This is a genomic window from Paenibacillus mesotrionivorans (assembly GCF_046098205.1).
Lineage (GTDB): Bacteria > Bacillota > Bacilli > Paenibacillales > NBRC-103111 > Paenibacillus_AR > Paenibacillus_AR mesotrionivorans.
Window position 1 is genome coordinate 37,655 of sequence record NZ_JBJURJ010000021.1, and the last position, 57,671, is coordinate 95,325.

Annotated in this window: 31 protein-coding genes and 1 riboswitch; of the genes, 12 read left to right on the forward strand and 19 right to left on the reverse strand. The window is 55.0% G+C overall.

What is annotated here, in order from left to right; genetic code table 11:
• The 7 genes from ACI1P1_RS25685 to ACI1P1_RS25715 all read right to left on the reverse strand — a co-directional run.
• The coding region (locus ACI1P1_RS25685; protein WP_416219355.1) for a cadherin-like beta sandwich domain-containing protein at nucleotides 1-1,392 on the reverse strand (1,392 nt) is incomplete at its 3' end.
• A gap of 1,709 nt (nucleotides 1,393-3,101) precedes the next feature.
• On the reverse strand, nucleotides 3,102-12,548 hold the full coding sequence (locus ACI1P1_RS25690) for an S-layer homology domain-containing protein (protein WP_416219356.1): 9,447 nt from the start codon (nucleotides 12,546-12,548) through the stop codon (nucleotides 3,102-3,104).
• Nucleotides 12,549-12,590: 42 nt separating this feature from the next.
• Nucleotides 12,591-20,147: an S-layer homology domain-containing protein gene (locus tag ACI1P1_RS25695; RefSeq protein ID WP_416219357.1), complete on the reverse strand. Its 7,557-nt coding sequence runs from the start codon at nucleotides 20,145-20,147 to the stop codon at nucleotides 12,591-12,593.
• A gap of 172 nt (nucleotides 20,148-20,319) precedes the next feature.
• Nucleotides 20,320-25,659 (reverse strand): hypothetical protein, encoded by a 5,340-nt coding sequence (locus ACI1P1_RS25700; protein ID WP_416219358.1) that lies wholly within the window; start codon nucleotides 25,657-25,659, stop codon nucleotides 20,320-20,322.
• 38 nt (nucleotides 25,660-25,697) lie between these two features.
• The gene (locus ACI1P1_RS25705; protein ID WP_416219359.1) at nucleotides 25,698-26,336 is read right to left on the reverse strand and encodes a S1 family peptidase; all 639 of its coding nucleotides are present in this window, start codon (nucleotides 26,334-26,336) and stop codon (nucleotides 25,698-25,700) included.
• 248 nt (nucleotides 26,337-26,584) lie between these two features.
• Entirely contained in the window at nucleotides 26,585-27,769 is a 1,185-nt protein-coding gene (locus tag ACI1P1_RS25710; RefSeq protein WP_416219360.1) for a response regulator, read from the reverse strand.
• 3 nt (nucleotides 27,770-27,772) lie between these two features.
• Nucleotides 27,773-30,853, reverse strand: a complete 3,081-nt coding sequence (locus tag ACI1P1_RS25715) for a hybrid sensor histidine kinase/response regulator (RefSeq protein ID WP_416219361.1) — start codon at nucleotides 30,851-30,853, stop codon at nucleotides 27,773-27,775.
• 356 nt (nucleotides 30,854-31,209) lie between these two features.
• Nucleotides 31,210-31,345, forward strand: a riboswitch (cyclic di-AMP (ydaO/yuaA leader).
• A gap of 4 nt (nucleotides 31,346-31,349) precedes the next feature.
• On the opposite strand from ACI1P1_RS25715, the gene ACI1P1_RS25720 reads away from it, so the two are divergent.
• The 4 genes from ACI1P1_RS25720 (at nucleotide 31,350) to ACI1P1_RS25735 (ending at nucleotide 40,639) form a co-directional block, all read left to right on the forward strand.
• Nucleotides 31,350-31,835, forward strand: a complete 486-nt coding sequence (locus tag ACI1P1_RS25720; RefSeq protein ID WP_416219362.1) for a C40 family peptidase — start codon at nucleotides 31,350-31,352, stop codon at nucleotides 31,833-31,835.
• A gap of 189 nt (nucleotides 31,836-32,024) precedes the next feature.
• Complete coding sequence (gene fabV / locus ACI1P1_RS25725; RefSeq protein WP_416219363.1) at nucleotides 32,025-33,203, forward strand: enoyl-ACP reductase FabV; 1,179 nt, start codon at nucleotides 32,025-32,027, stop codon at nucleotides 33,201-33,203.
• 165 nt (nucleotides 33,204-33,368) lie between these two features.
• Nucleotides 33,369-39,134 carry a carboxypeptidase regulatory-like domain-containing protein gene (locus ACI1P1_RS25730; protein WP_416219364.1) on the forward strand — a complete coding sequence of 1,922 codons (5,766 nt, stop codon included), beginning with the start codon at nucleotides 33,369-33,371 and terminating at the stop codon, nucleotides 39,132-39,134.
• Nucleotides 39,135-39,391: 257 nt separating this feature from the next.
• Nucleotides 39,392-40,639 carry an MFS transporter gene (locus ACI1P1_RS25735; protein ID WP_416219365.1) on the forward strand — a complete coding sequence of 416 codons (1,248 nt, stop codon included), beginning with the start codon at nucleotides 39,392-39,394 and terminating at the stop codon, nucleotides 40,637-40,639.
• Between the two features lie 540 nt (nucleotides 40,640-41,179).
• Here the strand turns inward: ACI1P1_RS25735 and ACI1P1_RS25740 are convergent.
• The 3 genes from ACI1P1_RS25740 to add all read right to left on the reverse strand — a co-directional run bounded on the left by ACI1P1_RS25740 (nucleotide 41,180) and on the right by add (nucleotide 44,726).
• Entirely contained in the window at nucleotides 41,180-42,052 is an 873-nt protein-coding gene (locus tag ACI1P1_RS25740) for a patatin-like phospholipase family protein (RefSeq protein ID WP_416219366.1), read from the reverse strand.
• 253 nt (nucleotides 42,053-42,305) lie between these two features.
• Nucleotides 42,306-43,484, reverse strand: a complete 1,179-nt coding sequence (locus tag ACI1P1_RS25745; protein ID WP_416219367.1) for an ATP-binding protein — start codon at nucleotides 43,482-43,484, stop codon at nucleotides 42,306-42,308.
• Between the two features lie 189 nt (nucleotides 43,485-43,673).
• On the reverse strand, nucleotides 43,674-44,726 hold the full coding sequence (gene add, locus ACI1P1_RS25750; RefSeq protein WP_416219368.1) for an adenosine deaminase: 1,053 nt from the start codon (nucleotides 44,724-44,726) through the stop codon (nucleotides 43,674-43,676).
• A 201-nt stretch (nucleotides 44,727-44,927) separates the two neighbouring features.
• On the opposite strand from add, the gene ACI1P1_RS25755 reads away from it, so the two are divergent.
• Nucleotides 44,928-45,623, forward strand: coding sequence for a TVP38/TMEM64 family protein (locus ACI1P1_RS25755; RefSeq protein WP_416219369.1), 696 nt, complete (start codon nucleotides 44,928-44,930; stop codon nucleotides 45,621-45,623).
• Nucleotides 45,624-45,705: 82 nt separating this feature from the next.
• Here ACI1P1_RS25755 and ACI1P1_RS25760 read toward each other — a convergent pair whose 3' ends face one another.
• Nucleotides 45,706-46,134, reverse strand: a complete 429-nt coding sequence (locus ACI1P1_RS25760) for a DUF6157 family protein (protein WP_416219370.1) — start codon at nucleotides 46,132-46,134, stop codon at nucleotides 45,706-45,708.
• A gap of 117 nt (nucleotides 46,135-46,251) precedes the next feature.
• Between ACI1P1_RS25760 and ACI1P1_RS25765 the strand changes: the two genes are divergently transcribed.
• Complete coding sequence (locus tag ACI1P1_RS25765; protein ID WP_416219371.1) at nucleotides 46,252-46,509, forward strand: hypothetical protein; 258 nt, start codon at nucleotides 46,252-46,254, stop codon at nucleotides 46,507-46,509.
• A gap of 20 nt (nucleotides 46,510-46,529) precedes the next feature.
• Nucleotides 46,530-46,985, forward strand: coding sequence for a spore coat protein (locus tag ACI1P1_RS25770; RefSeq protein WP_416219372.1), 456 nt, complete (start codon nucleotides 46,530-46,532; stop codon nucleotides 46,983-46,985).
• An 82-nt stretch (nucleotides 46,986-47,067) separates the two neighbouring features.
• Here ACI1P1_RS25770 and ACI1P1_RS25775 read toward each other — a convergent pair whose 3' ends face one another.
• The 7 genes from ACI1P1_RS25775 to ACI1P1_RS25805 form a co-directional block, all read right to left on the reverse strand.
• Nucleotides 47,068-48,159 carry a response regulator gene (locus tag ACI1P1_RS25775; protein ID WP_416219373.1) on the reverse strand — a complete coding sequence of 364 codons (1,092 nt, stop codon included), beginning with the start codon at nucleotides 48,157-48,159 and terminating at the stop codon, nucleotides 47,068-47,070.
• Nucleotides 48,156-51,254 (reverse strand): ATP-binding protein, encoded by a 3,099-nt coding sequence (locus ACI1P1_RS25780; protein ID WP_416219375.1) that lies wholly within the window; start codon nucleotides 51,252-51,254, stop codon nucleotides 48,156-48,158. The genes ACI1P1_RS25775 and ACI1P1_RS25780 overlap by 4 nt, the downstream gene beginning before the upstream one ends.
• Nucleotides 51,251-52,012: an exodeoxyribonuclease III gene (locus ACI1P1_RS25785; RefSeq protein WP_416219376.1), complete on the reverse strand. Its 762-nt coding sequence runs from the start codon at nucleotides 52,010-52,012 to the stop codon at nucleotides 51,251-51,253. Before ACI1P1_RS25785 ends, ACI1P1_RS25780 begins: the two co-directional genes overlap by 4 nt.
• Nucleotides 52,013-52,034: 22 nt before the next feature.
• A complete protein-coding gene (locus tag ACI1P1_RS25790) occupies nucleotides 52,035-52,403 on the reverse strand; it encodes a NifB/NifX family molybdenum-iron cluster-binding protein (RefSeq protein WP_416219377.1) in 369 nt (122 codons plus the stop codon).
• Nucleotides 52,404-52,482: 79 nt separating this feature from the next.
• Complete coding sequence (gene gerPC, locus ACI1P1_RS25795; RefSeq protein WP_416219378.1) at nucleotides 52,483-52,869, reverse strand: spore germination protein GerPC; 387 nt, start codon at nucleotides 52,867-52,869, stop codon at nucleotides 52,483-52,485.
• A gap of 4 nt (nucleotides 52,870-52,873) precedes the next feature.
• Nucleotides 52,874-53,206 carry a hypothetical protein gene (locus ACI1P1_RS25800; protein WP_416219379.1) on the reverse strand — a complete coding sequence of 111 codons (333 nt, stop codon included), beginning with the start codon at nucleotides 53,204-53,206 and terminating at the stop codon, nucleotides 52,874-52,876.
• 48 nt (nucleotides 53,207-53,254) lie between these two features.
• Entirely contained in the window at nucleotides 53,255-53,590 is a 336-nt protein-coding gene (locus tag ACI1P1_RS25805) for a spore germination protein (protein ID WP_416219380.1), read from the reverse strand.
• Nucleotides 53,591-53,690: 100 nt separating this feature from the next.
• Here ACI1P1_RS25805 and ACI1P1_RS25810 point away from each other — a divergent pair, with 100 nt between their 5' ends.
• From ACI1P1_RS25810 to ACI1P1_RS25830, 5 genes are read left to right on the forward strand one after another with little or no spacing between them, the layout of a single operon-like run.
• Nucleotides 53,691-54,020 (forward strand): PadR family transcriptional regulator, encoded by a 330-nt coding sequence (locus ACI1P1_RS25810; protein ID WP_416219381.1) that lies wholly within the window; start codon nucleotides 53,691-53,693, stop codon nucleotides 54,018-54,020.
• A 2-nt stretch (nucleotides 54,021-54,022) separates the two neighbouring features.
• Nucleotides 54,023-54,400, forward strand: coding sequence for a DUF1048 domain-containing protein (locus ACI1P1_RS25815; protein WP_416219382.1), 378 nt, complete (start codon nucleotides 54,023-54,025; stop codon nucleotides 54,398-54,400).
• Nucleotides 54,400-54,753: a DUF1048 domain-containing protein gene (locus tag ACI1P1_RS25820; RefSeq protein ID WP_416219383.1), complete on the forward strand. Its 354-nt coding sequence runs from the start codon at nucleotides 54,400-54,402 to the stop codon at nucleotides 54,751-54,753. Before ACI1P1_RS25815 ends, ACI1P1_RS25820 begins: the two co-directional genes overlap by 1 nt.
• Nucleotides 54,750-55,517 (forward strand): ABC transporter ATP-binding protein, encoded by a 768-nt coding sequence (locus ACI1P1_RS25825; protein ID WP_416219384.1) that lies wholly within the window; start codon nucleotides 54,750-54,752, stop codon nucleotides 55,515-55,517. The genes ACI1P1_RS25820 and ACI1P1_RS25825 overlap by 4 nt, the downstream gene beginning before the upstream one ends.
• On the forward strand, nucleotides 55,514-56,281 hold the full coding sequence (locus ACI1P1_RS25830; RefSeq protein ID WP_416219385.1) for an ABC transporter permease: 768 nt from the start codon (nucleotides 55,514-55,516) through the stop codon (nucleotides 56,279-56,281). Before ACI1P1_RS25825 ends, ACI1P1_RS25830 begins: the two co-directional genes overlap by 4 nt.
• A gap of 84 nt (nucleotides 56,282-56,365) precedes the next feature.
• Here the strand turns inward: ACI1P1_RS25830 and ACI1P1_RS25835 are convergent, their stop codons facing one another.
• Nucleotides 56,366-57,559, reverse strand: a complete 1,194-nt coding sequence (locus tag ACI1P1_RS25835) for an S-layer homology domain-containing protein (RefSeq protein WP_416219386.1) — start codon at nucleotides 57,557-57,559, stop codon at nucleotides 56,366-56,368.
• Nucleotides 57,560-57,671 lie beyond the last annotated feature (112 nt).

The window sequence follows — 57,671 nt, forward strand, 5'->3', positions numbered from 1 at the left end:
CGCCAGCTTGCCGTCATTATCTGCCGTAACGGCTTCCCCGTTTACGGTATATCCGGCACCTGCTGTCAGTCCCGTCAGCTGCTCTGCGCTGTAGTCGATTCCCGCTGTCGGCGTGATCTCCTTCACCAGTGTGTAAGCGTTGACCGTGATACTTTGCTCGGCCGACGCGAAGGTGGTCGCGGTTGCTTTTATCCGGACATAATACGTGTCCGGGGCAAGTCCGGTCACGCTGCTGCCGGTTACCTCCGACCAGGCGCCTGCTGCGCCCTTCTTGTATTCCATCCCGGTGCTCAACCCGGTCAGTGTTCCATTGGCAGCATGCAACGCCGTTTCGTCGGTTTTGCCCACGCTGCTTGGCGCTGTCCCACGGGCAGGCACGTCCAGCGTTTGCGCTGCGCTGTCCTCCGTTGTGGTTCCATTACCTGGCTTCACGATGCTTAGCATGGTGCCCAGCCAGCTGCTGTCAATCGCCAGCTTGCCGGCATTATCTGCCGTAACGGCTTCCCCGTTTACGGTATATCCGGCACCTGCTGTCAGTCCCGTCAGCTGCTCTGCGCTATAGTCGATTCCCGCTGTCGGCGTGTTTTCCGGCTGTCCCACAATAACAGCTGCTGAATCAGCGCCTGCTTTATATAGCTCTGTTGCAGCAAGACGAACGACATAGCTTCCTGCCGCCAGTCCGGTAATTTCACCTGAAGGACTAGCCGTTACCGGAGTGTAGCTGCTGCCTCCCTCTTGTTTGTACTCATAGCTCGTGCTTGCAGTTAGTCCGGTTATGGCACCATCACTGCCGCCATGGGTGGTGACAGATGTCTTGCTTAGACCACTGGGTGCGCTTTGATCTCCCTTGTTCACAGTCAGCGTAGCAGTTTGCTTCACGCCCGCATAATGTGTCTCTGTTTCTGCTGTCGCTAGACCAATCTGAATCGGTCCGGCCTTCTCTACGGTCAAGATGCTTCCGTTAATCGTACCTTCACCGGTGCCGCCTGACTCTACGGTATAGGTTCTTGGACCTGCATTGGTATCCACCGTAAACAAGGTAGATAAGCTTGCAAGATCAATGGTTGTACCCATATAGGTAACCGTGGTTGTACCAGCAGTGTTGACCACATCTGCCTTGGACGGTAAGGAGCGCGTTACGGTCACGGTGTATGTCTTCGTCTGTTTATCCTTTGCTGTAACCACAATTGTGATCGTGTTCGATCCCACGTTCAGAGGCACATGGACTGCTTCTCCGCCTCCTGCAGCATCGTTATTCACTGTCAATGCTGCGGATTCATCTGCCAAGACTGCTGTTACATCCAGACTCGCTACTGCATTCTCTACACCCGCCGTGTAACTCGTTGTTCCCGGATCGAACACTGGCGACAGCGTTCCATCACTCAATGTCATCGAGCTTAAGTCCGCCGAATGTCCGATCTTAACCAATCTATCGGCAGCAAAAGGTATCATCCACATATTGCTTCCGTCATAGACTCCGCCCCAGAAAACGGTAGATGGTCTAGTAAAACCATTAGGCCAATTGTTATAGCCGGTCATTTGCCCAGTCGTAGCATTGACTTTAATCACACGATCCGCACCAACAGGAGCCATCCATATATTCGTTCCGTCATAGCCACCACCCCAGAATGCCCCACCGGCTTTTGTATAACCGCTGGGCCAACTGTTATAGCCCGTCATAACTCCTGTTGCTGCATTGACCTTAATCACACGATCTGCAAGATATGGAATCATCCATATATTAGTACCATCATAGACGCCTCCCGCAAAGGCTGAACCGCCTTTAGTAAACCCACTAGGCCAGCTGTTATACCCGGTCATGACTCCCGTTGCTGCATTGATTTTAATCAGACGGTCCGCAGTATGAGGAATCATCCATATATTGGTGCCGTCATAGACACCCCCTATAAATGCAGTACTATTCTTCGTAAAGCCGCTAGGCCAGCTGTTATACCCGGTCATGACTCCCGTAGTTGCATTGATTTTGATTACTCGATCTGCAGTATATGGAATCAGCCATATATTAGTGCCGTCATAGACACCTCCCGCAAAGGCTGAACTACCCTTAGTAAACCCGCTAGGCCAGTTGTTGTACCCGGTCATGACTCCGGTTGTGGTATTGATCTTAACTACTCGGTCAGCACTGCTCGGAATCATCCATACATTGGTGCCGTCATAGACGCCTCCTGCAAAGGCTGTAGTATTTTTAGTGAACCCGCTAGGCCAGTTGTTATACCCAGTCATGGCTCCTGTTTTTACATTGAACTTAACCACACGATCCGCACCAAATGGAATCATCCATATATTTGTGCCATCATAGACACCTCCATTAAAAGAAGCGGTATTCGTTTTATTAAATCCATCAGGCCAGTCACGATAGCCTGTCATGGCAGTACCCAATACTTCGTTCCCTTCAATGGTCCCACTGAATCCATTTCCATCCTGGTTATAGATCGTCTGTGGCGCCGCCGCTGCCAGATTACCACTGCCCAAAGGCATCCACAATTCTGAAGCCCCACCTGCAACCAGTGTCATCATTAGCATACAAATGCCAAGCCTCTTAAAGAATCTTTTCATGCAGCATATCTCCTTATTCTTTATTGAAATATGAGGTTTCTGTCAGAATAACGACAGTAGATTTACATTAGTCCAAGTATGATCGTACGATTCAGCGGTATATGCAGGAGGCTTCAACTCTTCTCTTTTGTATAAAGTTACCTTCACCCGGGAGACGGCTACAAGCAGTACTCCACCCTTTCGCCACTTCTCTACATTCTGTGACTTTTATTGCTAATACTAGCTATTATTATACAGACTGATTCTCCCAAAATTCTCTCAAAAGCTTTGTATCCAAACCTCCTAAGCACCAGATAACAATAAATTATTACTAAAATACCAATATTAACAATTGGTTTATACCAAAATAGTAATGTCCATCAATTATGAAAATGGATGCTGGAGATCCCGCTTTTATTGGTAAACGACAGGAATCCCACATACTGCCTTCCAGCATAAGCAAATAAAAAAGTTGGGCTGGAGACCTAATGGTTTCCAACCCAACTTTTTATTTTAGGTAATTTTTGGACAGCCCGTTTTGCTTTTTATTCAGTCAGGCCAGACAGCTTCAAGAGCTTCTGGACAATAGTAGCCACCTCCGCCCGGGTCATCAGGGCGTCAGGCGCAATCTCCGCGCTGCTTCTGCCGGAAACGAGCCCGGCTTTCACACTTGCGGCAATGGCGGTTTTGGCATAGTCCGCAATGCCGTCCGCATCCTCGAAGGAAGCGAGCAGGTTCTCCACTTCTTCGTCGGTAGCCTCTGCAGAAAGACCTGTCAGCGCCATTGCTCTGGCCAGTATAGCCATTGCCTGCTGGCGGCTGATTTCTTCCTGGGCCCGCACAGTACCATCTTCGAAGCCCGAGATCAGGCCGAACTCATACGCGCTGGCCAGATAGGTGGCATACCAGTCGGCTGCACTCACATCATGGAAAGGTAATGGTGTGGTGCTGGTACCCTCCAGTCCCAGTGCCTTCACCGCAATGGCGGCAAACTCGGCGCGGGTGATGGAGCGGTCCGGTTCAAACATACCCGGTGCAGACCCGCCGACCATTCTTCTGGCCGCCAAATCGCCAATGGAGGCTTGGGCCCAATGGCCTTGGGCATCATCGAAATTCCAGGCAGCGATGGAAACCACTGCAAAGGTTCCGGAACCGGCTACGCTGTTTAGCGCAACGGCCTGTTTCCCTTCGTAGCTGATCACGCGGGAAGGAACAGGGCTGATGCTGCCGTTTGCTTGGAGCATAACGCCTGCGGGTGTTTTAGAAGCAGCCACTCCATTAGGGAGAAGCAGAATCCGCTCCGCATACCCGGCCAGCTTATTCAGCTCCTTCAGCTGAGTGCCTTCCAGCTTGGCGATCTTGAAGGTTGCCGGCGGGATCTGGATTTCATAACCATCCGCCTTTGCCTTTTCCTGCAATTGCTTGACCTCTGCCTCAGTCAGCTTCGCTACCGTAAACCGGAGGCTTCCGCTTTCGGCGCCTGCTTGTACCAGCACACTGGCCGGCACCCGGTACACGGCTCCCTGATTCTTCACCAGGAGAACAGCGTCATGCGAAGCCAATTCCTTGACCAATTCAGCCTTCAACTCGGCGGTTGCCACTTGGATACCCTCACCGAAAACAACGGCTACTTCTGTTCCCTTTTGGCCGTCCTTCAGGAGAGACTTCACGGCTTCATCCTTCAGCACAACAACCGTTTCTGTGCCGCTGGCGGATTGGCTGACTGTGGAGGTAATATCCTTGCCGCCAACGGATGCCGTTACATTGCTGGGCGCTCCGCCTCCGCCACCACCGCCGCCTGGTACGATCTTTTTAAACTCGGCAGTGAATACAGCACTGTTGTTTTTGCCGTCCACCACTGCGATTGCTTTGATGGTGGTTGTAGCACTAACTTCGATAGGCTGTGTATAAACCGCAGACAATTCAGTCGGTTGTGCACCGTTTGTGGTGTAGTGAATTACCGCTCCGGCTTCAGTTGTTTCCAATATAATGCCGGTTTTATCCTTAAACTGCTTCTCGGTAGGACTTGTTGGTGCAGCCGCTGTAAATTCATATACCAGCGGGGTTCTGCTAATGGCCACCGCACGGCTTGCACCACCCTTGGAGGCAGTAAGCACCGTCAAACCTCCTGATTGGGAAGTGGTCCACGTAATGGAGGCATCGCCCGCTGTGCGGTACGCGCCTGTTACGCTGAAAGCCGTATCATCCGCTGTCAGTACAACTGCGGCAGTGGACACGCCGCTTTCCGGTGTTCCCGCAAAACGGGACAGCTGCGGATAAAAGCCTTGCTGTGCAGTCCATACAGAAGCACTCAGACCGGCAGGCAGTACGCCCTCCACAAGCTTGGCTGTAGACAGCCCTTCAGCTTGACCGGCTTCCGCTCTTACCTTGCTGCCCGCTTGCGTATAATAGGCAACCGGGAATTGGACCATTTGCACATCATAGAGGTTTCCGGTTAAAGCTGCTCCTTCCGCCAATTGTCCCGCTACACCGCCGGCGAAGGTTTTTCCCTTCACCAGAATGCCGCCCACACTGGCGGAAGCTTGACCTCCGTTGACATTGCCGGTTAATGCTCCGGCTGTATATCCGGCTACACCGCCTGCCCGGGCAGTATCAACTCCCTTGGCGATGATGCTTCCAGTATTGTAGCTATCTGCAATAGCACCTTCGTTCACACCGGCGAGTCCTCCGGCATCAGCTGCTGCCCCTTCTGCAGTTACATCGGCATAAGAGAAGCTTCCGCTGATAGAACCTTCGGCACCCTGAGTACCGGTAATCCCGCCTGCTGCACTTCCACCTTCCGCTTGGGCTGCCGTTACCCGGCCGCTTGCGTGTGAGGTTTGGATGCTGCCATCGTTGGTTCCGGCAATACCTCCGGCTGCAGTGCTAGCGGACACACTTCCGCCGGTCACCGTAACATGGCTGATTAATCCTTCCGTGCCATTCACGCCGGCCACTGCGCCGGTATAAGCTGCACCGTCCAGCTGCGGCTGGAGCAGCGTCAGATTCGCGATAACGCCGCGGTTTTCCGATACAAATCCAAGCTTGTTACCCTCAAAAAGACTCCGCTTAAACCCAGTAATTGTATGGTTGCTACCATCCAGCTCCCCGCGGAACACTGCGATAGGCGCCCACAGCTTGCCTGCCAGAGCCATATCCGCGGTCAACGTCAGCTTCGACACAGCCGGTGCCGTAGTTGCTCCCCGGTTGTACAGTCTGTAGAAAGCCACGCCTTCATCCTGCAGAAGAGCAAACCCTGCCAATTGCTCCGGTGCTGCCACCTCAAAAGCAGCTGTATCCTTGGCGGATACGGTCATAAACCCTACATCAGGGGCAAACCGCCAGCTGGACAGCTTCGCCAGTTCAGGCACAATGGAATCCCCGCTGCCGGCAAATACCCATACCGGTGAATCTCCGGTAAAGCTCCAGTTAGCGAAAGGCTGGCCGTCTCCCGGCAGAGGCTTCACATTGGCGCTTTGTCCGCTGCTGGTATCATACATGATGGCAGCCAAGACTCCGGTGGAGTAGGAATCCGCCACCCGGCCGTCCCGGTAGTTGTAGCCGATGAGAGAGCCCATATAGGAATTGGCTCCTCCGGCAATGGAGGTAATGTGGGCAGCCTTGGCGTACACCCGGCTCAGGTTCCCGTCATTATGTCCGGCAAAACCGCCCGCGTAAGCACGGGTAGCAACACCGGTTCCTGCTACATACACCTCATCCTGCATGGCATAAGCATCGGCGATGGTACCACCGAGATAGATAACCCCGGCAAAGCCGCCGCCTCTGGCATCGAAGGAGGAGGTTTTTACATTGCCTGTTGCATAAGCCTGGTTGATGTCATATTCATTCACCACACCGGCGAAGCCGCCGGCATATGCACCCGCTTTGCCGTCCAGGGTGACGAAGCCCTTGGCATAAGCCCCATCAATGGCTCCATGCTCCGAATCGCCCAGGATTCCGGCGAAGCCGCCCGCCGAAATGGTGGCATAAGGGTTGGCGATGGTTGCTTCAATGTCCATATCGGCTGAAGCATTCTTGATGGTTGTGGCATCCGCTTGACCCACAAACCCGCCAATCCGGGCGTAGGTCGCCTGACGGTTAGCCGCCACACTTTCGCCGATGACAATCGGCTTATCGTTTAAGGCAGTAGTGCGGGAATAGGAGATTTCACTATGATCCGCTTGTCCAACCAGTCCGCCTGCGCTGTAGTTGGAGCTGCTGCCTGCGTCAAGCTGGCTTTGGGCCGTAATATTAACAGCCACACTGCCGGACAACAGACCAGCCGCACCACCCACAACTGCGCGTGAGGCGCCTGTCACATTTATAGATGCAGAGGAAACGGAGTTATACAGGGAAGCGGAAAGGAGCTTGCCCGCAAAACCGCCTGCGTACAGATCCAGGGTTTGTCCGGAACCTGTCATCACAATGCTGCCTGCTGTCACCTTGGCATCATAGATACCCGGGTAAAACGGTGTATAAAATCCGAAATCCAATGCTGCATTACGTTGTTCGCTGCTTGCTTCCATCACACCAGCAATGCTGCCTGCAGCATTCGCCCGTGTTTCCGTAGCCATGGGAGCAACGAACAGGTTACCTTCTTCTGCTGCGGGGGACAGCTCTATTTGGGGAGCCGCCTGCGTCAGGTAAAGAATGGAGTTGTAAGCAGCGCCGGTAATACCGCCTGCCTTTACATCATTTTGGGATGCCGCCAGACTTCCCTGGAAAACAGCTTCCTTCACAGCAGTGTCCGCCAGCTTGCCGGCAATGCCGCCCATAGAGCTTCTGCCTGCAGTAACGGCGAGGGATACTCCCTTGACCTCTACCTTTTCAAATTCAAACACGTTCGTGCCCAAACCTGCTTTATCTCCGGCAATACCGCCGGCAGCCGCTGCCGCGGCAATCTCTCCGCCAGCTCCGCCGATGCCTGTGACTGCGGCATTCTTAACGGTTTGCCCGGCGGCGGACCGGCCGATCATACCGCCTGCGATGGAGCCTGAACCGTCTGCACGGATGCTTCCGCCTGTGAAGGCAACCGTAACATCGGCGGCTGCTCCTGAAGCATACAAACCAACCAAACCACCTGCCAGATTGCCTTCGCCGCTGGCGTGGATGCTGCTTCCGGCATCAATAACAGCCTTGGAGGTTTGAATATCGCCTGTTTGTTTACCAGCCAAACCGCCTACTACTGCAGCTTCGCCAGATGCTTCGATGGCACCGCCCGCAAGCACTACGCCGGATGCGGGAATGGCCGATTGATTGTCGCCCACAAGTCCGCCTACTGCGGCATTCGCGGCGGCGCTCTTTACTTTGCCTCCGTCTTTGGCCGTAAACTTCAAGCCTGTAACGGTTCCTGTGTTTTGTCCGAGGATACCGCCCACGTAGCTGCCGCCGGTCACTTGGGCCTGGCTGGTCAGAACCACACTGATCTCGGACACCTTGCCCTGATTAAGTCCAGCCAATGCGCCTACCCATTGGGTACCGGTAACGTTCACCGGCTCCTGGGCAACCTGGCGTACAGTGGCAAAATTTCCGATGACACCGAACAATCCGGTATAATCGCCGCCGGAAACCTTCAAGCCGCTGATCAGATTCCCGTTACCCACAAAATGGCCTTGGAAAGCATGAGCCATATCGGCGCCAATGGGATCCCAGTGGGTGGATTGAATGTGGACCGGAGCCGTCAATTGAATGGTTCTTCCTTTAAAATCAAACTTGCTTACACCGGTTACCGTACCGTTGACGATGGCCGCCAAACCTGCCAGATCAGCCTCCGTCTGCAAGGTAAACGTAAGTGCGTTGGTATTCTTGGTATACCAGTTAATATTCATGCTGACGGGTGTACCCCCGCCACCGTTGTTTCCTCCGTCTCCGCCGTTATTGGCACTGAGGTTCAGCTCCGGATACCGGTATTCGGCATTCTCCGAGCCATAGCGCCAGGCTGTATCGCTGAAGGTCCATCCCGACAAAGCCGGGAAGGCGTTGCGGTCAGCCAGCGTAGTGGAGAGGATCGGGCTCAAGCGGGAATACTGATTGAGCTCATAATAGGTGCCGCCGCCAAAATCCAGCAGCCCGCTGTTAATGGATTTGCTTTCGTCCTTCACGTAGTAGGTATTATCAATGAGTTCCTTGCTTGTATTTTTGTAAAAGCCTGCAAAACCGCCGGCATAAGCGCCGTTATCACCGGTCACCTGGCCGCCGGAATAGCTGCCTCCTACTGTGCCGGTGGTCATTCGGCCGATCAGGCCGCCGACGAAGGAGCCTGTGCCATGGGCCGTTACGTTCTTGGCGGCGTAGGAATTGGCTACCGAGCCGCTATGGTCACCCACCAACCCGCCAGTGAAGGTATAGGCACCGTGTGAGGTAACCACTGCAGAGGTGAAGCTGTTTCGGATTTCGCCTGTGTTTTTGCCGACGAGACCGCCCAACGCCGCATATTCACCGCTGGTTCCAACGGCATTGCCTGTAAGATCTGTCTCTGTGTACGAAGCAATGACATGACCAGCATTCAATCCTGCAAGTCCTCCGATGACGGTGGATTCACCGCTTGCGGTCACGATGGCATTGGAGTAGGAATAGTACACCGTACCGGTGCCGGAGTTTTGGCCGATGAGCCCGCCTACTGTGCCGTTATTGCCGTCAGACAAAACCGGGAGCTTCTCGGCAATGCTGTTGTTGGCAACAACGCTGCGGTTCTCCCCGATCAGGCCGCCGGTAACCGAACGCGGTCCATGTACGGTGACACTGCCGGTGTACCGGCTGCTTCCGATGGAGCTAACTGCCGAAGCAATGTTTACTTCAGCATCCTCATCGGTCCGTTCATCATTGATCCCGATTAAACCTCCGGTTGTGGAGGAAGAGGCAGTAGCGGCCAAAACGGTGGTCAGGTTCTCCATGTAGTTTCCACGGATTACCTGGGCATGTCCTTCCTCCCCGTATCCGGCCAAACCGCGGTTATAACCTGCCAACCCGCCAACGGTGGATTCAGAGCCTTTGACCGTGAGCTTCACCTGCTGTCCAAACAGATTGTTCAGGCTTCCATCTGTCAAATGGCCAACAACGCCGCCTGCTGTCAGGCGCGCGGCGGTATCAGCGCCGTTGATAAGCAGATTTTCCACATTCGTTTGGGTCGAGTCTCCTGTAATGGCACTGTTCTGCGCATTACCGGCTGCACCGCCCGCCTTGCTGTCCGCGCCATGAAGAGTGAACACGGCATATTCGGGCAGAATGCCCCTGGCTGCGGAGTTGGTAATATTGGCTCCGGTAATTTCACCGGCCAAACCGCCTGCCGATGTATTAGCGCCTTTCGCTGTCACAATGGGGCTTTCAGCAATAACATCGGTCATCGGGGAAGCATCGCTTGCACCGATAATACCGCCAATGCGGGCCCCGTTTGCAGCTGCTTCAGCATTTACGACAAGCCCTGCCGAGCTGCTTGCCGCCCCATCACCGGTAACGGAAGTGTTCTTCGCTACCCCGGCAACACCGCCTGCGGAGGCTCCTGCTCCTTGCAGGGTCAATGTGAGCCCTGCTTCACCTGCATAAACCAACGGACGAATAACAGCTGCGTCTGTATATCCGGCCAGACCGCCCACCTGGTTGTCCGCACCACCGGAAACAATCTCAATACCAGTGGCTTCCAAGTCCGTCAGCACACCGCTATTGGAGCCGGCAATACCGCCCAGTAGGGAACGGCTGCCTTGAGCCTGGATGGAAATTTCAAACACCTGCTTCAAACGCTCTCTGTCCAGCGGAGTTTCGTTGCGTCCGATTACCCCGCCCACCGCGTTTTCATTACCGGCCGCATCAGCCTTAATATGATGGACACTCACGGGTGTTTCCTGTGTGCCCGCCATTGCCTGGGCTGAAGCAGCACCTGCAAGACCGCCCAGCTTCACCCGGGCTGCAGCAGCATTGGACTCCAGGCTAATGCCGGAGGCCGTGATGGTCTCCAAACGGAGATTTCCGCTGTCCTTGCCGATTACACCGCCGGCAGCAACCTCGGAGGCTTCCGCTGCAATACTTACCATATAATGATCACCCTCAGGCGCTGCATTCCCAACGGCTGCTGTCGAGATGCGGCCTTGGGCCAAACCGGCGATGCCGCCTGCAGTACCGCCTGCTCCTGTAGCTTCAATCCGGAGGTGATGAACGGCGGCCTGGGTAATTTCCCCATTGGCATAACCTGCAACACCGCCCGAATTTCCGTCGGAACGGAGGAGCCCTTCAGCATCAGCACTGCCCACTGTTGCTCCGGTGATCGTACCGCTGCTCATATATCCGGCAATCCCTCCGGTATAGAGGCCCCCGGTTGCAGTGATGCTGCCGGAGAAGGAGGTATTGGCAATGGTGCTGTTGAATGCGTAGTGTCCGACGATACCGCCTGTGTACACATCACGCGTCTCATCCGCAGGCATCGTGGAGGTTACCTGGATGGAGGAAGCGAAGGCTTCGCCGGCAATGGCCATATCCGGTCCGGTCACCTTACCGAAGTAGCCGCCAGTGTATAAACGCTGGGCTCCGGTTACTGCAATGGAACCTGTGCTGGCCACATTATTGGCCGCTTTGGTGTATGCCTTGTTGGCGATAATACCGCCTGTATACACATCGGAGGCGGTGCCGGTGACCGTGATAGCCCCGCTGTTGCTGTAGGCGGCTGCCGCGCTGCTTCCGAGTATGAGACGGTCAGCTGCAAAACCCACTAAACCGCCGGTATACACATCATCCGTGGTCGCATCTGCATGAATAGCCCCTTGGTTGGAGGCGGCTTCGTTCAATGTCAGAACAGCGCCGGACTTACCAACCAAACCTCCGGTGTACAGATCCGAAACACCGCTGACGGTAATGGGCACCGTTCCGGAGAAAGCCCCCGACCATACCACATTATTGGCTGCGCTGCCGGCAATACCGCCTGTATAAACACGCGTACCGCCATTGTGGACAATCTCCCCCGTTTGGGCAAACGCCGCATGGGACAAGGTTGTCTGTGGAATCTCCAATGAACCGATTAAACCGCCTGCGTAGGTATCCGCCGCGTAAGCCCCGGCATCCAGCTGAATTCTTCCGGAGTTGGAGGTTTTGGCTGAGAATTGTACAGCCGCTCCCGGACCCGCTCTGCCCACAATTCCCCCCAGTGTACCGCTGGCTGTATCGGATACAGTCAAGGCCCCGCTGTTGCGGATAAAGGTATCCTCCTCATCCATATTCAGCAATGCGGGTGCAAAGCCGATAATACCGCCGGCATCGGACCGGTAGACACTGCCGGTTACACTTACCGAACCCTGGTTATTGTTTTTCTTCATTAGCAGTATCCCGTTGCCTGCACCGGTAATACCGCCGGCCTGGACTTCACCCATACCGTTTACCGTAATGCCGCCCCGGTTTTCCACATTAGACAGAGTACCGGAGCTGCTGCCCACGATACCGCCAACCTGGACACGGCCCCCAGGAGAGCCGTTAATGTGAATCTCCACATTGCTTGTTAGATCAAGAATAGTGCTCTCCTGATCCATATATCCTGCCACTGATCCTGCGTAAACCTGACCTCCGGTTACTTGGAGGTCAACACGGCCCGCCAGGCTAAGCCGGCCAACAGTAGCCTCGTTCATATAACCGAACAGACCCGCATAATCCCCACCGGTTACGGTCAGCCCGCTCAAGGTCTTGGGGGAGCCCATCGGTCCCATCAGAATACCCCGGAACGGATGCTCCGGTGTGCCGATGGGGCGCCATTCATGATCGGACAGGTTCAGATCGTTAACGACATGCAGCGTTTTGCCGTCGAAGTCTATACCGCCGTAAACCAGCTCGGAAACACCGGCAAGCTCTGCGGCTGTTTCGATTGTATAAGTAGGGTAGTCCGCGTTATACCAGGTGGTATCCGCATAGCTGGACCAGCTGCCGCTTGCCGCCTTTGCCCCCAAACCTGCGGGGACAAAGGAGACCAGCAGCAGAAGGCAAGAGACAAGCTTGATCCACTTTTGTCTGCAAAGCATAAAACACCTTCCTGCTCTCATAGTCAGATTGCTCTTCATTTCTTACAGCTTGCCTACGGGCACCTTCTGATTCAACCGGGCTGCGATAGCCGCAGCTTGGGCGCGGGTAAGCGCTCCGCCCGGAAGCAGTGCTTGATCCTGGCCGTCAATAATGCCTTCGCGGATACACAGGGCAACAGCCTCTCTTGCCCACTCCGGAATCACGGCCCCATCCGTAAACTCACCCAGGATGGCGTCAACGGAAGCCGCATCTACTGCCGTCTGTCCTCCCAGCAGCGCAAGCGCCCGGCCTGCCATCACCATAGCCTCCAACCGGGACAGCTCACCCTCCGGACGGAAGGTTCCGTCCTCGAAGCCGTTCACCAGACCGTTAGCGGAAGCAATGGCAACACTACGGCTGAACCAGTCATCCGCGGATACATCCGTGAAGCCTGCTGTGGCTTGCTGGCTCATCAGACCCAACACACGAAGCAGCACTGTCGGATATTCTGCGCGGGTAATTCTGCTGTCCGGAGCAAACTCATCGGCTCCGCGGCCCAGCATAAACAGCTTGCCGCTGGCTGCTGCAATCACATCCTTCGCCCAGCTGTCGGCAGCCACGTCGGCAAAGGAAGGTTTATTCTTGATGAAGGCAATGCTGCCGTCATCCGTCAGAGTCAGGTTCACATATGCTTTGTTGTTGTCGATGTCCAATGCCCACGGAACCGTAGTCCAATTGCCGTTTTTGCTTCTCAGCACCACGCCGGTAATATCCTTGGCGGCAATGCTGTCGGGAATCGCCACTCTTGCGGCTATAGAACGTCCGGCGTAAATTCCGCTTTGGCCGATATCGAAGGTAACCCCTTCTCCGCCACCAAGCAATTCTGCCTGAAGGGATCCGGCAATGGCTTCAAGCTCCGCCTTTTCGGAAGCCGTGTTCTTCTCCAGCACCAGCTTCAGATCTTTGCCTGATTCAGCTGCGAGATGTGCCGGAATAGTCAGATCAGCGAAGGGCAGCGCCAAACGCAGAGTTTGCCCGTTCTTGGCAGCTTGGGCCAGCAGGCCGGAGCCGATTTCGAACTCGTAGCCGTTTACCAGCGCATTGCTGCCTTCGATCAATACCTGCTTTGGATTAACAGTGCTGACTCCCGCCTTGTCGACACGGGCCACCAACCGGTCATTGCGCAATTCGGTTGCAACCGTATCGCCATTGGCCTTAATATCCGAATTTCCTCCACCCATGAATCCTCCGCCGCCACCACCTGGTGCAGGCTGGCTCCAAACCTTCGCTTCCATCAGCGTGGAAACAGCCGCAGCCAGCTTGCCGCCTACAGCGCGTTTGGCTACCGCCACCTTGTTTCCTGCCGCCGCGGCAACTACGCCGTCCGCAGGGAGGAGCGGCCAGCCGCTAACGTCATTCTTGTAGCGGGGAGCCGGAGTTACACCAGCTGCCGGATATACCTTGTACACCAGCTCCGCATCGGTCATTTCTCCGGCAGCCACCACGTTGACTTTGGTGACACCCGGATTTTTGTCGACAGTAGCAGTGTAGGCACTCACGTCAGTGGATACATCCACCACAGTCATGCCTTGAAGCGCCACATCCTTGGTAATCTGGTACTCCGCCTTCACAATAGCGGATCCTTCGGAGACAGCTTGAACAGTACCGGTATTCGATACACTGGCCGCTTCTCCGGTATAAATGGAGTAAGTAAGCTTATCCAAATCCGCAGCGGGTACGGGAACTTCTCTGAATAAGGGCTTTTTGTCCGTATCCACGCCGTTGGAATAGCGCAGGAAGGCTTCCACTTTCTTTTGGTCTGCTACATGAAGGTTAGGAAGCTTTCGCAGAACCAAGGCCACCGGCACTTGATAGCTGCCGTTGGTCACCTTCACCGTTGTACCGTTTCTGTTGCCTGCACGGTCAACTGCATCAAACACAAGGTCCAGCTTCGGCTCCGTTCCCGAAACCGAGATATTGCCGGAGAAACGTCCGTCCTGGCCAACAGTCAGGCGCTGTCCGTTTACCCGCAATTCCGCATCATTGCTGGTTTGCCCTACTACCAGGATTTTGCCGTCGGTTGTGCGTTCACCGGAAAGCGGAGTATCCAGATAGAGGATAGGTGCAATGGTATCCACGGTCAGGTAAAGCATGGTAATGGAGAAATCTCCGGTTTGTTTGTTCGTAGACCGCAGTTCAATCCCATACGTGCCGTCGGTTGTAAAATTGGAGAAATCCAATACACCCGAGCTGCCAGATGCCTTATTCGTAAGGGTGGTTTTGGCGATGGACTTGCCGTCAAACAGCGCCTCCACATCCACATTTTGCTGGTCGGAGCTAAGCACAATCCGCTGCTGCGTAACGCTGGACAGCACATCCGCATACGCTGTTGTGGCTTCAGCCACCTTCACGGTATCCGAAGGCTGAATGCTCATAACCGGTTTGGCCGGAACAGGGAGCAGCGTATTAGCCGTATCCGTCCGGTTTGCGAAATGCAGATTTTCATTCTTGTCCGTTTCCGCATCGGGTCTAACTGCCGCCGATACGCCCACCACATACTTCTGGCCCACCTGCAGACCTTGATAGGTAAAGTCATCATTCGCTACAGGCTTGCTGTCCAGATTGGATTGGTCCACCACACTGGAGCGGGAGGCCTTGGTCCAGCCACCCAGCCGGATGCCTTCATACTTGCCGCTTTGGGCATTCCAGTACGGAGCCAATTCCTCTTCCGTGAACAAGAGGGAGGAGAAATTGTCGTATTCGCTCAATGTGCCGTTTTGATCCTGCTGCATCACTTCGATGGTGTAGCTGTGCTCAAACCCGGCTTGTGCCGGCTTTTTGCCTGCCGGTCTGAAGGACAGGTTGAAATATCCGTTCCCGGCGGGCTTCACAGCCACATCCTGTACTTCATTGGGAGCCAGCGGATCAATAACCGTAAACTTCTGCTCGCTGGTTTTCGTACCGAAGGTATTGGAGGACTTCAGCTCGGCACGCAGATAATAATCGCCCTGCGGCAGCATTCCCCGGATATCCTCCGTAGCACCCAAAAGGGATACCTGTGACACATCAATATTCACACTGCCCATTGCTGTGGTGCCGGACATATTGCCTCCGGCTGTAACCTCCAGATCCTTGGCTACGAGCAGTCCCGCCGAACCCGGCTGGGCTGCCTCTTCACCTGCAGCAGCAGGAGGTTGTACAGCATCCTTGGTCAAATAGAGATTTACGGTATCCCCGGGTTTGGCATTCGCCACCTTCCAGGAGGCCGTAAAGGTATTCGGGTTTTGATCCGGCTTCGTCAGCCGCACTTCATCCAGCTTGGAAACCACGGGAATGTTAAGCAGTCTGGAATCCACCTGCTGGTCAGCATACAGCTTCCAGGTTCCGCCGGCTTTATTAGCCGGTACGGCAATGTAGACCTTTTTCACAGCACCGTTCTGTCCATTCAATTCCTGAGTAAAGGCATTGGCTAAAGGATCATTGATATTCGCCACGTCATAAACAAGCGGATAATCCTGACCGTTGTTATCCTTCATAATCAGGTTGGGAACGGTGCTGCCGTAATACTCGACCTCCAACAGTGCATCACCGGAAACGGAGCTCATGGGAATCTCATGAAGCCGCCCTTCCTCCGCTACCTTAATGCCGCCGATACCCACTCCGAAGGAGCCGTTATCCAGCAGATCCACACCACTGGCGACGCTGTGGTACTCAATTTCATGCAGCGTGTCTTCCTTGGTTACCCAAGAGGTAGCCAAGGTTTCCACACCTTGACCCAATACAATCAGCTTGGGACCGTTCTCCGGATCCTGAATCCGCAGATACGCCAGACCTTCCGGAAGCTTCTCGCCGGAGGTACCGAATTCAATGCCCCCGTTGAAGTAGTAGGTGATGCCCAAGGTGAGGAAAAGAATAGTGTAGCTTCCCCACATCTTGTCGTTGTTTACACCCAGAGAAACGCCTGCCAGCGGCTTGCCGCCTACGACAGGAACATCCTCGGGGATTTGAATCTTGGCACTCACGAAACCCTCGAAATCTATTCGGTTCTTGATCAGATTCTGTCCCACGAACAGGGACGCTTTGCCGATAATGATGTTCCAGCCCAGTACATCCAGCTCCGCAGAAGCCGCAACGAACCAGGGTTTTACCCACTGGGCAGCAATTTTAGCTTCTGTAATCATTTTTATCTTTTCGGAGGCAGGCGTTGGCTTATAGTCCAGCTTGCCGAGAATCTTAAAGCCGGTTTTCTTCAAAGTCAGATCAATGCTGCCATAGAAAATGGCGGGCGGAACCCCGAAGTTAATATCCGCGCCGGCCTCAAGGGTCAGCGGCACATCTCCTTCACCTGCAATGGTATCCGCCAGCTCGCGAATGGCACCGCGGATGCCCTGCAGATAGGTAGCGGCAAAAATCGCTACGCCCGGGTCACCCAGCCTTGCCTCAAAACCAATCACATCCGGCAGCACCCGTTTGTCCGGGACCTGCTTGAAGGCCAGCTCCACACCCACGCCAAAATCATTGATGATTGCCTTAAACTTGATGCCGTAGCTGTTGGAGATGCCATCTACAGGCTGCACATAATGCACAATGTGAATTTCGCCGGCGATGTCCTTGTCGTCATCCTTTTTCGGAGAATCCTTGCCGGAGCCTCCCTTGTCATCGTCTTTCTTCTTATCCTTTTTCTTCGTTACGCCAATAAGGCCAATGTCCTGATTCAGATCGAAGCTCAGAGAGGCATCGATGCCCACAAAGCCTTTTTCGTTAAAGACTACATCTTTAATTTCCGACTCCACAATCTTGAAGCCGATGGTGCCGCCGAAGGAAATGCCCCCCGCCCGAAGGATATAGTCATTGAACTTCATGCCGAAGCCGCTGATGGTGAAGCTGGGAGCAGCGAACAGGCTGTGGCGGTTAAAATAGACATCCTCAATGGACAATTGACGCAGCGGATTCACCCGGTCCACCAGATTGCCTGCTGCCCAAGTGAGAGAGCCGTTCAGGGATTCATCCTCTCCGCCCGGTTCATCATCCTTCTTGTCGTCATCGTCCTTCTTCTCCAACAGGGTTTTGCTGAAGCCGTTATAGAAATCCAACGTCCATTCACCCTTATGAAAAACAAATCCGCTGTTTGCTACAGAGAGTGTACCGTCACCCTTGACGGACAAGGTACGCAGGAACGGGGATTGGGCGGCACCTGTAATCAGGTTAATGTCCATGACATCCAGCTGTCCCTTGGCAAACACCATATCCTTCCCGCGGTAAGCCACGGCTTTATTGATAATGGCGGGTTCGCTGGTAGTGTCCACCACATATTGCAGGTCCTTGCCGCTGCCGATCTGGTTGATCATGCCGCGGATTTCAACCAGAACCTCGTCTTCGCCTTTTTTCCGGTCATCCAAGTCATCCTTAAGGTCCTTCAGCTCCTTCTCACTTTCGAAGGCCTGCAGGCGGTAGGTTGGTGATTTTTGCTGCTCGTTTTTGTATTCCCCGCCGAAGTCGGGATCCACAAGCTGACCAACCCGGACCATCTTATCCAAGGCAGTAGTCAAAGTGACCTTCATTGCCTGAATTTGATCTCTGGATGGGGCAGCCTCTTCCGGGAAAGCCTCCATATAATCGGGTTTTACTTTTGTATCAAAATCACCGTTTAAAGTTACTGTATTTTTAATCACAGCCAAGATATTGGCCTTCTTGACCCGGGCTGCTTCATTCTCGGTAACCACAAAGCGCTGAGCCGTCGTCAGGTCATACAAGCCGCCTGTATCAGCGGTATCCTTATAATCCACTTCCACCTGGTACTCGCCTAACGGCAAGGCGGGACCCAAGTCTGCCTTCAGCACCTTGCCGGTGGCATCCACAAGATCACCGGTGCGGTAAGTAATCCGCATATCACCCATTTGCCCATCATTGGCGGGCTGCATAATAACAGATTGCTTCACCGGTACCTTATAGCGGTTGCCGGTTGCGGTTTCCTTTAGATACAGGTCAAAATTCGGGTCGGAGGAAGCATTGCCCGGATTATACGCCTCTACATTCGATAAGTTCAGTGTGATGTATTTGACATCTGAGGCAAAGGCCTCTTCCGGAGTCATAGCGTACACAAAGGTTTGTGCAGCAACCCCTACCGGAGGAAGGAAAACGAAGTTGGCCTTGCTGCATTCATATTGGGCTTTGATGGCCTCATTCTCTATTTTCTTAATCTCTTGTCCCATCTCTTCACTTGTTACAGAAAGCAAATATTCGGGTGTTGTCGGCCAGGGGCGGCCCTTTGCCTGTACGAGAAAGGTAGCCGTTACTATGTCACCGGGCTCAAATTTGGGCTGAATGCCCAACTCGGCTTCAGCTGGTGTCGCCGGTTTTATGAACACCGCTGACTGGGTATTGCCGGGCAGCGTCTTCACCTTGCCGTCTGAGCCTCTAACGATTTTCCCGTTCTCATCCATCTCCACAAATTTAAGTGCATTATCCAATTGCATGTTGGCGACGATGTTGGAATGCTTCATCTTAAAGGATTCCATATTTTCGATTTCGGCCGTAATCTGGAATACGCCCTCATCCACATACCCGCTGCCGTCCTCCAAGGCTGCCAATTGATTGACCGGATCAATATAACGGATGGAGAACACCTTGTCCGGAGAGATAATTTCGCCCAATCCATAAACCGTCTCGAAGGTGCGGGCCGACCCTGCCGGAATCCGGTCCGGGTTCCAATACAAGGCCACAGCCGAATCCGCCGAGCCAAAATCATTGGTGTCGGTGGTGAAATCCAGGTTTTCATTGACTTCATAATCCCATTTGGTGTTGGCCATTCTGGCCCAATGTCCAACGACCATTTCATCTACAATATTGATGTCGTTCTCGGAAAAGTTATTGAAGCCGTAAGCCGTCACATTGGTAGCCAACGGATTGGTGCTGTCGTATTTGTCCTTCATGACCCAATAAGCCGGCAGTGTTCGGAGAGTGCGATCCAGACCTGTGTATGCTGAATCTACCTTATCCTCATCCACCAGCCTGCGCTCTACTTGAAGGGGACGATCAGAAACTGCCCCTACCTGGAATGCAGGACCATCATTGCTGCCCACCATGGTATCCAGCAAAATCCGCGAACCCACCTGCACATCCGCCTGGGTAGGGTTGTTGACGATGTAGCCTACGTTTACATTGCCGGCATTCATGATGTCCGATGTATCGGTGTAGAGCTTCAACACTTGTGTAATTTGGACTCCCTTGATGCTCCAGGTTGTCTCAATTTGTTTGGTGCCGTCGGAATTCTCCACAATCCGCGGAGGGGAAATTTCCGAGAAGAAATCGGCTCCGAATTTATACGGATTACCGAAGATATAGTCCGTTCCGTCGATCCGGAAGGTGGTAAAGGAGGTTTCCGGATCATCCCCCTGGTACATCATGTTAACATTCTGGTCATTCTTGCGGACGGGTTGTCCGTCCACGGTCCGGATCGCAAACCGGCCCGTATGATTATTGACCGTTACCTTCACGAAGCTGTTGCTGACCACCGTCACGTCTTCTTTGCCGATTTCATTGGCAAAGGCCGAAACCGGAAGCCCCAAGGCCAGAATGGCAGCCAATATAATGGCGATTGCCTGTTTAATCCCTCTCATCCGCTTTTGACTCCTTCATTCTAGAGATTAGCCGACCATGCTGCCGATTGTGATTAAAAGAAATCCCCCGGAACAGGCTTTTGCCCATTCCGGGATTCCCCATAACCTGACCCAGCGTAAACCGATGAAATGTCGAAGAAGGCTCTCAAATTGGCTTCGCCAATTTCAAGGCTTAATCCTTGTTGCCTACAAAGAAGGAAGCAAACTCCCTTTCTCTCTCTTGCGTTCTGACGATAATGGTGTACCAGCCTGTTTTCGGGAAGGTAACCTGGAATTGCTGCGCTGTCAGTGCTTCGTAGGATATTTCCTCGGCAATATATTTCATTTGCCCTTCCCGGTACAGTCCGGAATGATAGAGAATGCTGAAGGTAGCCCGTTCATTGGTTGCCTTCGTTCCCTCCACCATCATTTCGTCGTACCCTTGAACACGGAAGGTGATGGTGTTGGTATCGAACAGAACGGCCTCTTCCAGGCTGGAAGAAATGACTTCCCCATTGCCGGTAATCATCAGCCCGGAATTCGGTAACACAACCACGGATTGAGTAAAGGTTGCGCTGTTGCCAAGTTCATCCGTTACCGTGTACGTCACCGACTTTTTGCCCGTTGTAGCCAGGTCCAGGTCGCTGATGGTGACTGTCAGATGATCCACAGCAGACAGATTGTCGGAAACGGTGTAACCGCCCAGATCCGTATAAGGATTGAACCCTTCCTGATTCCGGATGACGGAGATAACAGGGCGGTTAAGTTTGAGCTCCGGAGCGGTGTTATCCAGTCCGGTCACTTCAATTGGGGAAATGATCCTTTGCCCCAAAAGATCAGAAATGGCAATTTTGGTAAGGCCATTTGTGCTGTAGATGGCAGAATGGCTGTAACGCCCGTCTGTACCGCTAATCTGATTGAGGTAGTTTCCATTATCCTTGTCAATTGAAGGCCCTGTGCCCAAGAAGATTTTGTTGGGGGCGCTGACCTGTCCGCTCAGTGTGACCTTCACCTTGCCCTTGGCATAGGTTTTGCCGTCAACGGTAACGGTTTTGTCCGGAGACAGCGTCTGACCATTTTCATCCACAAATTCGTAGACAATTTCCGGTGTTTCCAGAGCCGGGGCAATGTAGGAAATCTCCTTTTCCACAACCGTGGTATTGCCGTTTTGATCCCGTACAGTAAATTCCACCTTGCCGTTGTCCCGCATCGTAACCGGATTTTCGCCTTGAATAACGGTGATATCCTTGGTGCTGTTGGCAGCCTTCACCACACTCAGCACAATACCCTCGGCCAAAATCACGTTGCCCTGACTGTCCTTGATGGTCTTAAAGGTTTTGGAGCCGTTGTCTCCATACTTATCTGTAGCCACAATTTCAACGGAGGGAGGTGTTTTGTCAATGTTGGCCACTGTTGCCGTTGCCGTATTTTTGTTGCCCGCCTCATCCTCAAACTCAAAGGTAAAGCTGCCGTTTTCCTTGAAGCTATGGCGTCTCGCACCCTCATTATTCAACACCCGGACAGGCTCGGAGGTCTGCAGCTCAGCGGTGACGTTGGAGGAGGTTGGTCCGGTAATGTTATAGACAATCACTCCTTCAGGGGCTGTGTCATCAATATTATTGACGACGGCCAACAGCCTGGCTTTCCGGTCTGTGGCGGTAAGGTCTGTCAGGTCAAAGGTGTAAATCCCGTTTTGCGGAATGCTGTACGTATTGCCCTTGACATGAACCGGTGCCGCCAAATTGTCGGTAGCGGAGGGTTTCACCTTGACTCCTGCCGGAACCGAGATGGTGAGGGACACCGCGCCGCTTCCAACGGGCTTCATGGTGCTGTAGGAAGCAATGCCGTAAAGATTATTAGCAGCAGGATTGAATGCTTTGGTATCCACATCCGCCGGGCTGCTTTCCCCGCCGCCGGGAGAACGGAACTTCACCTTCAGCTGAAGCTGGGCAGGTGTTGCTGCATCAACCGGGGTGCGGACAAAGTTGGTGTACGGCATCCAGTTGGTCCAATTGATCCCGTTATCCTTGGAGATGGCATATTCGAAGCCGTGCTTCGTGGTATTCTGCAGCTCCAGCTGAAGCACTGCCTTATATCCGTCTGTCTCGTTTCCTTCGAAGGCAATCAGATCGGATTGCAGCACCTGCACCGGACTATTATCCTCCCGCGACAACCGGAAAGTGCCTGTGTGGGTAATCGCTGCATTTCCCGCTCCATCGATTGCATAGACGTACAAGATGAAGTTGGCTGTTTCGCCTGCGGCAAGTACGGAGTTGTCCAAAGTTGTCTTCCCATCCTTGGGAAGCGTCTGCCAGCCCGGGGATGCATCACCTGGGGCAGGAACATCCTCCCGGACCCACTGATAGCTTACCTTCATGTCATCGGGCCGCTGCAGCTCTGTAGCCGTTACAGTAACCGCATGGCTTGGTTTGGCGTAGTTAACACCGTTGATGTTGAAGGTAACAGCAGGCGCCGTATTGTCAAACTTGTACAACTGGTTGAAGTAATAGCTTTGTGCCCCCGCCTCCTGGACACGGATATGCAGGTATTGCTCACCGTTCAGTGCGGGATCGGCGGGAACCCAGACGGTAGTAGGGTGCTCATAAACCGCCGAGGTGACCGTGTTGGCCGCATAAACAGAGCTTGTTACGGAGGGCGCTGCTGCGCTGTCCACAACCGGAACGTTTGGTACAGGGCCGCTGCCATAAACGGCCGCGAGGACCGTCGGTGTAAACTGACTGTCTGCCGGACGCACCGGGGAGCTGCTGTAGGCATAGGCCACAGCTTCCACTTGAACCTTTGTAATCGTGAGCTTTACATTTTGGCTCTTCATAAAAATAGTGGAGGTAGGCGAGAAGGAAACCTCAATTTTATCGGACGAATTAACGGTTGCCGAAGCCGACTTCTGTGCAGCCGTTATATTACCCGCATGATCCGCACCCTGCAGGTACAGGTCATAGGTGCCATCTTCAAAAACATGACCTTGTGTGGAGACAATGTAATCCATCGGAACAGTAGTCCATCCGATTGAGCTTGGCGCTTCATGCTCCTTCACCCACTGGTACTGCACATTAGCCGCATCAATGCCGCTGTGCTTATCCGTTGCGGTTATGAGTGCTTTAACCTCAGGCTTATCCCCGGCAATGATTTCTGCCGTAAGCACAGGAGCTTTGTTGTCCAGCAGCAAGATGGCTTTGTTGTAAATCCAGTTGGAATCATCGTGTTTATAATCTTCCGGTGTCCACATGGCGGGATTATCGTATTCCGCTACCTTTTTCAGAGCCTCACCCTTGGCGTAAAATTCCGCGTCGGCTTCGGAAGCACCAGGATGGCTGGCAAAATACTCATTCTTCCACGTGCTGTACATATCGGGATGATTAATAGCAAAGTCTTTATTCTTACTGTATTGCATCAATTCCCGGGCCGTATCCCAGGTCATATCCGCTGTCCACGTATGCAGGTACCAGGGGCCGCTGGCGTCAGAAGCGAAGGCCTTCGCCGGTGGAGAGAGGAGATTCGTTTTATTGTTGGCCACTTTAAGCGGCTCCCCGGTGAATATGCCCTCAGGCTGCTCCCCTGTTAGGGAAAATCGCTTGATAACAGCGTAGTTGTCATCTGTCAGGGCAGCCAGGGGGTTCTCGGGTTTATTGCTCCAATAATAATAGACCAACCCTACTCCAGGAGAATCCTGCCCGATGGGTCCTGTCATATTCAACGGCCGGTAAATCCCTCGGCTTGGCCGTACAAAGCCGGCTTCATCCGGATCAAGAGGAGGAGCCGTCACCGAAGGATCATTGGCGTCGATAGTGATTTTTCCCTTTTTCCCATACACCGCATCGGTAGCACCGTCGCTGTCGTAGCTGTAGCTGAATTCCGGATCCTGATTGTCAATGGACAGCTTGGCCCAGTCAATCTTGGTATTCGGGATTTGCTGGGAGGGGTCAGTAGGTACGGGCTCTGCAGATTTATTGGTATGAGCCGCATCCATCAGCAGGTTGCCGGCGTAATCCTGGATCACACCTTTGTCAGGGTAGCCTTGCGCCGCTCTGCTTTCATGGGAGAGTGCAATTACCTTCAGTAACGCCACGTCCACATCCTGATCTGTTACTTCAGCCCGGAACGTCCACGTATCCGTGTTCTCGCCTTTGATATACCTGGCTTTCATCCCGTTATTAAAGTGAAGGATTAAGTTGTCAGCATTCAATCCCGCTTTGACAATGGTATCCTCGGTAAGCTGTACCTTAAAATCAATCACGTCTCCGCCATTTAAGGTACTGCCAGTAACGATTTCCGGTTGGATGCCGTTGGCCGCAAAGGTATATTTAGGTGGAACTGCGTCGACGATAACCCGGTAGCCGTCATTGTTAGATATTACATTGCCTGAATCAACAGTTTCGTCAAAGGGATTAATAGCCTTGCCGCTCATGTGAGATGAGCTTGCTGTAGAGGCCTTCTTACCGAAGTTTTCGACTTTAAGGTAGTTCCCGGCAGCATCATGAAAATCGGCAGCTTTAATTTTCTCGAGAAGGCTACTTTGGTTCAGTCCGCCTTCCGTGGGAATATCTGTAAGCTCGCCGCCGTTTTTGATAGGCAGATTGCCCGAATGATGAAGAGGTGTAGGAGAATAAGAATAAGCTAACTTATCCGTAAACTGGGTCCAATCCGTGGAGGACGGCAGCCTCATCCCCTGATTTTGGCCGGCCCCGGGCAGCCCAGTTTTTGCAGGATTGGTAAATAGGTAGTGTGTAGTCAAGCTAAATGTATCGCCACTGGGTTTGACCGGTTCGGAGAATGGATAGGTCAGTTCCATCCGTTCGCCAGCCTTCAGGAACAGTTCTTTTTCTCCAATCTTGGTATTATCCCGCTCGGTGCCGGTGCTAGTAAATATGTAGTCTTTTATTGTGGGGGCTACTTTGTCCTGGAACTTAATGAAAATCCCTTCTGCCCTTGCCTCCCCGTCTTCAAGCCAAACCTGTATTTTAATGGTAGAATCGGGTCTGATTGTGGCCGTTTCTTCTTTGTGCCCTATAGTGCCGCCGCCGCTATGGCCTGACAAAATGTTCTCGCCATCAACAAAGAAGTTAGCTGTTGTTACAGAGGTGGAGACAACAACACCCAGAACTTTTTTTTCATAAAGCTTCAGCAGGTCCCAGCCAACAACGATTTCTGTGTCCCCGCCTGCAGCCATTGCTTTCAGTAAGGGATTATCCAAGACATTAATTTCAAACGTAACGGATGCCTTATCATCAGATGTCATTGTACCGTTAGCTTGAATTTTAATATCCTTATCCTGCTCCGTCTGAATGAAGCCGGGGGAGCTGGCGAATCCGGTACCATTGACATTAAAATTACGGAAAGCATTTTCGGCCTCCACACTTCTATTGCCAACAACAGTGCCATCCAGCGTAACGGTTATATCCTCCGGCCCCTTCCCATAGGCGGTATCAGGCGCCCACACCGGGAGCATAGAGACGATCATGCACAGGATCAATAAAGCTGATGTCCATTTGGATACGTACTTGTTTTTTACCACGAACAGATTCTCCCCCTCGTAACAACTTCATTAGCCATTTACTTCACAACCCCCGCCGCATCCTCAGCGCTCACAGCCAAATGAATGCCGCTCATGGTGCGCAGCGAGCCGGACAGAATGCCTGCCGCATAGCCGTACTCATCTAATAACGGACCGCCGGACATGCCGTTGACCAACTCCGCCGAAACCAGCAGCCGGTCCCTTCCGTTGATGGAGGCGCGGGGTGTATTGACGATTCCTTCTGTGATGATCTTCGTTCCCTTCATCGGAAACCCGATGGCAAACACCTTCCCGCCATGCTTCATCTGCCCCGTGCGCAGCGGGATAAACGGATATGTACGCTGTACTCCGGCATTGTCCGCCGGCTGCTCCAGCTTCAATACTGCCGTATCGGCGGCTTCGTTCCGGGCTGTTACCCGGCCTATGACAGTAGACTGGTCATCCATTACACATTCCACCTGCTCTGCTTCCTCCACCACATGGTAGGCAGTCAGCGCCGTGCCGTCCGGACGAATCATAAATCCGGTGCCCACATCCTTCAGCGTTCCGTCCTCACGGAGCACCCTTACATAGAAAACAGCCTCCTCTACATGAGAATAGAGCTCCTCCGCATGATAACGGGGAGGGGAATCCGCTTGAGAAACGGAAAAGCCGTTTATCGCCAACAACAAGGCCATAAGTATTGCAAACAGTAGGCTGCCCTTTCGCCACACTTCGTCACCACTCTCCGTTCTGCGACTTTTGTCGCTATGAATAACTATTATTATAGAGTAGGCTTCTCTCAAAATTCTCTCAAAAGTCCGTTTCCTCTCGAGCGGCTAGTTCTTACGACTCACATCCGATTTTCGAGGAAAAACCCGCGAAAACAGCTATTAAATGCCAAAAACACCTTGCAGCGCTCAGGCCGCAAGGTGAATTTTTACTTTTATTTTTTTTGGCGGGGCTGGGAAATTTTCGACATTTCCATGTACATCTTCGCTTTTTTACTGATCTCCGCGGGGACCTCCATCCCCATCTCCTTGCGGTACTGCATCTCGAACAGGTTGAAGTGCCGGGTGATCCGCTCCCGCTTGCCTGCGGCTGCATAGACCTCCATCAGAAGCAGGTGAAGCTCCTCCTCCAATGGATAAAAGGAGAGGCATGACAGGAGCCGCTGCTCGGCCTTGCTCCATTCCCCTTGCGCCATATACCGTTCGGCCAGCCGGCAGCCAAGGGCTCTGTATTGTTTACCGCAGCTTTCCTCCAGCTGGACCTTCCACATGTAATCCTTGTGCCCCAGCAGCGGGCCGCGGTACAGGGCAAACAATGCCTCCAGCCGCTCCGGCTCTGCCTGCTTCTTATGGCCCAACCCGGATATACCCTGCAGAAACTCCAGCAGATCATAGCGGGTATCCTGGGTTTTCAGCAGATAGCCGTCACCGGTTTTCACCACATCCATACCAATGTCCTGCTCCTTGATCAGCTTTTTCAGCCGGTACACGGTGTTGTGCAGATTGTGAATGGCCCGTTCCTCATTCATTTCGGGCCACAGAAGATCCATCAGCTTCCACTTGCTGATGTCCTGATCGGGCCAGCACAGCAGATAGGCGAACAGCTCCTCCGTTTTCCGGGTAGGCCAGCGCACCAATTCACCCTCGGGACTCCGCACCTCGAAGCTGCCCAGGCAATGGATGGAGGCCTTAAGAACAGGCTCGGGAGGTGCTGATGCGCCCGGACTTCCCGTCCGGTCGGCCTCCTTCAGCAGGCGGGTGGTAATCCGGTCGATAGCGCTGGTCATCACCGGCTTCAATATATAATCGAAGGCAAATACCCGGAACGCCTCCAGGGCGTATTCCTTATACGCGGTGGTGAAGACGATGCGTGTGCCCTCGCAGCATTCGTTCAGCCTTTGGGCCAGCTCAATCCCGGATAGCTTGGGCATCTCCACATCCAGGAAGGCGATGTCCGGCTTAAGCTCCGGCAGCTTCTCCAATGCCTCCAGCGGATTGTTGAAGGCGCCGATAATCCGGCAGTGCGGGTTGCGGCCCACAACCACCTTCATCAGCTCCAGAATGGGCTTTTCATCCTCCACAATGACTACCGTGAACATTCCCTTCTCCCCCTCTCCCACGTTTTATTCCTCCTCATCCCGCGGCAGCCGCATAACGATCCTGGTGCCCCTGCCCGGCTCGGAGGCAATCTGCAGGGAGGCGCCGGGAATGGATTCCAGGCGGCGCCGGATATTGAGAATCCCGATGCCGACACCGTCGCCCGGTCTGCCTGCTCCCGTAATCCGGACGAGAACCTCCTGCGGGATGCCGGTGCCGTCGTCCTCAACGGTTACGCGCACACCTCCCTCATCCTTCTCCACCGTCAGGCTTACGGTCCCCCTGCCGTCCTGGTCGAAGAAGCCGTGCCGGATGGCATTTTCCACGAAGGGCTGGATGCAAAGGGACGGGATCGGAAATTCCTCCAGCTCTTTTTCCACATGGCTGACAAACTCGAACCGGTCGTCGAAGCGGGCGCGCTCAATGTCCACATAGGCCTCGATCAGCTCCAGCTCCCGGCTTAACGGCACCAGCAGCTCATGGCTGTCCACATCCAGAATATACCGCAGATACTGGCTGAGACGGGAGAGCAGATAAGCCGCCCTTTCCCCGTCGGTATAACAGAACGAGATGACACCGCTTAACGCATTGTACAGAAAATGCGGCTTGATCTGCGCCTGATGGAACGCCAGCTCATTGCGGATGGCCTCCTGGAAGGAGGATTTCATAGACAGCAGTGTCTGGATCCGGGCCAGCATGGTTTCCCCCTCGAAGGGTTTGGTCACATAATCGTTGGCGCCTGCAGCCAGGCCCAACGCAACATCCTGGGAACGGTCCTTGGCCGTTGCGAACAGAATGGGCAGCGAAAGGATCGAATGCTGCTCCCGGAGCATCCGGCACAGCTCGATGCCGGACATCTCGGGCATCATCACATCCAGAATAATCAGATCAATGTCCGGATGCCGGGCAATTTGAGCCAAGGCTTCCTTGGCGGACAAGGCGGAGAGCAGATTGTAGGGATAACGGCGCAGAATATTCAGTAAGGTATAAATATTGGAGGGTTCGTCATCCACGATCAGAATGGTCTCTTTGTACTCCCCCAGAACCTCCAATGGCTCCAGGAGGGCATTGGAATGGCGGCGCGGGAACTCTCCGCTTCCGTCCTCCGCGGAAGAAGCCGCAGCCTGCTCCACCGGCAGGCCGATCATCATCCGGGTGCCCTTGCCCGGCTCGGACCAGTCGATATCCAGGGAGCCATTCATCCCTTCAGCCAGCTTGCGGCAGATGTACAGACCCACTCCCATTCCGGAGTACCCTTCTGCGGGCAAATCATAACCGAAGGGATCCTCTTTCTTCAGCAGCCTCCGCTGTTTGTCCGGTGCAATCCCTGCCCCCGTATCCTCTACGGCGATCAAGGCTGCATCCCCCGTTACCGTACTGCTCAACGTGATACTTCCCGTTACCGTATACTTGATGGCATTATGCACCAGATTGTACAGCACCTGACGAAGGCGGTTCTCATCTGCCTGCACCCAAAGCGCAGCGGAGATTTCATTTTGCAGCACGACTTTTTTGCCGGCCAGCTCAAACTGCAGAATGTCCAGCACCATCTTCGCCACCGACCGGACGTTAACGGAGGTAATCTGCATCTTCATCTCCCCGTGACGCAGCCGTGTAACGTCGATTAAGTCCTGCATCAGCATCGACAGCTTGACGGAGATATCCTTTACCAGCCACAGGTCCTGCTGCTGCTTGGGGGAGAGTGCCTTCTCCCCCTCGTCCAGAAGGTGGGAGGTAATATTCATAATGGCGTTGAGCGGCGTGCGGATTTCATGGGAGGTCATAATCAGGAACTCATCCTTGGCCTGATTGGATGCTTCCAGCTGGCCAGTCAGCTTCTTGGTTTCCTCCATGGTACGGGCAAAACGGAACGCCAGCAGAATGTTCATCAGAATCGTGAAGATGAGCGCTCCCAGCTTGCCGATAAAATCCGAGGACATCATGCTTTCCTTCGCCAGCGAGTCCGCCACCAGATAAATCAAGAGACACGCCACAGCCGCAATAAACAGCAGCAGCTCCTTGCTTTCATAGCTTCCCTTCTGCCGCTGGGCATACAGCCTGGCCATTCCCAGCACCATATAAAACTCCACAAATGCCAGATAAAACATCACATAAAGCTTGATATCATTAAAAGCATGGTAAGGAATAACCGGTATGGTGGCAACGCATATCACCAGTGGCAAGATCAGAAGGGTTTGTGTCCGTTTGGACATCATCTTGCTGTTCAGAGAGCTGAAGAGCAGCACCGCTACCAGAGCAGAAAGGATAATCGTGATGTCCAGAAGCTTATAGATGAAGTCAAAGGGAATCTCAGGCAGCAGCCGCTGGGCAATTTTCTCGTCCTGCATAGTCTGCCCAATGGCGATCAGCACCAAGAACAGCCCGCAATACAGGTAGCTCCGGTCCTCCCGCCGGGGCAGATACTGCAGAAGCTGGTGGATGCCCACCAACGTGAAAATCATCACGCAGGCCAGATCCCCGCCCAGACTCAGCGCCGTCTGAATGATCACATCCTTTTGGGCCCCGAACAAGATCGGTCTGGCAACTCCCCCATTAAAGAACACATGGTTAGAAACCTGAATCACAATCTCAATTTCGCCTTGATCCGATGAAAAAAACACCGTATAAGGCGTATTTCCCGGACGGTGCTCCTCCCGCGTATAAGCAGGGGTTCCGCTTTCGCCCTCCAGCTTTCCGTTAATATAGAGCTTATGGGCCATACGGATGTTGGTAATTTTAATGCCGTAGATGGTCTCCTCATTAGGCACCAGCACCTTAAGCCGGTAGGTGCCCGAACCCTTAGCATGGACACCGCCGTTCTCATGTTTACCCCGCCAGGTCCAGGGGGTCTCCAGATAGATGGTTTCCCCCGGCTGGCCCAGCATAGGGTCTCCCGGCTCCAGCAGCTTGTCCGGAACAAACTCCCATTCCCCGCTCAGCTGAGCCATCCCGCGCTCCGGAAGGCCAATTCCCCGCAGGTCAAGAACACCCTGCTGCGCCGGAGGTGCACCATTGTTCTCCACTAACCCTGTATATAACAACGTAACCAGCAGCATAAACGCCACCGTAACTGAGGTGATTCCAATCCATTTGCCCGCCGATTTCATGATGACGCCCCTCTATAAATAAAAAAATCCGTCCGATTATATCATACGATAACAAGCTCACAAGAAACTCACAAGGGCAATATCTAACAATTTTCGACTTTCACAAAATAGATAGTAGTACACGGGACATATCCATAAAGCACAAGTACAGGACTATAATCAGGTGAACCGGAAGTTTGGCGTATTGTAGGAAGAGGTAAACGGAGGTTTTCCGGCAGGTTCGACAAGAACTGGTTGGAAATACCTGGTTCTTTTGTCCATTCAATGAACTTTCCGGAACATCTGAAGAAATTCTTATCTTTTTTTAAAGAGAAGGGGAGGAATTTGACTCTGCGGGGAGAATACTTAGACTTGGAAAAAATAACATGCCGAATTCCCGTTTACGGGAAACGGGGGAACCACTCTGGGTGAATTGGTCTCGATGTACAGGGACCATAGGGAACCTTCAACCGAACCCTCCAGCTAACCTCGCAGGCACCAGGAAGGGGTTTACCTGTTGTTTTCATTCTTTAAAAAGTCTGTTGTCGCACTCGTCGCTGCCGTCATGCTGCTCAGTTTCTCGGCAGGCACCGCCTCGGCTGCCACCCCGTTGAACGAGCAGATCGACGCCCTTATTGGAACCCCTTACAAATCCGGGGGAACTTCCACGAAGGGTTTCGATTGTTCGGGCTTCACCCAGTACCTGTTCGCCCAATTCAATTTTGAATTGTCCCGCAGCTCCGTTTCCCAGAATGAAGAAGGCTACTGGATCCCTAAATCCGACCTTCGTCCCGGGGATTTGGTGTTCTTCAACACCAGCGGTAAAGGCATTTCGCATGTGGGTGTCTACATCGGCGACGGAATGTTTGCCCATTCCGCCAGTGATGAGGGCGTAACCAAGAGCAGCCTGGATGAATCCTACTACAAGAAACGCTATGTTTCGGCCCGTCGCGTGCTGTGGGAAGAGCTCTATACCCAGATGACCTCTGAACCCGCAGCGTAACGTTGATTACCTCACACCTTCTAGCAAACCCTGCCGTGATTCATCTCCGGCGGGGTTTGTTTTCTTTTTACCCCCAAAGCCAGAAGATGAAACACCTCGTTTTAGTACCTGGTCTTGAAAAACCTCCGGTTAACATATATGATGAAGAACAAGGAATACCACATGATTTCAGGGAGGAACTCCTGCCATATGATCATTAAACCGAAAATACGCGGCTTTATCTGCACCACCGCCCATCCGGAAGGCTGCGCCGAAAGTGTGCGGCGCCAAATCGCTGCCGTACAGGCCAGAAAGCCTGTGACAGGAGCCAAAAAAGTGCTGGTCATCGGAGCATCCACCGGCTATGGCCTGGCGTCACGAATCGCCGCCGCCTTCGGTATGGGCGCCGATACCATCGGGCTTTTCTTCGAACGCCCGGCAACGGACGACCGCACAGCCACCGCAGGCTGGTACAACACGGCTGCCTTCGAGAAGGCTGCCCGTGAAGCGGGCCTGGTAGCGGAGAGCCTGAACGGCGATGCCTTCTCCCAGGCCATTAAGGAAGAGGCTGTCCGTCTAATCCGGGAGAAGCTGGGCAAGGTGGATATGGTGGTCTACAGCGTTGCCGCCCCCCGCAGAACCGATCCTGTCACCGGAGAGGTGTACGGCTCTGTGCTGAAGCCCATCGGGCAATCGTTCTCCAACAAATCAGTGAATGTGCAGAACGGCGTGGTCAATGAAGTTACGATGGAGCCTGCCAGCGACGAGGAAATCCGGCAAACCATCAAGGTGATGGGCGGAGAGGACTGGATCCTGTGGATGCAGCTGCTGGCCCAAGAAGGCCTGGTGGCCGACAATGTGATTACACTCGCCTATTCCTATATCGGACCGGAGGTCACCCACGCCATTTATAAGGAAGGAACCATCGGACGGGCCAAGGAGGATCTGGAGGTGGCGGCGCGCCAAATCACAGCGGAGCTTGCTCCTTATGGCGGGCGTGCTTATGTTTCCGTAAATAAGGCGCTGGTTACCCAAGCCAGCTCGGCTATACCCGTGGTTCCCCTGTACATCTCCCTTCTGTACAAACAAATGAAGGCCCAGGGAACCCATGAGGGCTGCATCGAACAGATGGCCCGGATGATGGAGCGGATCTACGGAGCCGGGGGAGAGGTTGTCACCGACGCCGAAGGCCGCATCCGTATGGATGACTGGGAGATGGACGAGGGCATCCAAGCCGAGGTAAACAAGGCATGGTCGGCCATCACTACCGAAACCTTGCCCGAGCTGGGAGATCTGGAAGGATACCGTCAGGACTTCCTGCAGCTCTTCGGCTTCGGCTTCGACAACGTGGATTATGAGGCGGATGTCAATCCGAATGTGCAGCTTTAAAGCCAATTAACCGCATAGCTATATGGGCGCAAACGCCCCCGCTTGTCCTCGAGGCAGGTGCGGGGCGTTTTTTGGCATCTCAAAAAATCCGTTGGCCGAATTCTTTTCCCATGTGCCGGCTCATAAGTATGTGGGGAGTTTGCATATGACGAAAAGGGTGAGAACATGCCGTTCCCGAGCAATGTCCAATTTACCCCCATTACTGTAGGCGGGAAGCCGCCCACAGCCAATGTGGACCCCGCTTTTCCCGCCAGTCTGGATATCGTGGGCAACAGCCAATTTCCTCCGGCCTATTTCGCCTATGACGGAAGGAACGTGTATTTCCGCTTCCGTTTACGAGGCGATCCCCGATCCCGTACCGGGTTTTTGAACCAAACCTGGGGGGTTCTGCTGGATTTGAACAACAACCCGTCCAGCTACGAATGGATGTTCACGCTGAACGGAGGCACCAGCCAGATTAATCTGATCCAGAATACGTCGGTGGGCAGCAATCCGCTGACGGATCCCGCAGAGCGGAACAACTTCTCCCGGCCGGTGAACAATTTCGACCTGGCCCGGGCTACCCTCACCCAGGACGGCTCCAATTTTGGCGGTCAGGAAAATTACTTCCTGGATTACTTCGTGGATCAGGGCACCTTCTTCAGCCAGCTTGTCATTAACGCCAATACCGTGCTGCGATTTCTCTTTTTCACCTCAACGCTGGCTAATCAGGTAAACCGGGACTATCTGCCGTTTTCCGATCCCGTCACCTTGAATCAAGCCAACGTGCGGGCTCAGCTGTCTGTCTCCCAGTCCCTTGTGAACCCTCCGTCCGCTATTCCTTCCGGCAGCATCGCCAGCTTAAACGGAAGATTTACCGTCTCGAATACGGGCTCCAGCGCCGCTTCCTCGGTATTCGCCACCATTCCTTTCCTGCCGGACAGAGTGGATTCCTTCCGGATTACATCCGTCAACATCGGCAACGCCAACTTCAATGCGCTGACCTCCACCTTAAGCTGGAATATCGGGACGTTGGCCAGCGGCGCCACAGTGGAGCTGACCTATAATCTGGGAGCGGTGTTCAACCAGGCGGGGACCCGGCCGTTCAATTCCTTTACCGTAACCGGCATCGACCAATTCACGGGCAATATGCTGCCGAACATTACCGGCTCACTGGAGGTGGCCGTCCAAGCAGGAGGCAGCCTCTCGGGTCTCGTCCAGAACACCAACGGTTTGCCCCAGCCGGATGTAACTGTGACACTGACCGCCCAAGGCGGTACAGTCCCCGTATCATCCACGGTCACCAATAGTGACGGCGTATACAGCCTCACCAATGTGCCGCCGGGCAATTATATCCTTTCCCTCACCAATCCGCTGTTTCTGCCCCAGAGCATCGATGTATCCATTGCCGCAAACACAGGAATTGTGCTGAACGTGCTGCTGCAGCCCCTGCCTGCCACACTGCAGGGCACGGTAACCTCAGCCTTGGACGGAGCTCCTGTTCCGGGTGCCGTACTGAACGTATCCAACCAAAGCAATGTGCGGATCGCTACGGTTACGACGGATGCCAATGGGCAATACAGCCTCGGCAATTTACCCCCGGGCGTTTCCATTACGGTATCTGTGGCCGCTCCCAATTTTCAATTGCAGAATGCGGACTTTTTCCTGGATCCGGGTGCGACCCGCGTATTCAACCCGGTGCTGGCCCCCAGCCCCGCCAGTGTATCCGGCACCGTCTCCGGCGCAGACGGGCTGCCTATTGCCGGAGCCACTGTGACAGTTCTCGACCGGAACAGCAATGTGCAGGCCGAAACGGCTACCAATGTAAACGGACAATATACCATCAGTTCACTGGTGCCTGGAGCAGCCTATCAGATTCGGGCCACTGCTCCCTTCTTCCAAACCTCGCTTACCGGACTGCAGACCGCTCCGGGAGAAGCGGCCACCTTGAACTTTACACTGCAGCCTTCTCCGGGGAGCATAACCGGCACCGTCACAGAGGAAGGCACAGGACTGCCTCTGGAGGGCATTTCCGTACGCGTTTATGACAGCCGGGATTTGACGGTGAACACCACCCTGACGGATGCCGGCGGTCAATTTGCCATCACCTCTCTGCCCCCCGATTCGTATACACTGTTGTTTTCCTCATCCGTCTTTGCCGCCCGGACCATCGGGGCAACGGTGCGGCCGGGAGAAAATACGGTTGTCAATGTCCGGCTGGTGCGGCTGACCGGCTCACTGGAGGGTATCGTCCGGAGGACAGACGGGCAACCGCTTGTTAGTGCAAACATTTCCGTGATTGACAACGGAACTGTGGTGGCCCGGGACACAACGGATGCCGAAGGCGAATTTATGATATCCGGTCTTTTCCCGAAGAGCTATACCGTCAATGCTGCAGCCGAAGGCTTTGCCACCAAAACACTGGGGGTCTTCATTCGCCCGCTGGAAACCTCCATACTGGAATTTGCGCTTGAATCTACTACGGGCATCATCCGCGGCGCGGTGACGGATTCCGCCGGGGCTCCCTTGGCCGGCGCTCTTATCGGCCTTAACAGCAATTTATTGGGTATCTCTATGCTGCGGGAGCGCACCGTTACCGACAACCAGGGGATCTTTCTCCTGCGGGACATTTCCCCCGGGGATTATGTGCTGAGCATTATGCTGCGGGGCTTCCAGAACGCCATTATCAGCACAACCGTAAGGGCGGATACGCTCACAGGCCTTTCCATCCCTCTTCTCCCTAACCCGGGCTCCATCCAAGGAACCGTGGTGGACGATGAAGGAGCTCCCATTGCCCCTGCAGTATCCGTCAATGTCCGGATTAACGACATCAACGGCGGGCTGGCCACCACACCTCCCGTGGATTCCGCCAGTCAGTTCCGGGCGGACGATTTGGCTCCCGGCACCTATTCGGTATATGCCTCGGCGACGGGATACCGGACGGAAAGCACAACGGTTACCGTCCTTTCGGGGGAAGAAACGGCGACCACAATCGTGCTGGCTCCTCTTCCCGGCTTTATCCAGGGAACCATTGCCGACAGGCAATCACGGCTTCCCATAGGAGGGGCTATGGTCAAGGCAGTGACCCAAAACGGCATCGTTCTCGGCACCGCCATGACAGACCAGAACGGTTTTTACCAAATTGACGGCCTCCGGCCGGGGAGCTATGTGGTGCTTACTCAGGCCCAAAATTACAATATTGCGCAGACGGGCGCCATTATCAAACCCGACACTGTTACCCAAACGGATATTCTGCTGGATCAGCTGCCGGGAAGCATCGAAGGCAGGGTGGAGCCGCCGGTTCCCCGTATTCTGGTTCAGCTGTTCACCCTGCAGAATACGCCTGTCAGCTCCGTCTACTCCCAAGAGGACGGCACCTTCCGCTTTACTAACCTGGCTGCCTCCCAGTATATTCTCAATGCCCATGCCGTGGCTTACTCCTCGGGACCGGTTGGTGCCTTGGTCACTCCCGGGCAAACGGCCAATTGCATCATCCAGCTGTTCCCCAACCCTGGAACGGTATCCGGGACAATCACCGCCGCTGACGGCCGTCCCCTTCCGAATGCCGTGGTCCAGGTTCTGGACCGGAATGAATCGCCGCGCGGAAGAGCGCAGTCCGACAGCGCCGGACGTTACTTCATCGGAGAGCTGCCCGCCGGCATACTCAGTCTGGTTACCTCCGCTCCCGGCTTTGCGTCAGAATCTCTTGCCGTCCAGCTCCAGCCGGGCCAGGAGCTGGCGGGTATTGACTTTGTCCTTTCCCCCAATCCCGGCGGGATAAGCGGTTTGGTGACGGACTTGGCCACCGATCTGCCCATTAACGGAGCCGAGGTAAACATACGGTTCTCCGAAGCCTCCGGCTTGAGTGTGGCTGCGGTTACCACCAGCCAGTTCGGGGAATTTCTCGTGAATGATCTGGCCCCCTCCTCCTATGCACTGACGGTATTTGCCCCCGGTTATCAAACCGGTTTTATCGGCGCCATTGTGGAGAGCGACCAGATTACCAATGCCTCGGTTATGCTGGCGGCTCAGCCGGGCACCATCCGGGGCCAGGTGTTGACCGTAGACGATGCGGAGTTGACCAGCAACAACACCTATATCAAGCTGTTTACCTCAAGCGGCACGTTGATCCAGACCTTGTTTGCCGACAGCAGCGGGCGTTTTGTCCTTGAGGATCTGGCCCCGGATATCTACAGCCTCAGCGCTACGGCTGAGGACCATGCCACAGACTCCCAGACGGTCCTGTTGGGACCCGGAGAATTGAAACTGATCGTATTCCGCCTGGTGCCCGTCCTGTCCTTCGTCAGCGGCATTGTCACCGATGCCGTCACCCGGCTCCCCATTGTCGGCGCCCTGGTAACGGTAAACAGCCGCACGACACTGCCCATCGACACCACCTTCACCGACCAATTGGGGCAATTTATGTTTGATTCCATTTCCGCAGGGAGACGGGTATTAACGGTTACGGCTGACGGCTACGGAACGTTTACCAGCGGGATTCTGGCCGGAGCCGGGTTCGCTACAACCTTCCTGAGAGTGGAGCTGGAGCCATTGCCCGGAGCTGTATTCGGGTTTGTCACCAATATCGAGGACGGGTCGGCCATTGCCGGAGCTGAGGTCACACTGCTGACCGATGCCCAGGAGACCTTCGCCACCCTCATCAGCGACATATCCGGCAGCTATGCTTTCCGTCTCCTGTCTCCGGGACGGTACCTCAGCTTCGCCACCGCCCAGGGTTTTGCCCTGCAAAACGGCACCTTCACTGTTGGCCCAGGCGAATCTACCAAAGCCAGCTTCACGCTGCAGCCCCTGCCGGGTTCGTTTACCGGACGCATTACCGACAAGGCAACGGGTGCACCGCTAAACAGCATCGGCATCTTCGTCCGCCACCTCAACAACTTCGCCCAGGTAGCGGGGCTTGGCTCCACGGATGCGGAGGGGGTTTTCCTGATTGATAACCTTCCTGCCGGCAATTATGTGGTCAATATTTCGGAAATCGGATTTGTTGCCACCCAGTCCTCCTTTTTTGTCGGACGGGGCGAAACGGTACGCCGGGACTTTCCCCTGGCCCGCACCAGCAGCATTATTATCGGCGATGTTACCAATGAGAACGGAACCAAGCTGCCCGGGTCACTGGTGGTTGCTACCGATCCCAACGGGGTGATTGTGGGGCAAGGGGCAGCTGACAACGAAGGCCGGTTTTCTGTAGGCACCGGAACAGGGACTCCCGGAGGTCTGCTTCATGTGGTAGGGGTGGCGGATGGACGTGAGTATCAATTGGTGGATGTGGCTGTCCCCAATGAAAGCACCCTGCGGGTGGATTTGACACTCCCGGCTAACAAGGCCGCTATCATCGGAGAGGTGCAGAACCAGCAAACCGGGGCACCGGTTTCCAATATGATTATTACCGCCTTTACTGAGTCGCGGGTCTTTCTGGTATCCGTAGCCAGCGATGCGGAGGGTTTGTATTCCATCAACAATCTGCCCCAAGGCACTTATATCATCTCTGTTTCGGGCCAATCCTATGGTTCTACGGCTGCACTCATAACTGTGCCTGCCAGCGGGGTTGTCCGGTTAAACCTGCAGGTTCCCACAGCCTTCGGCACCTTAATGGGACGGATCTTCGACCAGAACGGCCGGATGCTGTATGAGGCCCTGTCCGAGGTATTCCTGCCGAACGAAGCCCGGCAGACAGCTCAGGTTCAGGCATTCCATCCGCAGCCCTCTTCCGGCAACGGTAACGGAGGATTGCGGGAGGCCTTTACCTTCATGCGGTCTGTCATCAGCAACGAAAGCGGGCAATACAGCCTGTCCAATCTGCCTGCGGGCACGCTGGGTGCCTTATTCTCCTTCCCGGGCAAGCAGTCCAAACGGGTTGGGTTCATCATTAACAACAATCAGACGACCTATTTGGATGTGGTGCTGCTGGATGAGGAGGAGCCGGAGGAGTAAGATGGCCTCTTATTCCGGAGATAGCGAAAAGAACTGCCGGGCAATCCGGCGGTTCTTTTTTTATGGAGTGCCCGCTATAAGTAAGCGGCACTCGCTTCCCAGCTTGCCTCCGCTTGTGGGTGATTTTGGGGCAACGCAGGCCGCCTGGAAGCATTGACATCCCCCAGGCACCGAAGTAGACTAGGATAATGTTTGACCTTTGTTTAATTTCACGGAATTCTTGGAGGATTCTGTACTGAATAGGAGTAGAACCGGTCATGAATCCGTTACGCCGCAATCCAAAAGAATTGAATGTGTTCCTGATCGCCAGCCTCATTAACACCACCGGCGGAGCCCTGATGTGGCCGCTGGTTTCCATGTATGTGTTCGACGAGCTGGGCCGCAGCCTCGCTGATGCGGGACTCGCCATATTGGTCCAGTCGCTGGGCGGCATCATCGGGCAGCTGTTGGGCGGCGCTCTGTATCACCGGGTTGGCGTCAAACGGCTGGTTACAGGGTCCTTGGCGCTGAATGCCTCCGTCCTGCTGGTTCTGCCTCTCCTAAGCGGCAACTGGCAGCTTTTCATCGGTGCCATGTGGCTGATCGGCCTGTTTAATTCCATGTCGCTGCCGGCCATCCAATCGTACATCGGCTTTCGCTTTACGGAACGTCGGGCGGAAATATTCAACATTATCTATGTGGCCAATAATATCGGCGTGGCTCTGGGCACAGCGCTGAGCGGCTTTCTGGCGGACTTTTCCTACCACCTCAGCTTTATAGCCAACGGGGCAACCTCCGCCTTCTTTGCCGTATTCTTCCTGTTTTATCTGAAATCCACGGATGTGGCCCAGGGTACGGGGGCTTCCGCGGCATCCTCCCATAACAAGGCGGGAAGCCCGGGGACATGGGCGCTGCTAAGCAATGTCCGGCTGTATCTTCTCCTGGCCAGCGGCGCTCTCCTGCTTCATATCGGCAACTCCATCTGGAACACCGGGGTGTCTCCCTTTATTGTGGGTGAGGAGATGCCCAAGAGATATTACGGGTTTCTGTGGACACTGAATGGGGTGCTTATCTTCGTGGCTCAACCGTTGCTGGGACTTATCAAACGGTATCTGACCCGCACCGTCTCCGCCCAGATGACCGCCAGCAGTCTGTTTTATGCGGCCGGATATGCGTGTATCCTGCTGATGCAAAGCTACCCCGGCATGGTGCTGGGGATGATACTCGCCACCTTGGGCGAGATGCTTATTTCCCCGGCAATACCTGCCTACTTATCGGAGCATGGCGGCGCTCACGCCCCCTTCTACATTGGCCTGGCCGGCGGCATTGGCTCGGGAGGCCGGGTGATCGGCCCCTATGTGATGGGCAGCTTGTATGATGCAGGCGGGCTGCCGCCGGTAACGTGGCTTGCTCTGGCAGCTGCGCTGGTTTCCGCCGGCGCCTATTGGGCCCATTCCGCCTGGAACCGCCAGGCGGCAAGGCAAAGTCTGTCCGCGGCAACGGGCGGACAAGGCCTGTCGGGCTGATGCTGACCGATGCTGCCACCACCGGTCATACGTTAACCGGACACGCGCCACAACTGGCCATGGGCCAACTGGACGTGCCATCGCAGAACATGTGCTAACGGGACACGTAGCAGCTTTGGTATTCGCTAACCGGACCTGCCATCGCTGGATATGCGCAAACACATGCTCTCTCCATCACCGCTCATACGCAACACCAGCTTGCTCCATGACCGGACATTTGCCGACACTTGCTCGCTCCATCACCGGACGTGCGCTAACGGCCCCTGGTTCCGTTAATGAGCCGAAAATCGGCCAATTCACAAACTAACGGACCCACGTTCCTTTATTCGGCCAAAAAGCCGCTGTGGGTGACCTGGAATAGCCAAATAACGTCTCCTGTGTCCGCGAAAAATGCGGATAAGGGTATTCTGGGGAAATAACGTACCGTAGGTCCGTTAGGCGCATTGGCGGGAACGCTATAAGCCTGGCCCAACAAAACGAGGTATGATCAGCTTCAAAAAAAGGACCTGCGCCACTTCCATGGCACAGGTCCTTCTATGTTTACGCCAGTGCTGCAGGCGTTTCCGTCCATGTCTTGACCCGAGCGAGCCGGGCCTCCGCATCCCTGTACCCCAGCTCATACAGCTCCGTCAGCTTAACCGGATCCTTGGTCATCCGCCCCACCTCAATATGGGCCGAGGGCCGGATGAGAACCGCCTTACCCTGGCGCTCCAGCTCCTCCGCCAGCTCCATGGACTGGTTATAAACCTGATACCGGTTCTCCAGCGCATCCACCAGACCCGGGTACTTACCGTACATCCGGCGGGCCAGCCAGCCGTGCTTGAAGGGGGTCTTCCGGTAGCCGGCAGGTTTTGTGGAGATGATGATGTGCAGGTCGTTCCCGTCGGCCATCGACTTGCCCACGGGAATCGGATCGCTGATCCCCCCATCGAACAGCACCCGGTCCCCGGCCAGCACCGGCGGAGATACGAAGGGCAGACTGCTCGAGGCCCGGATAATATCGAGAATATTTCCGGCCTGCTCCGTCTCTCTCTTTTCCATATAGAAGGCCTGCCCCGACACCGCATCCGTCATGCCCACCCACAGGCTGCCCGGATCTCTGTAGAAGGAGTCGTAATCGAAGGGCACCAGCTTGTTAGGCAGCTCGTCAAAAATCAGGCTCCAGCCGAAGATACTCTTCTCCCGGAACAGATTGCGGACGCCCACATAACGGGGATGGGATACATAATCAATGGTAACCGTCTTGTTGCGCCCTTTTTGGCCGGAGATATAAGAGGCCGCGTTGCAGGCTCCCGCCGAAACACCAATGACATACGGCACCCGGATGCCGTGCTCCAGGAAACATTCCAATGCGCCTCCCGTATACACACCCCGCATCCCTCCGCCTTCCAGCACCAACCCTACCCGTTCCAAAGCAATCCCTTCTTTCTGCTAGGTTCAGACACATGCTTCTATTATTCCACAAGATGAAGGCCAATGCACCCTTAGGGTGTGTCTGAAAACTCGCTTGAGGGCACCTTTTAACGCCTTTTCGCCCCTTACTTCTTTACTTCCCCTTGACGTACCCCCCGGTACGACTGCGGGCAAGTGCCTTGCCTGGAACGAAAATTCGCTAAAATTTGCTCCCCTCGGAGTTTTCAAACACACCCTAGCAAAAGACCAACCCTCAATGCTCCGGTCCGTCTTCCTCCCGGACATAGCGCGAGGCCACATACTCGGCAGCCTGGCGGAAATGATCCAGCTCCACTGCCGTGCCGCCCTCCTTCAAGCATAAAGCGGAGGCGTACAGCACCATGTCCTTGATATCCGCTCCCGTCATATGGTCAAAAGCCGCCGCCAGCACCGCAGGACTAACCCCCTCACCCAATGGCAGCCTGCTGGGTAAATGGGTCTCCCAAATGCCCGTACGCTCCGACTCATCGGGGTACCGGAAGGCAATCTGGGCCAATATACGGCGGCGGAAGGCGTCGTCATAATTTTGCAGCAGGTTGGTAGTGAACACCACCACCCCGTCAAAACGCTCCAGCTCCAAAAGCATCACACTGCGGCTGATATTCACGCCGTAGTCGGAGGATTGCTGGACATGGGTCAGGCGTTTGCCCAGGAAGGAATCCGCTTCATCGAACACCAGCACCGCTCCCGCACCGGATGCGGCGGCGAACACCGACTTGATATTCTTCGGCGTTTCTCCCACAAACTTGGACTCCAGCTCCGCATAATTCACCAGCAGCACCTGGCGGCCCAGCGTGCCCGCCAACGCCTCGGCAGTCATGCTTTTCCCCGTACCGGGAGGCCCATAGAAGTTCAACACCACCGCCCGCCCGTCAAAATGGGACTCCTCCAGCCCCCATTCCCCAAACAGCTTCTCCCGGTGGCGGATCATAACCAGAGCCGCCTCCAGATGGCTCCTGGCCTCCTGATTCAGGCTGACCTCGTCCAGTGTCCAGCGGGGCATACAGGCGGACCATAAGCCGGAAGGGGCTTGCATGGGAAGAGCCGCTTCCGCAGGCTGCCGCCCCATTCCTCCACCGGAGGACACCGGACCGGCTGCGCCCTCTCCGGCAGCATGCCCAGGCTCCCCTTCGGCAGCCCCATGAGAAATAACAATCCGCTGCGGCACAGGATTATATGGAGAGGCATTATGGGCCACAGCCGCGGCAATACCCCTGAGCATCTGGGCCACCAGGGGCTCATCCGCAAGCTGGGGCTCCTCCCCCTCCACCGCGGGTGCATACAGGGCATCCTCCACTTCAACGGTTACCTGCCGGTTTCGGATCTCCAAAGTCTTGCGGTATGTCTTGCGTATCATCAGGGACGGGTCAATCAACCGGGGTTTGCCGATCACGGTCATTCCTCCTTATGTGCGTCCAACAGCCGTTCCATTTTATTAAAATGGTAACACAAACCAGCCGGATAGAAAACCTCAACCGGTGGCCACCACTAAGGAAAGCTGCATCCAAAGCGCAAAAAAAGCATGCCCCGTCACCGGAAACATGCTTCATCCATATCGGAACACGAATTATCCCTCCCTAGCCTAAGACACGCGGATGCCCAGCTCCCGGAAGCGGGTCCGGAATTGCCGGGCCAGCTTCTCTTTGCCCTCCTTCTCCAGGAAGGACGCCTGTACGCCGTTCATAATCAGGGCCGCCACCTCCTCCTTGCCGAAGCCGAAGCGTTCCGTCAGCACCGCATACTCCCGCTGGAGACTGGTGCCCGATACGGTGGGATTATCCGTGTTGATGGTCAGCACAAGCCCCTGGTCAAAATATTCCCGGACCGGATAATGCTCCCAGGCGGATACCGCCTTGGTCTGGATATTGCTCACGGGACATAGCTCCAGGGGGATCCTTCCGTCACGGACCAGCTTCAGCACCTCCGGATTCTCCCGGGCGCGCACGCCGTGGCCGATGCGGGCGGCACCCAGCCGGTGGACGGCCGTTGCGATATTCTCCGGCCCTGCCGCCTCCCCGGCATGGATGGTCACCGGAAGCCCATAGCGCCCGGCACGGCGGAATACCTCCTCATGGAGCTGCGGCGGATAATGGGCTTCATCCCCGGCCAGATCCACCGCCACCAGCCCCCGCTTCCGGTAATCCGCTGCCGCATCCACAACCTGCAGATTATCCCCTTGCCCATGGTGGCGCATGCAGATGGCGATCCCCCGGGCAGTCACGCCCAGTTCCCGCTCCCCCCGCTTCAGTCCAACCAGAACGTGGGCGATGACCTCATCCGCCTTCAACCCGCTGCGGGTATGCAGCAGCGGGGCAAAACGCACCTCCAGATAACGCCCGTTATGGCGAGCCGATTGCACCACCGTCTCATAGGCCACCCGTTCCAGGGCGGAAGCCGTCTGAAGATACGGCAGCACAAAATCAAACTTGCCCAGATACTCCACCAGACTGGCGCAGCCCTCGTCAATTTGCATCAACTGGAGCAGACGGGCATCCGTCTCCCCGGAGAGGGGCCTGCCTTGCTCCCGGGCCAGCTCCCGCAGTGTTTGCGGCCGGACGGAGCCGTCCAGATGGACATGAAGGTCCACCATGGGGAGCTCAGACAGCCAATCATGCTGCTTATCCGTTTCCATCATCCCTTCCGCCTCCTCCAACCGGTTGAATGGTCTCTGCCACATGGGCAGAATTCTTGCAGACGACAGCTGCGTGTGAGATTATTGTTATATAAGGTAACATAATTTTATCATCAGCGCTACTTTTTTTTGAGACAGGGACAGGCCCATTTTTTCCGGTGACGGGGTATATATAAAGGAGTATATAAGGAGGCTGCTGCGGGAATGAAACTATGGATCAAAATCGTCTCTTTCGCTCTCATCGCCGCTCTCCTGCTTGTAGTTTGGCGTTCGGATTTGGTGACGGGTATGTTGTCCGGAGATCCTGAGGCCGGACAGGAGGTCTCGGAAAACAGCCGGTATCTGTTTCTGGGTTTAATGCTGCTTTTGATGGTTATCCAGAATTTATTTACGGTTATTCCGTTTATCCTGCTGATTACCATGAATGTCAGCATTCTCGGTTTCGCCGGCGGATACCTCTGGAGCTGGGCCACCAGCATTCTGGCTGGTTTGGTTTCCTTTTGGGCGGCGCGGTATTGGCTGCAGGATTTCTTCGCCCGGTGGCTCAAGCCTTCTCTCCGGGACCGCATCGAGGACAACGCCTTCTGGGTGGTGTTTATCGGGAGAGTCTTTCCTTTTGTTCCTACCAGCGTGGTCAATGTGGCGGCGGGACTCAGCTCCGTCAGCATGCGGCCTTTCCTTTACGCCACCGTGCTGGGCAATATGATCTATATTTTTGTGCTGGCACTGGTCCCCCTCGGAATCATGTCGGTGCGGTTCGAGCCGCATATGTACGTCATTATGCTCCTTCTGGCCGGAGCTTCGGCTGCAGGGTGGCGGGTGCGGAGAAGAAGACGCAAGCGCAAAGCCGCAGAAGAGCGCGCTGCCTCCGTTGCCGACAAAGCGTCCACCATCCACTAAGGCACCTGCAAGCTGGATGTACCCCAAAAAACCGTCAAGCCCAAGGCCTGACGGTTTGTTTGCTGTTATACCTCTCCTGAACTCAACTGCCTCCGCTTTTCTTATTCCGCATAGCGGCAATCACCCGTACCCCGTCTTCTCCACCCCCGGCAAAGGAACAGTAACGGGAGGTTTCCATACCGTAGATGGCGATTTTCCCCTCATGGTCATAATGCACCCCATAGCCGTATTTTTTGGGGAGCATGGAGGCGCGCATACACGGATGGGACTTGGCAAACAGCTTCTCCCGGATTTCCCCCTCCCGAACCTGCCATTCCTCCTCCGGTATCCCCTGATGCCGCAGATGCACCTGGTAAATCAAGTCCTTCTCCGTAAAGCGGTAAGGGTGATCGGACAGAAGCTCGAACTCCAGCAATGGCTTGGTTTTCACCCCGCCCTTCGGCTGCGGCTGGACAGACTCCTCCACCGGACAATCGGGGGAAACGGTAATGAACGTATCCGTGTAGCTCATGCTAACACTCCTTTCAGAATCTTTTTGCCCAAAAAAAGAAGCTGCACCGGCTTGCATACATAATTTCCCTGAATAAGGGAATTTTAAGTTCTGGTCAATACAGAAGGGAGGATAAACATGCAAACACCTACAGCCAAGGAGCTGGAGTACATCGTAGACTCCATGTCCAATGAAGAACTGATGCTCAAGCAATGCGCCGCCGCGGCCTCCATCACCACCAATCCGGCTGTGCGCAGCCTGTGCCAAGCCCATGTGCAAACCCATGAGCAGCACCTGCACACCCTGATGAACGCCCTTCATCAAGGGCTGAACAGCGCCAACGGCCAATTCAACGCCAATCAACAGCAATTCACCGGCATGACACAACAACACTAATCACGGAAGGAGGAGAAAAGATGCATCAGCAAAATCAATACGGTCAATTCAACCAGGATCAGTTCATGCAACAGCAGCATCAGCAACAGCAGCATCAGCAACAGCAGCAACAACAGCAACAGCAAGCCGTCCAAAATCTTCTGCCCGAAAAGGATTGGCTCTACACCGTCCTTTGCGACCTGAAGCGGACCGCCCGCGAATATGCAACTGCCGTCACGGAATCCAGCGATGATTCCCTGCGCAAAATCTTTACCGATCTCCTGAACAGCACCCTGACCATGCAATGGCAGGTCTATACGCTCATGAAGCAAAACAACATGTACAACGCTTCCTCCCCGGCTCAGGGCCAGGAGATCCAGAAGCAAATCCAAACCTACCAAAAGTCCGGCCAGGAGGCCTTCCAGTTCGCCAAGCAGAAGCTCGGCCAACAAATTCAGCAGGGCACAGGCAGCTCCCAGCAGCAGATTTACATGTAAGGAAACGCACGGCCTAAGCAGCCGGCGGTTTCAGGTCTGCGGACATTCAGCAAGCGGGACTCCCTCGGGGGTCCCGCTTGCTTTATACGCCCTCCAGCAATTCCTTCAGCGTAAGGGAGGGCTCCAGCCCCAGCTCCCCCATATACTTCTCCCGCATCTGCCTGTACAGCTCCTCCATAGCCGCGGAGCTTCCTTGCTCCCGGAGGTGAAGCAGCAGATCCCGGTAGTGGGAGTCGGTATACGGCTCCAGTTCGATACGCTTGCGCAGCACCGCCTCCCTGCGTCCCCCCTTTACCTGCCCGGCCGCATGATTCAGATACTCCAGGAATGAGGCGCGGAGCTTGTACCGCCTGGTTTCCGCCCAGCCGTAGCTTTCCTCCTCCAGGTAGTCACCCCGGTACAGCGCCAGCGCTTCGGCAGCACGGCTCCCGCTTCGGTCCGAAGCCAGCAGCAGCTCCAGCTCATCCGCATCGCAGCGCAGGTCCTCGTGACTCATCATGTAACGCTCATCGGCAAAGGAAACCATCTGGCCGTAACCGCCCTGCTTCAAGGTATGGCGCAGCTGGTAGAGAGAGGTATGGAACAAGGTCTGGGCCTTCTCCAGATCATGCTCCGGCCACAGGCTGTCCAATATCCGGTCCCGGTAAACCGGCCCCTTCTGATGCAGAAGAAACGCGAACAGCTCCCGGGTTTTTTTGGTCCGCCACGCCAGCAGGGTTCCCGACTCCCCATACACCTCCAGGCTGCCCAGCACCTTGACCCTGAGCCCGTGCTCCTCAGGCATCCCGCCCTCCGACTCGGCCCCCCCCTGCCCCCGCCGGGTTTTGTACCGCTCGACAGTACGCGCCAGACGTTCCCGGGAAACAGGCTTCAGGAGATAATCCATCGCCGATAGATCGAAGGCTGTCACCGCATATTGCTGATAGGCCGTAATAAATACAATCTCGGCCTCCGGACAAAGCTCCCGGAACCGTTCGAAAGCGGCCAGGCCGCTCATCCCCGGCATCTCAATATCCAGGAAGATCAGATCCGGCTGCTGCGCCGCCGCCGTGTCCAGCGCCTCCTTCACCTGGACACACTTGCCCACCAGCGCCACACCATCAATTTCCCCCAGCAGAATCTCCAAAATATCCAAAGCAATCCACTCATCATCCACTACCAGGATCTTGATCATGAGATATACGGCTCCTCCGGAAGCTGGAATGTGAAAACAGTTCCTTCATGCTGCACACTTTCGATCCACAAGCGTTCCCCGTAAAGCATCTGCAGCCGGCGGGAAACATTGCGGATGCCTACTCCCGCCGTTTGGCCAAGCTTGGTGGTTTCAAGCCGGTCCGCCGACATTCCGGCCCCATTGTCCGATACGGTGAAGCGTGTCCCGCCGCCCCGCCGCTTCACTTGAATCTCGACCGTGCCGCCTTCGGGCTTCTGGCCGATGCCATGGCGGACCGCATTCTCCACCAGCGGCTGAAGCAAGAGCGGCGGCATCATACAATCCGTGTCCGGATCAATCTCAATGGACACCTGAAGCCTAGGTCCGAACCGCAGCTGCTCGATGGCCAGATACGCCCGGACCACCTCCAGCTCCTCCTGGAGCGGAACCCTCTCCTGCTGGAAGCTGTAGGTGAATTTGGCGCGCAGATAGGTAGTCAGCTGGTAGATGGTTTCCCGGAGCTTGTCCGGGTCCTTGTAGCTTAAACCAATCAGGGAATTCAGGCTGTTGTACAGAAAATGGGGCGTAATCTGCGCCTGCAGATATTCCATCTCGTTCTGGACGGCATGCCGGGAGGCACGCTTCATGGCCAGCAGCGACTCGGCCCGGGCACGGAGCTCCGCCAGCTCGAAGGGCTTCTGCAGGATATCGTTGGTGCCCGCCTCGAACGCCGCTACTACATCCTCCTGCCGTCCGGAGGCGGTCAGCATCAGCACGGGAAGCTCCGCATGGCTGTACCGCTTGCGGATTTCCCGGCAGATATCCAGCCCGGAGATAACAGGCATCATCAGATCCAGCAGCACCAGCTCCGGTCTGCCCGCTCCCTCCAGCCAGACCAGGGCGTCGGCGCCGCCGGTGAAGGCCTTGTAGCCCCAGCCCATGGAGGCGGCAACCTCCATCAGCACCTTCAGATTCGCTTCCTCATCGTCCACCAGAAGAACCAGCCCTTCCTTACCCGCGGCCTCAAACGAACGCACCGTCCGGGGCCGGTCCGGAAGCTCCGCAGCCGGAAACTCCGTTTCCCCGGCGCTGAGCGTGCGTGCATAAGGCAGAGAGGAACGGGCGATGGGCAGCGTGAAGGTGAAGCAGCTCCCCATGCCCGGCTCCGAACGGACAGTGATGGTCCCGTCCTGCAGCTCCACGAGCTGGCGGGTAATGCTCAAGCCCAAGCCTACACCGGGATTCCATCCCGTCTCCTCCGCCTGCTGGAAGGGCTGGAAGATCCGGTCCAGGGCTTTGGCGTGAATCCCGCAGCCGGTATCCTCTACCGATATAGCCATCATGCCGTCTGCCGCACGGGCGGAAATACGCACATAGCCCCGCTCCGTAAATTTGAGGGCATTCTCCGCCAGGTTGTGCAGAATCTGCTTCAGCCTGTTCTCATCCGCATACAAGAGAGGCAAGTCGTCAGCCAGCTCATTTTTCAGCTCCACATTTTTTTTGACCATGGAGACTGACAGCATATCCAGCACAAGCCGCACGGCCAGCCCCAAATCCACCGCAGTCCGGCGGATGCGGATTTCACCTGTGCGGATCAGGTTCAAATCCATAATATCCTGCACCAGATCGGCCAGACGCCTGCCGGACAGATTCAGCATACGGACCTGCTCCCGGTGCGGCGCCGACAGGGGCTCCTTCCGGTCGTCCAGCAAAATTTGGGACAGGTTGATCATCCCGTGCAGCGGTGTCCGCAGCTCATGGGAGGTCCGGGCGAGAAATTCGTCCTTCTGCTTGTCATACTCCAGAAGCTGCTCCGACAGCCTCCGGCTCCGGTCCATAATCTGCTGGGCCCGGAAGTTGGCCAAGAGCGCCTGGGAGAACACCAGCAGAAGCGGGCTCAGGATGGCAATAGTGGCATTGTCCCGGGCCATCTGGTAACGGAATTGGGCGGAGACCGCCGTAACGGCCATAAACACCGCCACCATCGCCAAATACCAGGCCACCGGAGAGCTGCGGGCAAACCCCCGGTACAGCAGATAGAAAATCGCCAGAAAAGCAATGCCCTGGAAAACCAGATTGGGCCAAAAGGTCATCCGCAGCGCTTCATTGGGCAGGAGAACCACCATTCCGATATAGCCCGCCAGAATCCAGGGCAGCCCCCGCCGGATAATGCCCACTCTTTCCTGAAGAAAGCTCGACATGTACAGGATAAAGAAATAAAAGGATAATACAGCCAGAATAAACAGCAGCTTGTGCAGCCAGATAAACGGCAATTGCGGCACTACAAGCGCTGCCAGAATTTCATTGTCAATACTGAAAAAGAACCCCGTCGACAGGCAAAAAAGACTCAGGTACATATAATGGCGTTCTTCCCGCCATTGCCGGAACATCCCGGCGAAGTAAAAGCCGAATACCAGCATGGCCGTAATCAGAGCCATATCCTCGAGACGGGAGCGGTCCCGGTTGTTCATCACCTGCTCGGCAAGCCCGAATTCCGGCGCCTGGCTCATTCCGTTTTTGGTCATCAGAATGTAGTTGGACACCTGAACCAACAGCTCCGCGGTGCCTGCCTCACCCCTGCCCACCCCATAAAACGGGAGATTGCTGGGCACAAAATCCCTCTCATTATCCGCCGTTTCTCCGGTGCCGCCCAGATATTCCCCGCCCAGAAAAACCTTGCTGGACAACCTCACCTTCTTCATCCGCAGCCCGTACATACCCGAGTCCCGGAGCTTGATTTCCAGCCGGTAGGTGCCTGCACCTATTCCACTCACACCATTCTCGGTCATGTAGCTGTCCCAATTCCCAGGAAGCCGGACCCGCATCCCCTGCCCGGCAAGCTCGGGATTGCGGCGGAAGTCCTCCGGTGTCAGGAGACCCGGATAGAACATCCATTCACCCGACAAGGGAATCGGCCCTTCTCCGGCAAAATCCCAGCTCCCCGCATCCAGCACACCGTCCGCCGCCTGCGGGCGGTCATGAGGCGCCGTAATGGCCTGGTACGCATACAGCAGGAGTCCCGCCAGAAAAAGGACGCCCATCAGCTTCAGCATAGCGAACTGGCTCTGACGGAGGCGTCCCCCTTTCGTACGGGTTCCCGCTGCCTGCTCTGTCATGCCTCTACCTCCAGCACCAGCCCTACGGGACAATGGTCGCTGCCCATTACCTCAAGGCAGATGAAGGCCTCCTTCACCTTGGAGGACAGCCGCTCGGACACCAGGAAATAGTCGATCCGCCAGCCTACGTTGCGCTCCCTGACCTTCGGCATGTAGGACCACCAGGAATAGGCGTCCTGCTTGTCCGGATGAAGCAGCCGGAAGGTGTCCACAAAGCCGGACTCCAGAAGCAGCGTCATCTTCTCCCGCTCCTCATCCGTAAAGCCCGAATTGCCCCGGTTGGACTTGGCATTCTTGATGTCGATCTCCTGGTGGGCCACGTTCATGTCCCCGCATACCACCACAGGCTTATGCTTGTCCAGCTGCATGAGGTAAGCCCGGAACCGGTCCTCCCACTCCATACGGAAGGGCAGCCGGGAGAGGTCCCTGCGGGCGTTGGGCGTATAGACATTCACCAGGTAAAACGCTTCGAATTCAAGGGTCAGCACACGGCCCTCAGGCTCTTCATCCGCCTCCAGCCCGTACCGGATAGTAAGCGGCCGGACGCGGGTAAATACAGCCGTTCCGGAGTAGCCTTTTTTCACCGCATAATTCCAGTATTGCCCGTACGCCTCCCCATGGTCCAGCTCGATCTGCCCCTCCTGGAGCTTGGTTTCCTGCAGGCAGTAAATATCCGCATCCGCCTCCTGGAACCGGTCCATAAACCCTTTATTGATACAAGCCCGCAGGCCGTTTACATTCCAAGACATCAGCTTCATATATACTCTGGCTCCTTTGTTGTCATTCCTCTGTGGATTCCTGCCGCCCGCCCATAAACCGTTTGCGGAAACGCAGGAGCTTGGCCAGCGCCGCATCAACCGGCCCCTCGCCGATCTGGGCATCGATGCCCATCTGCTTCAGGAGATTGACAGCACCCGGACCGATGTGGCTCACGAGGACCAGGCCGCAATCCTCAATCAAGGCTGCGGTCCGGCGCAGACGGTCCTCCTGATGCTGCCCCATCACCCCGTCCGTCTCATTACGCCGCGCCTCCAGCCGGGTAATGGCGCCGTCCCCCGAAATTTCATACACTACAAATTGTCTGCTGCTGCCAAAATGCTGGTCAATCTCCACTTCGTCGCTTGTGCCGACGGCGATCCGGTAGGCCATGGTTCTCTCTCCTTTTTTGGGGGAAGGCAATCTTCTCTCTTAATCTGTATCTATTATAAAGGAGAAGGCGAGAACGTGGCTATCCCGAAGAATCTGCCACTGGTTGGCTGCCGGGAATCTGCATCTCCTGCCCGTCCAGCTTCATCTGCTCCATCATGGTCTTTAATTGCCCTTCATCGGCCAAGGAGGTCAGCCCAATATTCAACGTGCCGGTCAGCTCATTCACATGCAGCTCCTGCACCTTATACGTAATGTTGCCGTATTGGACAGGCTTCACGGCCTCCATCTGCTCCTTCAGTAGCCGGTTGGCCTCCTCCATCTGGCGCAGCTGCTCCTCCAACCGCAGAAAACGGCCTTCCAGCTCTGCCTGACGCTTCTCCAGCCATTCGTTGCGCTGCATCAGGCCATGGAGATATTGCTGCCAGCCCGGCTGCTCTCCTTGCGGAGCATAATATGCTGCATACATACACTCACCTCCAAGCCGGGGATTCACCGGCGGATACCCCATAATTCTGCTGCCCGCCATCCGGCGTATAGGAGGAGCCCTGTGTCTGGATGAAGCCGCCCGGGAGCTCTTCATCCACTTCTCCGCCATGGCTATCATCTTCCGCCGCTCCTATGGCGCCTCCGGCTGCAATCGGCTCCAAGGCACCTGCTGACTGCGCGGTCCCCGACGACTGATCATCCCCGCTGGTCTGGGTGATGACCGTGGATTGGTTCCGGGTGAGAATGGTGTTGCCGATATTCAGCGATCCGATGCTGGCGATGGAATTCACTTTAATGTTATGGATATAGAAATTCATGGGAGGGTGCCTCCTAAAGGCAATTGCCGATTGGCTCCAGGCTTGGGATTATCCGATCACGCCATTGTTCATGGCATTGGTGGGCTGATCCTCGCCGTCCGGATCGTTCACTAGGTTATTGTCCACATTGAGAGACGGGCTGGCATCGCCCATGATGGTGTTGCCCCCTACCGCCTTCTGGTTGGCGGCGTTGTTGCTGAACAGATTGTCGCCAAAATTGACAGCCCCGCCGTTGGACACATTATTGATGCGGATATTAAAAATGTTGTACACATTCGGGCACAAGGTTCCACCTTCTGTCTTTCGGACAGCAGCCCGGAGCTGCCTGCCGGAGTATTCAATCGTAGTGTATGCGGCCGTCTGGGCGGATGTTCCGGTTGGCAAGCCTTCGCAAGTTCACCGTTGACAACGCCGGTACTACGTGTTACTTTATAGTGGTAGTAAGTAATACTTGATACCAGTGATACAGAATAGCAAGGAGTGGATGACGCTGGAGAACCTGACTGAAATGCTCAAGGGTGTGCTGGAGGGCTGTATCCTTGAAATTATAAGCCGCCAAGAAACCTACGGGTACGAAATCACCCGGCAGCTGAACGCCCTCGGTTTTACCGATGTGGTGGAGGGCACGGTTTACACCATTTTGATCCGGCTGGAAAAAAGCAAGCTGGTGGAGGTCGCCAAAAAACCCTCGGACATGGGGCCGCCGCGGAAGTTTTTCTCGCTTAATGAAGCGGGGCGTGAAGAGCTTCAGAAGTTCTGGGAAAAGTGGGAGTTCGTCGCATCGAAAATCAAGCAGTTAAAGGAGGGGCCGTGACCATGCTGGATTCCATTATTAAATTGATCATTGGCGATTTGGAGGAAAAACGGGCCTATAAGCAGCTCATGAAACGGGTGAATGCCCTGCCCGAGGATTACCGGTATGCTTTCCGCAAGATCCGGCATTATATGTTTTCCGTTGGTTCTCCCAGCGGAGATATGACGGTATTCACTGACTTGACGATGTTTACTGACTTAGTAGAGTTATTGGAAGCAAGCGCAGCCGAGGGCAAACCGGTGCTTGAGGTTACAGGCAGCGATGTGGGCCGCTTCAGCGATGAGTTTATGCGTGCGGCAAGTTCCCATAAGGCAGCGCCACGGGAGAAGCTGAATCAAGAGATTATGGACAAATTTAATAAAAACGGGGAGTGGCGCTGATGCTGGAGCTTATCAAAAAATTAATGGGAGAAAAAAGAGAATATAAGGAGCAAATGGCCAGAGCGGAAACACTGCCGGAGGAGTACCGGTTCGTGTTCAAAAAAATTCATGATTACATGTGGAATCTCGCCGGAGGGGACGGCTCCCACATGCTGACGGCTCAGCTGGAATTGATCGAGCTGTTTGAAGCCGGCGCGGCGGAGGGCAGACATGTGCTCGAACTGACGGGCGAGGATGTGGTCGGGTTCTGCGATGAGTTTCTGCGCGACACCACCAAATGGACCGACGGCCTCCGCCACAAGCTGAACCAGGACATGATGACCAAATTCGGAAAGGAGGATGGCGCCAAATGACCGATATCGCCATTCAGGTTAAGGAATTGAAAAAATCCTACAAACCCACGGAGGTTCTGAAGGGTGTGAACCTCCAGGTGCGGCGGGGCGAAATTTTCGCCCTGCTCGGCTCCAACGGCGCAGGCAAAACGACGGTGATCAAAATTCTCAGCACACTGCTTAAGCAGGACGGCGGTACCGCCGTTGTCAACGGCTTTGACGTGGCGTCAAAGCCCGGCCAAGTCCGGCAGTCCATCAGCCTGACGGGACAGTTTGCCGCCGTGGACGAAATATTGACCGGCCGGGAGAACCTGGTCATGATCGCCAAGCTGCGGCATGTGGAGAACCCACGGAAGGTTGCGGAGGAACTGCTGGTCCGCTTCGGCTTGACGGCTGCCGCCGACCGCAGGGCCTCCACCTATTCCGGCGGCATGCGCCGCAGGCTGGATATCGCCATGAGCCTGATCGGAAAACCACAGCTTATTTTCCTGGATGAACCGACTACAGGGCTGGATCCCGAGGCGCGTTTAGAGACCTGGAGGCTGGTGAAGGAGCTGGCCGACGGGGGCACGACGGTATTCCTGACCACGCAGTATTTGGAGGAAGCGGAGCAGCTGGCCGACCGGATCGCCATTCTGCATGAGGGCAGGATTATTGCCAACGGTACGCTGGAGGACCTGAAGAAGCTGTTCCCCCCGGCCAAGACGGAATATGTGGAGAAGCAGCCGACACTTGAGGAAATTTTCCTGGCGATCACCGGTAAAAAGGAGGTTTTGGCACAATGAATGAGCATTTTCTAAGCGATATGGGTGTTATGCTCGGGCGCTCCATGCGCCATATTATGCGGAGTGTGGACACCATCTTCACGGTTTGTATTACTCCCATTGCCATGATGCTGCTGTTTGTGTATGTTCTGGGCGGCGCCATCCAAAGCGGGGCGGACAACTACGTAAATTACCTGCTGCCGGGAATTCTCCTGATTGCCGTAGCAAGCGGCATCTCCTATACGGCGTACCGCCTGTTTCAGGATAAGCAGCGGGGCATCATTGAACGCTTCCACTCTATGCCGGTTGCCCGCTCCTCCGTACTGTGGGGGCATGTGCTGACCTCAGTGGTATCCAACGTCATCTCGGTTACCGTCATCATTCTTGTAGCGCTGATTATGGGCTTCCGTTCATCGGCAGGGGTATTGTCCTGGCTTGCTGTCGCCGGCATCCTGGTGTTATTCACACTGGCATTGACTTGGGTCGCTGCCATCGCCGGATTATCCGCCAACTCCATGGAGGGCGCCACCGCATTTTCCTACCCGTTAATCTTCCTCCCGTTTATCAGCTCGGCCTTTGTGCCGACGGATACAATGCCGTCAGCCGTTCGCGCCTTCGCCGAAAACCAGCCGGTAACCTCGATTGTCGAAACCATCCGCGCCTTATTAGCGGACCAACCCGTTGGCCATGATATCTGGACGGCCCTGGCGTGGTGCTTGGGGATCCTGATCGTCGCTTATGTATTTGCCGTGCGCACCTACAAATCCCAGTCCAGCCACAGGTAAAGCCGGGTGAAGCGACCCCGGACGGCAACTGAGCCATAGAGCAAAAACCACCCGCTGGACGGGTGGTTTTGATTTCCGGGTTATTCATTCCGTAATAGAGTCAACAATTCCTTGGATTTCTTCTTTGGAAAAATTAAAGGGTGTTGTCCCTGGAAGGGGCTGATATTCATAAACAGCCACCCTAATAGCATCCAGAACTCGCTCTAGGTTATCTGCGGTTACTCCCTCTATTCCTGCAGCGGCGAATATTGTTACATCGGGTATTATGTAAGGCATATAAAAGTAATCCCTAATTATATTCAACGCTTCTTGTTCAGTCATAGGCGTTGGCGTTGGTTCCGGTGTCGGCGTCGGCGTTGGTTCCGGTGTTGGCGTCGGCGTCGGTGCCTGCGTCGGCGTCGGCGTTGGTTCCGGTGTTGGCGTCGGTGTCGGTGTCGGCGTTGGTGCCTGCGTCGGTGTCGGCGTTGGTGCCTGCGTCGGCGTCGGTGTCGGCGTTGGTGCCTGCGTCGGCGTTGGTTCCGGTGTTGGTACCGGCGTTTCCTCCGAGAACTCTTCCGGAGTTGGCGTTGGCGTTGGTGTTGGTGTTGGCGTTGGTGTTGGCGTTGGCGTCGGTGTTGACGTCGGTGTAGCTGTAGGAGTCAGTTTCTGAGCCTCGTACGTATTGTAAGATACTGCTACGAGTTCACTGCGGAGGGCGTTCGTTGTACCACCGAAGCTGCCTTCAGGGCCATTGGACATGATCTTCTTCTCCAAAGCTAAAGCTACATAGCTTTTGGCCCAATCCGATACTGAGTCGTCTTTGACACCCGGGGAAGCTTGTGCATCCTTTTCCCAGCCCAGGCCCCGGACTAAGAACGCGGCAAGCTGCTCCTTGGACACATCTCCGGCCGGGTTGTATTCCCCGGGGCTATAACCGTCGGTGATGCCAGCAGCCTTAATCGCTTCAATGTAAGGCAAGGCATAGCCGTTTGCTGCGTCGTCGGGAGAAACGTCCTTGAAGCTGGATGTCTTCAGAGAGGCATCCACATCCAGGCTGAAGATCAGCGCGGCGACTTTCGCAAACTGGGCACGATTCATCTTTTCGTTCAAACCAAATTCGCCATCACTGACCCCATCGTATATCCCAGCAGAGATCAAGGCGTCGAACTTGGCCTTTGTCGCCGCATCCAAATCCTTTAGATCAGTGAAGTCTGCCGAAGTCTTCGCATTGGCATACATAGCACTTGCGGACATACACAAGATGAATGCCAAAAAGAGCACAAACCATTTTCCCCTCATGAAATCTCCCCCTAGTCAGAATGTTTATTTATAGTCAAGCTAAAATAATCGCAAGACTCATAATATAATAATTATCGGCAGACTTCTGCGTATCTTTAATCATTTTCTTGAA

Bases quoted from the DNA above. Each gene is read 5' to 3' on its own strand.
- ACI1P1_RS25690 (WP_416219356.1), bottom strand. From the start codon at position 12,548: ATGCTTTGCAGACAAAAGTGGATCAAGCTTGTCTCTTGCCTTCTGCTG.
- ACI1P1_RS25695 (WP_416219357.1), bottom strand. From the start codon at position 20,147: ATGAGAGGGATTAAACAGGCAATCGCCATTATATTGGCTGCCATTCTG.
- ACI1P1_RS25705 (WP_416219359.1), bottom strand. From the start codon at position 26,336: ATGGCCTTGTTGTTGGCGATAAACGGCTTTTCCGTTTCTCAAGCGGAT.
- ACI1P1_RS25715 (WP_416219361.1), bottom strand. From the start codon at position 30,853: ATGAAATCGGCGGGCAAATGGATTGGAATCACCTCAGTTACGGTGGCG.
- fabV (WP_416219363.1), top strand. From the start codon at position 32,025: ATGATCATTAAACCGAAAATACGCGGCTTTATCTGCACCACCGCCCAT.
- ACI1P1_RS25730 (WP_416219364.1), top strand. From the start codon at position 33,369: ATGCCGTTCCCGAGCAATGTCCAATTTACCCCCATTACTGTAGGCGGG.
- ACI1P1_RS25735 (WP_416219365.1), top strand. From the start codon at position 39,392: ATGAATCCGTTACGCCGCAATCCAAAAGAATTGAATGTGTTCCTGATC.
- add (WP_416219368.1), bottom strand. From the start codon at position 44,726: ATGATGGAAACGGATAAGCAGCATGATTGGCTGTCTGAGCTCCCCATG.
- ACI1P1_RS25755 (WP_416219369.1), top strand. From the start codon at position 44,928: ATGAAACTATGGATCAAAATCGTCTCTTTCGCTCTCATCGCCGCTCTC.
- ACI1P1_RS25760 (WP_416219370.1), bottom strand. From the start codon at position 46,134: ATGAGCTACACGGATACGTTCATTACCGTTTCCCCCGATTGTCCGGTG.
- ACI1P1_RS25765 (WP_416219371.1), top strand. From the start codon at position 46,252: ATGCAAACACCTACAGCCAAGGAGCTGGAGTACATCGTAGACTCCATG.
- ACI1P1_RS25770 (WP_416219372.1), top strand. From the start codon at position 46,530: ATGCATCAGCAAAATCAATACGGTCAATTCAACCAGGATCAGTTCATG.
- ACI1P1_RS25775 (WP_416219373.1), bottom strand. From the start codon at position 48,159: ATGATCAAGATCCTGGTAGTGGATGATGAGTGGATTGCTTTGGATATT.
- ACI1P1_RS25780 (WP_416219375.1), bottom strand. From the start codon at position 51,254: ATGACAGAGCAGGCAGCGGGAACCCGTACGAAAGGGGGACGCCTCCGT.
- ACI1P1_RS25785 (WP_416219376.1), bottom strand. From the start codon at position 52,012: ATGAAGCTGATGTCTTGGAATGTAAACGGCCTGCGGGCTTGTATCAAT.
- ACI1P1_RS25790 (WP_416219377.1), bottom strand. From the start codon at position 52,403: ATGGCCTACCGGATCGCCGTCGGCACAAGCGACGAAGTGGAGATTGAC.
- gerPC (WP_416219378.1), bottom strand. From the start codon at position 52,869: ATGTATGCAGCATATTATGCTCCGCAAGGAGAGCAGCCGGGCTGGCAG.
- ACI1P1_RS25800 (WP_416219379.1), bottom strand. From the start codon at position 53,206: ATGAATTTCTATATCCATAACATTAAAGTGAATTCCATCGCCAGCATC.
- ACI1P1_RS25810 (WP_416219381.1), top strand. From the start codon at position 53,691: ATGACGCTGGAGAACCTGACTGAAATGCTCAAGGGTGTGCTGGAGGGC.
- ACI1P1_RS25815 (WP_416219382.1), top strand. From the start codon at position 54,023: ATGCTGGATTCCATTATTAAATTGATCATTGGCGATTTGGAGGAAAAA.
- ACI1P1_RS25820 (WP_416219383.1), top strand. From the start codon at position 54,400: ATGCTGGAGCTTATCAAAAAATTAATGGGAGAAAAAAGAGAATATAAG.
- ACI1P1_RS25825 (WP_416219384.1), top strand. From the start codon at position 54,750: ATGACCGATATCGCCATTCAGGTTAAGGAATTGAAAAAATCCTACAAA.
- ACI1P1_RS25830 (WP_416219385.1), top strand. From the start codon at position 55,514: ATGAATGAGCATTTTCTAAGCGATATGGGTGTTATGCTCGGGCGCTCC.
- ACI1P1_RS25835 (WP_416219386.1), bottom strand. From the start codon at position 57,559: ATGAGGGGAAAATGGTTTGTGCTCTTTTTGGCATTCATCTTGTGTATG.